This window comes from Klebsiella sp. RHBSTW-00215 (assembly GCF_014103785.1).
GTDB lineage: Bacteria > Pseudomonadota > Gammaproteobacteria > Enterobacterales > Enterobacteriaceae > Klebsiella.
Map to the genome: position 1 here is coordinate 859,267 of NZ_JABXQS010000001.1, position 53,827 is coordinate 913,093.

69 protein-coding genes, 3 tRNA genes, 4 rRNA genes and 1 pseudogene (1 of these 77 cut by a window edge) are annotated in these 53,827 nt (G+C 49.8%); 17 read left to right on the plus strand and 60 right to left on the minus strand.

The features are described 5' to 3' along the window. The 6 genes and pseudogenes from HV127_RS04160 to fis form a co-directional block, all read left to right on the plus strand. Positions 1-175 carry the 3' portion of a YhdT family protein gene (locus HV127_RS04160; RefSeq protein ID WP_112213515.1) on the plus strand. It extends 68 nt beyond the left edge of the window, so the window shows 175 of its 243 coding nt (coding positions 69-243); its start codon lies off the left edge, out of view; it ends in the stop codon at positions 173-175. Then, on the plus strand, positions 165-1,616 hold the full coding sequence (gene panF, locus HV127_RS04165) for a sodium/pantothenate symporter (protein ID WP_182235092.1): 1,452 nt from the start codon (positions 165-167) through the stop codon (positions 1,614-1,616). Before HV127_RS04160 ends, panF begins: the two co-directional genes overlap by 11 nt. Positions 1,617-1,627: 11 nt before the next feature. Continuing rightward, positions 1,628-2,509 (plus strand): 50S ribosomal protein L11 methyltransferase, encoded by an 882-nt coding sequence (gene prmA / locus HV127_RS04170; RefSeq protein WP_182235093.1) that lies wholly within the window; start codon positions 1,628-1,630, stop codon positions 2,507-2,509. Positions 2,510-2,649: 140 nt separating this feature from the next. Then, positions 2,650-3,390 (plus strand): carbonic anhydrase family protein, encoded by a 741-nt coding sequence (locus HV127_RS04175; protein WP_182235094.1) that lies wholly within the window; start codon positions 2,650-2,652, stop codon positions 3,388-3,390. A gap of 328 nt (positions 3,391-3,718) precedes the next feature. Continuing rightward, positions 3,719-4,727: pseudogene (gene dusB, locus HV127_RS04180) on the plus strand (tRNA dihydrouridine synthase DusB). Continuing rightward, positions 4,709-5,005, plus strand: coding sequence for a DNA-binding transcriptional regulator Fis (gene fis, locus HV127_RS04185; RefSeq protein ID WP_003855228.1), 297 nt, complete (start codon positions 4,709-4,711; stop codon positions 5,003-5,005). The pseudogene dusB and the gene fis overlap by 19 nt, the downstream one beginning before the upstream one ends. Positions 5,006-5,081: 76 nt before the next feature. Here the strand turns inward: fis and envR are convergent, their stop codons facing one another. Next, positions 5,082-5,729 (minus strand): acrEF/envCD operon transcriptional regulator, encoded by a 648-nt coding sequence (gene envR / locus HV127_RS04190; RefSeq protein ID WP_182235095.1) that lies wholly within the window; start codon positions 5,727-5,729, stop codon positions 5,082-5,084. A gap of 377 nt (positions 5,730-6,106) precedes the next feature. On the opposite strand from envR, the gene HV127_RS04195 reads away from it, so the two are divergent. The 3 genes from HV127_RS04195 (at position 6,107) to HV127_RS04205 (ending at position 10,875) form a co-directional block, all read left to right on the plus strand. After that, entirely contained in the window at positions 6,107-7,246 is a 1,140-nt protein-coding gene (locus HV127_RS04195; RefSeq protein ID WP_182235096.1) for an efflux RND transporter periplasmic adaptor subunit, read from the plus strand. A 13-nt stretch (positions 7,247-7,259) separates the two neighbouring features. Next, on the plus strand, positions 7,260-10,370 hold the full coding sequence (locus HV127_RS04200; protein ID WP_182235097.1) for an efflux RND transporter permease subunit: 3,111 nt from the start codon (positions 7,260-7,262) through the stop codon (positions 10,368-10,370). A 283-nt stretch (positions 10,371-10,653) separates the two neighbouring features. Continuing rightward, positions 10,654-10,875, plus strand: coding sequence for a hypothetical protein (locus HV127_RS04205; RefSeq protein WP_110272798.1), 222 nt, complete (start codon positions 10,654-10,656; stop codon positions 10,873-10,875). 238 nt (positions 10,876-11,113) lie between these two features. On the opposite strand, the gene rrf (HV127_RS04210) is transcribed toward HV127_RS04205, so the two are convergent. The 7 genes from rrf (HV127_RS04210) to HV127_RS04240 all read right to left on the minus strand — a co-directional run bounded on the left by rrf (HV127_RS04210) (position 11,114) and on the right by HV127_RS04240 (position 16,518). Further along, positions 11,114-11,229: ribosomal RNA gene (gene rrf / locus HV127_RS04210) — 5S ribosomal RNA — on the minus strand. Positions 11,230-11,267: 38 nt separating this feature from the next. After that, positions 11,268-11,343, minus strand: a tRNA-Thr gene (locus HV127_RS04215). 14 nt (positions 11,344-11,357) lie between these two features. Continuing rightward, positions 11,358-11,473: ribosomal RNA gene (gene rrf, locus HV127_RS04220) — 5S ribosomal RNA — on the minus strand. Between the two features lie 65 nt (positions 11,474-11,538). Then, positions 11,539-14,445: ribosomal RNA gene (locus HV127_RS04225) — 23S ribosomal RNA — on the minus strand. A gap of 200 nt (positions 14,446-14,645) precedes the next feature. After that, a tRNA-Ala gene (locus HV127_RS04230) sits at positions 14,646-14,721 on the minus strand. A 109-nt stretch (positions 14,722-14,830) separates the two neighbouring features. Beyond that, a tRNA-Ile gene (locus HV127_RS04235) sits at positions 14,831-14,907 on the minus strand. Positions 14,908-14,978: 71 nt separating this feature from the next. Continuing rightward, positions 14,979-16,518: ribosomal RNA gene (locus HV127_RS04240) — 16S ribosomal RNA — on the minus strand. Together the 16S, 23S and 5S rRNA genes with 3 tRNA genes alongside form the textbook arrangement of a ribosomal RNA operon. A 469-nt stretch (positions 16,519-16,987) precedes the next feature. On the opposite strand from HV127_RS04240, the gene HV127_RS04245 reads away from it, so the two are divergent. After that, entirely contained in the window at positions 16,988-17,542 is a 555-nt protein-coding gene (locus tag HV127_RS04245) for a gamma carbonic anhydrase family protein (protein WP_182235098.1), read from the plus strand. Here HV127_RS04245 and HV127_RS04250 read toward each other — a convergent pair. The 6 genes from HV127_RS04250 to dprA are packed head-to-tail and all read right to left on the minus strand — an operon-like array spanning position 17,518 to position 21,309. After that, entirely contained in the window at positions 17,518-17,775 is a 258-nt protein-coding gene (locus HV127_RS04250) for a DUF1488 domain-containing protein (RefSeq protein ID WP_112217281.1), read from the minus strand. The two genes, HV127_RS04245 and HV127_RS04250, sit on opposite strands and share 25 nt — an antisense overlap. Beyond that, positions 17,772-18,590: a shikimate dehydrogenase gene (aroE, locus tag HV127_RS04255; protein WP_182235099.1), complete on the minus strand. Its 819-nt coding sequence runs from the start codon at positions 18,588-18,590 to the stop codon at positions 17,772-17,774. Before aroE ends, HV127_RS04250 begins: the two co-directional genes overlap by 4 nt. A 3-nt stretch (positions 18,591-18,593) precedes the next feature. Continuing rightward, a complete protein-coding gene (gene tsaC / locus HV127_RS04260) occupies positions 18,594-19,166 on the minus strand; it encodes an L-threonylcarbamoyladenylate synthase type 1 TsaC (RefSeq protein ID WP_112217279.1) in 573 nt (190 codons plus the stop codon). Positions 19,167-19,169: 3 nt separating this feature from the next. After that, the gene (locus HV127_RS04265; RefSeq protein ID WP_142513300.1) at positions 19,170-19,712 is read right to left on the minus strand and encodes a topoisomerase DNA-binding C4 zinc finger domain-containing protein; all 543 of its coding nucleotides are present in this window, start codon (positions 19,710-19,712) and stop codon (positions 19,170-19,172) included. Between the two features lie 27 nt (positions 19,713-19,739). Further along, on the minus strand, positions 19,740-20,213 hold the full coding sequence (gene smg, locus HV127_RS04270) for a DUF494 family protein Smg (protein ID WP_182235100.1): 474 nt from the start codon (positions 20,211-20,213) through the stop codon (positions 19,740-19,742). Continuing rightward, positions 20,185-21,309 (minus strand): DNA-protecting protein DprA, encoded by a 1,125-nt coding sequence (gene dprA / locus HV127_RS04275; RefSeq protein WP_182235101.1) that lies wholly within the window; start codon positions 21,307-21,309, stop codon positions 20,185-20,187. The genes smg and dprA overlap by 29 nt, the downstream gene beginning before the upstream one ends. 131 nt (positions 21,310-21,440) lie before the next feature. Here dprA and def point away from each other — a divergent pair, with 131 nt between their 5' ends. The 5 genes from def (at position 21,441) to mscL (ending at position 26,204) form a co-directional block, all read left to right on the plus strand. Then, positions 21,441-21,950, plus strand: coding sequence for a peptide deformylase (gene def, locus HV127_RS04280; RefSeq protein WP_112217276.1), 510 nt, complete (start codon positions 21,441-21,443; stop codon positions 21,948-21,950). 14 nt (positions 21,951-21,964) lie between these two features. Next, a complete protein-coding gene (gene fmt / locus HV127_RS04285) occupies positions 21,965-22,912 on the plus strand; it encodes a methionyl-tRNA formyltransferase (RefSeq protein ID WP_182235102.1) in 948 nt (315 codons plus the stop codon). A 52-nt stretch (positions 22,913-22,964) separates the two neighbouring features. Beyond that, a complete protein-coding gene (rsmB, locus tag HV127_RS04290) occupies positions 22,965-24,260 on the plus strand; it encodes a 16S rRNA (cytosine(967)-C(5))-methyltransferase RsmB (RefSeq protein ID WP_182235103.1) in 1,296 nt (431 codons plus the stop codon). 13 nt (positions 24,261-24,273) lie between these two features. Beyond that, entirely contained in the window at positions 24,274-25,650 is a 1,377-nt protein-coding gene (trkA, locus tag HV127_RS04295; protein WP_182235104.1) for a Trk system potassium transporter TrkA, read from the plus strand. Between the two features lie 140 nt (positions 25,651-25,790). Next, entirely contained in the window at positions 25,791-26,204 is a 414-nt protein-coding gene (gene mscL, locus HV127_RS04300; RefSeq protein ID WP_182235105.1) for a large-conductance mechanosensitive channel protein MscL, read from the plus strand. Here the strand turns inward: mscL and HV127_RS04305 are convergent, their stop codons facing one another. From HV127_RS04305 to rpsJ, 31 genes are all read right to left on the minus strand, one after another. Beyond that, entirely contained in the window at positions 26,205-26,420 is a 216-nt protein-coding gene (locus tag HV127_RS04305; RefSeq protein WP_110275035.1) for an alternative ribosome-rescue factor A, read from the minus strand. Between the two features lie 56 nt (positions 26,421-26,476). Beyond that, positions 26,477-26,902, minus strand: coding sequence for a Zn(2+)-responsive transcriptional regulator (gene zntR / locus HV127_RS04310; protein ID WP_112217271.1), 426 nt, complete (start codon positions 26,900-26,902; stop codon positions 26,477-26,479). Further along, positions 26,902-27,273 (minus strand): DUF1992 domain-containing protein, encoded by a 372-nt coding sequence (locus HV127_RS04315; protein ID WP_182235106.1) that lies wholly within the window; start codon positions 27,271-27,273, stop codon positions 26,902-26,904. The genes zntR and HV127_RS04315 overlap by 1 nt, the downstream gene beginning before the upstream one ends. Positions 27,274-27,380: 107 nt before the next feature. Further along, positions 27,381-27,767 (minus strand): 50S ribosomal protein L17, encoded by a 387-nt coding sequence (rplQ, locus tag HV127_RS04320; protein WP_001216372.1) that lies wholly within the window; start codon positions 27,765-27,767, stop codon positions 27,381-27,383. A 40-nt stretch (positions 27,768-27,807) separates the two neighbouring features. Then, positions 27,808-28,797: a DNA-directed RNA polymerase subunit alpha gene (gene rpoA / locus HV127_RS04325; RefSeq protein WP_002919219.1), complete on the minus strand. Its 990-nt coding sequence runs from the start codon at positions 28,795-28,797 to the stop codon at positions 27,808-27,810. A 25-nt stretch (positions 28,798-28,822) separates the two neighbouring features. Then, positions 28,823-29,443, minus strand: coding sequence for a 30S ribosomal protein S4 (gene rpsD / locus HV127_RS04330; RefSeq protein WP_004125897.1), 621 nt, complete (start codon positions 29,441-29,443; stop codon positions 28,823-28,825). A gap of 33 nt (positions 29,444-29,476) precedes the next feature. After that, positions 29,477-29,866 carry a 30S ribosomal protein S11 gene (rpsK, locus tag HV127_RS04335; RefSeq protein ID WP_004138423.1) on the minus strand — a complete coding sequence of 130 codons (390 nt, stop codon included), beginning with the start codon at positions 29,864-29,866 and terminating at the stop codon, positions 29,477-29,479. A gap of 16 nt (positions 29,867-29,882) precedes the next feature. After that, positions 29,883-30,239: a 30S ribosomal protein S13 gene (rpsM, locus tag HV127_RS04340; protein ID WP_004106333.1), complete on the minus strand. Its 357-nt coding sequence runs from the start codon at positions 30,237-30,239 to the stop codon at positions 29,883-29,885. A 146-nt stretch (positions 30,240-30,385) separates the two neighbouring features. Beyond that, positions 30,386-30,502 carry a 50S ribosomal protein L36 gene (rpmJ, locus tag HV127_RS04345; protein WP_000868187.1) on the minus strand — a complete coding sequence of 39 codons (117 nt, stop codon included), beginning with the start codon at positions 30,500-30,502 and terminating at the stop codon, positions 30,386-30,388. A 31-nt stretch (positions 30,503-30,533) separates the two neighbouring features. Continuing rightward, positions 30,534-31,865, minus strand: coding sequence for a preprotein translocase subunit SecY (gene secY / locus HV127_RS04350; protein WP_110275027.1), 1,332 nt, complete (start codon positions 31,863-31,865; stop codon positions 30,534-30,536). A gap of 7 nt (positions 31,866-31,872) precedes the next feature. Further along, on the minus strand, positions 31,873-32,307 hold the full coding sequence (rplO, locus tag HV127_RS04355; protein WP_110275025.1) for a 50S ribosomal protein L15: 435 nt from the start codon (positions 32,305-32,307) through the stop codon (positions 31,873-31,875). Between the two features lie 3 nt (positions 32,308-32,310). After that, positions 32,311-32,490, minus strand: coding sequence for a 50S ribosomal protein L30 (rpmD, locus tag HV127_RS04360; protein WP_001140434.1), 180 nt, complete (start codon positions 32,488-32,490; stop codon positions 32,311-32,313). A gap of 3 nt (positions 32,491-32,493) precedes the next feature. Next, positions 32,494-32,997, minus strand: a complete 504-nt coding sequence (rpsE, locus tag HV127_RS04365) for a 30S ribosomal protein S5 (protein WP_004106339.1) — start codon at positions 32,995-32,997, stop codon at positions 32,494-32,496. A 14-nt stretch (positions 32,998-33,011) separates the two neighbouring features. Continuing rightward, entirely contained in the window at positions 33,012-33,365 is a 354-nt protein-coding gene (gene rplR, locus HV127_RS04370) for a 50S ribosomal protein L18 (protein WP_000358960.1), read from the minus strand. A gap of 9 nt (positions 33,366-33,374) precedes the next feature. Beyond that, the gene (gene rplF / locus HV127_RS04375) at positions 33,375-33,908 is read right to left on the minus strand and encodes a 50S ribosomal protein L6 (protein WP_110275023.1); all 534 of its coding nucleotides are present in this window, start codon (positions 33,906-33,908) and stop codon (positions 33,375-33,377) included. 12 nt (positions 33,909-33,920) lie between these two features. Beyond that, positions 33,921-34,313, minus strand: coding sequence for a 30S ribosomal protein S8 (gene rpsH, locus HV127_RS04380; protein ID WP_004106343.1), 393 nt, complete (start codon positions 34,311-34,313; stop codon positions 33,921-33,923). A gap of 33 nt (positions 34,314-34,346) precedes the next feature. Then, complete coding sequence (gene rpsN, locus HV127_RS04385) at positions 34,347-34,652, minus strand: 30S ribosomal protein S14 (protein WP_002919667.1); 306 nt, start codon at positions 34,650-34,652, stop codon at positions 34,347-34,349. A 14-nt stretch (positions 34,653-34,666) separates the two neighbouring features. Then, entirely contained in the window at positions 34,667-35,206 is a 540-nt protein-coding gene (gene rplE, locus HV127_RS04390) for a 50S ribosomal protein L5 (RefSeq protein ID WP_003031123.1), read from the minus strand. 14 nt (positions 35,207-35,220) lie between these two features. Beyond that, positions 35,221-35,535 carry a 50S ribosomal protein L24 gene (gene rplX / locus HV127_RS04395; RefSeq protein ID WP_110275021.1) on the minus strand — a complete coding sequence of 105 codons (315 nt, stop codon included), beginning with the start codon at positions 35,533-35,535 and terminating at the stop codon, positions 35,221-35,223. 10 nt (positions 35,536-35,545) lie between these two features. Next, positions 35,546-35,917, minus strand: coding sequence for a 50S ribosomal protein L14 (gene rplN / locus HV127_RS04400; protein ID WP_000613954.1), 372 nt, complete (start codon positions 35,915-35,917; stop codon positions 35,546-35,548). A gap of 161 nt (positions 35,918-36,078) precedes the next feature. Further along, positions 36,079-36,333 (minus strand): 30S ribosomal protein S17, encoded by a 255-nt coding sequence (rpsQ, locus tag HV127_RS04405; protein ID WP_110275019.1) that lies wholly within the window; start codon positions 36,331-36,333, stop codon positions 36,079-36,081. Further along, the gene (gene rpmC, locus HV127_RS04410) at positions 36,333-36,524 is read right to left on the minus strand and encodes a 50S ribosomal protein L29 (protein ID WP_002919754.1); all 192 of its coding nucleotides are present in this window, start codon (positions 36,522-36,524) and stop codon (positions 36,333-36,335) included. Before rpmC ends, rpsQ begins: the two co-directional genes overlap by 1 nt. Continuing rightward, complete coding sequence (gene rplP / locus HV127_RS04415; protein ID WP_002919759.1) at positions 36,524-36,934, minus strand: 50S ribosomal protein L16; 411 nt, start codon at positions 36,932-36,934, stop codon at positions 36,524-36,526. Before rplP ends, rpmC begins: the two co-directional genes overlap by 1 nt. Before the next feature lie 12 nt (positions 36,935-36,946). Then, positions 36,947-37,645 carry a 30S ribosomal protein S3 gene (gene rpsC / locus HV127_RS04420; protein WP_002919766.1) on the minus strand — a complete coding sequence of 233 codons (699 nt, stop codon included), beginning with the start codon at positions 37,643-37,645 and terminating at the stop codon, positions 36,947-36,949. A gap of 17 nt (positions 37,646-37,662) precedes the next feature. Further along, the gene (gene rplV, locus HV127_RS04425; RefSeq protein WP_000448832.1) at positions 37,663-37,995 is read right to left on the minus strand and encodes a 50S ribosomal protein L22; all 333 of its coding nucleotides are present in this window, start codon (positions 37,993-37,995) and stop codon (positions 37,663-37,665) included. 14 nt (positions 37,996-38,009) lie between these two features. Next, positions 38,010-38,288, minus strand: coding sequence for a 30S ribosomal protein S19 (gene rpsS, locus HV127_RS04430; protein WP_001138115.1), 279 nt, complete (start codon positions 38,286-38,288; stop codon positions 38,010-38,012). Between the two features lie 16 nt (positions 38,289-38,304). Continuing rightward, the gene (gene rplB / locus HV127_RS04435) at positions 38,305-39,126 is read right to left on the minus strand and encodes a 50S ribosomal protein L2 (RefSeq protein ID WP_000301869.1); all 822 of its coding nucleotides are present in this window, start codon (positions 39,124-39,126) and stop codon (positions 38,305-38,307) included. Positions 39,127-39,143: 17 nt separating this feature from the next. Beyond that, entirely contained in the window at positions 39,144-39,446 is a 303-nt protein-coding gene (gene rplW / locus HV127_RS04440; protein WP_004868363.1) for a 50S ribosomal protein L23, read from the minus strand. Next, positions 39,443-40,048 carry a 50S ribosomal protein L4 gene (gene rplD / locus HV127_RS04445; protein WP_015960716.1) on the minus strand — a complete coding sequence of 202 codons (606 nt, stop codon included), beginning with the start codon at positions 40,046-40,048 and terminating at the stop codon, positions 39,443-39,445. The genes rplW and rplD overlap by 4 nt, the downstream gene beginning before the upstream one ends. Positions 40,049-40,058: 10 nt before the next feature. After that, positions 40,059-40,688 carry a 50S ribosomal protein L3 gene (rplC, locus tag HV127_RS04450; RefSeq protein WP_052284882.1) on the minus strand — a complete coding sequence of 210 codons (630 nt, stop codon included), beginning with the start codon at positions 40,686-40,688 and terminating at the stop codon, positions 40,059-40,061. Between the two features lie 32 nt (positions 40,689-40,720). Continuing rightward, positions 40,721-41,032, minus strand: a complete 312-nt coding sequence (rpsJ, locus tag HV127_RS04455; protein ID WP_001181005.1) for a 30S ribosomal protein S10 — start codon at positions 41,030-41,032, stop codon at positions 40,721-40,723. A 377-nt stretch (positions 41,033-41,409) separates the two neighbouring features. On the opposite strand from rpsJ, the gene HV127_RS04460 reads away from it, so the two are divergent. Further along, the gene (locus HV127_RS04460; protein WP_182235107.1) at positions 41,410-41,886 is read left to right on the plus strand and encodes an A24 family peptidase; all 477 of its coding nucleotides are present in this window, start codon (positions 41,410-41,412) and stop codon (positions 41,884-41,886) included. On the opposite strand, the gene bfr is transcribed toward HV127_RS04460, so the two are convergent. From bfr to fkpA, 11 genes are all read right to left on the minus strand, one after another. Further along, positions 41,870-42,346, minus strand: a complete 477-nt coding sequence (gene bfr, locus HV127_RS04465; RefSeq protein WP_110275015.1) for a bacterioferritin — start codon at positions 42,344-42,346, stop codon at positions 41,870-41,872. The genes HV127_RS04460 and bfr overlap by 17 nt on opposite strands. Before the next feature lie 73 nt (positions 42,347-42,419). Then, positions 42,420-42,614: a bacterioferritin-associated ferredoxin gene (gene bfd / locus HV127_RS04470; RefSeq protein ID WP_110275013.1), complete on the minus strand. Its 195-nt coding sequence runs from the start codon at positions 42,612-42,614 to the stop codon at positions 42,420-42,422. Positions 42,615-42,788: 174 nt separating this feature from the next. Further along, on the minus strand, positions 42,789-43,973 hold the full coding sequence (gene tuf, locus HV127_RS04475) for an elongation factor Tu (RefSeq protein ID WP_110275011.1): 1,185 nt from the start codon (positions 43,971-43,973) through the stop codon (positions 42,789-42,791). 70 nt (positions 43,974-44,043) lie between these two features. Continuing rightward, entirely contained in the window at positions 44,044-46,158 is a 2,115-nt protein-coding gene (gene fusA / locus HV127_RS04480; RefSeq protein WP_110275009.1) for an elongation factor G, read from the minus strand. 96 nt (positions 46,159-46,254) lie between these two features. Further along, a complete protein-coding gene (rpsG, locus tag HV127_RS04485; protein ID WP_004106370.1) occupies positions 46,255-46,725 on the minus strand; it encodes a 30S ribosomal protein S7 in 471 nt (156 codons plus the stop codon). Positions 46,726-46,820: 95 nt separating this feature from the next. Continuing rightward, complete coding sequence (gene rpsL, locus HV127_RS04490) at positions 46,821-47,195, minus strand: 30S ribosomal protein S12 (protein ID WP_110275007.1); 375 nt, start codon at positions 47,193-47,195, stop codon at positions 46,821-46,823. Between the two features lie 124 nt (positions 47,196-47,319). Further along, positions 47,320-47,607 (minus strand): sulfurtransferase complex subunit TusB, encoded by a 288-nt coding sequence (gene tusB, locus HV127_RS04495; RefSeq protein WP_182235108.1) that lies wholly within the window; start codon positions 47,605-47,607, stop codon positions 47,320-47,322. A 7-nt stretch (positions 47,608-47,614) separates the two neighbouring features. Then, positions 47,615-47,974, minus strand: coding sequence for a sulfurtransferase complex subunit TusC (gene tusC, locus HV127_RS04500; RefSeq protein ID WP_112214738.1), 360 nt, complete (start codon positions 47,972-47,974; stop codon positions 47,615-47,617). Continuing rightward, entirely contained in the window at positions 47,974-48,360 is a 387-nt protein-coding gene (gene tusD / locus HV127_RS04505) for a sulfurtransferase complex subunit TusD (RefSeq protein ID WP_181484674.1), read from the minus strand. Before tusD ends, tusC begins: the two co-directional genes overlap by 1 nt. Further along, positions 48,360-49,082, minus strand: coding sequence for a transcriptional regulator (locus tag HV127_RS04510; RefSeq protein WP_110275001.1), 723 nt, complete (start codon positions 49,080-49,082; stop codon positions 48,360-48,362). Before HV127_RS04510 ends, tusD begins: the two co-directional genes overlap by 1 nt. A 166-nt stretch (positions 49,083-49,248) precedes the next feature. Continuing rightward, positions 49,249-50,067 (minus strand): FKBP-type peptidyl-prolyl cis-trans isomerase, encoded by an 819-nt coding sequence (fkpA, locus tag HV127_RS04515; protein ID WP_182235109.1) that lies wholly within the window; start codon positions 50,065-50,067, stop codon positions 49,249-49,251. A 222-nt stretch (positions 50,068-50,289) separates the two neighbouring features. On the opposite strand from fkpA, the gene HV127_RS04520 reads away from it, so the two are divergent. Further along, entirely contained in the window at positions 50,290-50,508 is a 219-nt protein-coding gene (locus HV127_RS04520) for a protein SlyX (protein WP_110274997.1), read from the plus strand. A gap of 59 nt (positions 50,509-50,567) precedes the next feature. Here the strand turns inward: HV127_RS04520 and slyD are convergent, their stop codons facing one another. The 4 genes from slyD to kefG form a co-directional block, all read right to left on the minus strand. Then, a complete protein-coding gene (gene slyD, locus HV127_RS04525; protein ID WP_110274995.1) occupies positions 50,568-51,155 on the minus strand; it encodes a peptidylprolyl isomerase in 588 nt (195 codons plus the stop codon). Between the two features lie 94 nt (positions 51,156-51,249). After that, on the minus strand, positions 51,250-51,450 hold the full coding sequence (locus tag HV127_RS04530) for a YheV family putative zinc ribbon protein (RefSeq protein ID WP_110274993.1): 201 nt from the start codon (positions 51,448-51,450) through the stop codon (positions 51,250-51,252). A gap of 12 nt (positions 51,451-51,462) precedes the next feature. Then, complete coding sequence (gene kefB / locus HV127_RS04535; protein WP_182235110.1) at positions 51,463-53,268, minus strand: glutathione-regulated potassium-efflux system protein KefB; 1,806 nt, start codon at positions 53,266-53,268, stop codon at positions 51,463-51,465. Next, on the minus strand, positions 53,255-53,815 hold the full coding sequence (gene kefG, locus HV127_RS04540; protein ID WP_142513304.1) for a glutathione-regulated potassium-efflux system ancillary protein KefG: 561 nt from the start codon (positions 53,813-53,815) through the stop codon (positions 53,255-53,257). Before kefG ends, kefB begins: the two co-directional genes overlap by 14 nt. Positions 53,816-53,827 lie beyond the last annotated feature (12 nt).

The window sequence follows — 53,827 nt, forward strand, 5'->3', positions numbered from 1 at the left end:
TGCTGCCTGGCTGGCTGGCGCCTATCTGCCGGGGGTGGGTATTGGTATAACCGGCCTGCCGCATTGGTTCGAAATGGCCTGTCTGCTGGTACCTCTGCTGTTTATCCTACTGTGTTGGGGAATGGTGCGTTTCATTTTCCGCGACATCTCTCTGGAGGATAACGATGCAGTTTGAAATCATCGTCGTCCTGCTTGCTTACCTGTGTTTGGTATTCGGGCTGTCGTTTTACGCGATGCGCAAACGCAGTAGCGGCAATTTTCTTAGCGAGTATTTTCTCGGGAGCCGTTCAATGGGTGGTTTCGTCCTGGCGATGACGCTGACGACCACCTATATCAGTGCCAGTTCATTTATTGGTGGACCGGGAGCCGCCTATAAATACGGGCTTGGCTGGGTGCTGCTGGCCATGATTCAGGTTCCGACAATCTGGCTCTCACTCGGTATTCTCGGCAAGAAATTCGCTATCCTGGCACGGCGTTACAACGCGATCACCCTGAACGATATGCTACAGGCGCGTTATCAAAGTCGCGCGGTCGTATGGATAGCCAGCGTGAGCCTGCTGGTCGCTTTCGTAGGGGCGATTGCTGTGCAGTTTATCGGCGGTGCCCGACTGCTGGAGACAGCCGCCGGAATTAAGTATGAAAATGGGTTGCTGATCTTTGGCATCACCATTGCGTTGTATACGGCCTTCGGCGGCTTTCGCGCCAGCGTTCTCAATGACACCATGCAGGGTATGGTAATGCTGATCGGCACAATCGTGCTGCTGGTTGGCGTCGTCCACACGGCTGGCGGTTTACATAATGCTGTCGATACGCTACAGCACATCGACCCGAAGCTGGTATCGCCACACGGTGCGGATGATATTCTCACCCCTGCCTTTATGATGTCCTTTTGGGTGCTGGTATGCTTCGGCGTTATCGGCCTGCCGCATACCGCCGTGCGCTGTATTTCCTATAAGGATAGTAAAGCCGTCCACCGCGGGATCATTATCGGTACCATTGTTGTCGCGATCCTAATGTTTGGTATGCATCTGGCCGGCGCGCTGGGAAGAGCAGTGCTGCCTGACCTGACCGTCCCGGATCAAGTGATCCCGACTCTGATGGTACAGGTCCTGCCGCCGTGGGCCGCAGGTCTGTTTCTGGCCGCGCCAATGGCCGCAATCATGTCGAACGTTAACGCCCATTTATTGCAGGCATCGGCTACGATCATTAAAGATCTTTGGCTCAGCGCACAACCGGCAAAAAAACATAACGAGCAGAAGCTAAAGCGGATCTCAACGATCACTACTCTGGTGCTAGGGATCCTGATGATGCTCGCCGCCTGGCGTCCGCCTGAGATGATCATCTGGCTCAACCTGCTGGCATTCGGTGGGCTTGAGGCAGTGTTCTTATGGCCACTGGTGCTGGGTCTGTACTGGGAACGTGCGAACGCCAAAGGCGCATTGAGCGCCATGATCGTCGGCGGCGTACTGTATGCCATACTCGCCACTTTTAATGTTCAGTATCTGGGGTTCCACCCGATCGTACCCTCGTTACTGCTAAGTTTGTTGGCTTTCCTGGTCGGAAACCGTTTTGGTTCCTCCGCCCCGCAAGCCGCCATATTGACTACTGATAAATAAAGAGTTCTGCCATGCCATGGATCCAACTGAAACTGAACACTACCGGTGCAAACGCGGAAGAACTGAGTGATGCCCTGATGGAAGCGGGCTCCGTTTCTATCACTTTCCAGGACACTCACGACACGCCGGTGTTTGAACCTTTGCCCGGTGAAACCCGCCTGTGGGGCGATACCGATGTTATTGGTCTGTTTGACGCAGAAACGGACATGAAAGAAGTGGTTGCACTTCTGGAACAGCATCCGCTTCTGGGTACCGGTTTCGTACATAAAATCGAACAGCTTGAAGACAAAGACTGGGAACGCGAATGGATGGATAACTTTCATCCCATGTGCTTCGGTAAGCGTCTGTGGATCTGCCCTAGCTGGCGCGATGTGCCGGATAAGAATGCCGTCAACGTAATGCTCGACCCGGGTCTGGCGTTTGGTACTGGTACGCATCCTACAACTGCAATGTGTCTACAGTGGCTGGATGGACTCGATCTCGAAGGCAAAACGATTATCGATTTTGGCTGCGGCTCCGGCATTCTGGCCATCGCTGCATTAAAACTGGGCGCAGCGAAAGCCATCGGTATTGATATTGACCCGCAGGCTATTCAGGCCAGCCGCGATAACGCCGAGCGTAATGGGGTTTCTGAGCGACTTGAACTCTATCTGCCGAAAGATCAGCCAGACGCCATGAAAGCCGATGTCGTGGTCGCAAACATTCTGGCCGGCCCTTTACGCGAGTTAGCTCCTCTTATCAGCGTGCTGCCAGTTACAGGCGGTCTGCTGGGCCTTTCCGGTATCCTTGCCAGCCAGGCTGAGAGCGTTTGTGAAGCCTACGCTGAGCTCTTTGACCTCGACCCAGTGGTGGAGAAAGAAGAGTGGTGCCGGATCACCGGTTGTAAAAAATAATCTTCTCTGTGGCCTCTCTGCAGGCCACATTTTTCCGCGTTTTCTGTGCAAAGCTCTCCGCCCTTCTGGGATAAAATCGTTATGTAACTCGCTGTAGTTACGAGATAAAAAATAGCCATTTTATTCATTGGAAGAATGATATGAAAACAACGTTAGGCAAGGCGGTACTCCTGGCATTAAGCATCATGCCCGTTACGGTTTTTGCTTCCCACTGGAGTTACGAAGGTGAAGGCTCTCCTGAGCACTGGGGTACGCTCAGTGAGGAGAATAAAACCTGTCAGACTGGCATGAATCAATCCCCTATCAACATCGATACAACGCTCACAGCACATCTCTCGCCGCTGGATGTCCACTATACCGATGGCCCGGTCACGCTCATCAACAATGGTCATACGATTCAGGCGGGGTTAAAGACCACCACTGCGGATACCATCACGATTGACGGAACCCCATTTACGCTTCAGCAGTTCCATTTCCACGCTCCGAGCGAAAATACCATCCACGGCAAGCACTATGCGATGGAGATGCACCTGGTTCATAAGGACGCCAGGGGTGCCGTTACCGTTGTGGCCGCGATGTTTGATAAGGGTACAGCAAATGCAGAACTGGATAAGCTGTGGGCGGCCATGCCGGAGAAATCCGGGCAGGATACCAAAATCACCACGCAGATGGACCTCAACGCGCTTCTTCCTGCAGACAAGACATACTGGCGCTTCAGCGGTTCTCTGACCACACCGCCTTGTTCCGAAGGCGTCACCTGGATTGTCCTCAATCACCCCCTGACACTTTCTGCCGCACAGTTAGAAAAATTCAGCCATACCATGCATCACGATAACAATCGCCCGACACAGCCGCTAAATGGTCGCGTAGTCGTCGAGTAATCTTAAGATACGCTTCACGATCATGTTCTGAAAATGAGAGCATAGTCACATTAAGTTGGGATAATTTGCTGATTTATTCAGCAGATTATCTTGTCAGTCCGTGACCTGCTGAAGAAAAAACGAGAAGTTACGCAAAATTATATGTGTAGATAAATTCAACGCAAATTCTTAATCCAATGATTTATATAGTTAATTATTCATAGTCGCTTAATTGTACAGCGATTCTTTGATCCATCTCAGTGGATTGGTTAAAGTTTGGCCTTTCATCTCATGCAAAAAATGCGTAATATACGCCGCCTTGCAGTCACATATGGTCATTTCTTAACTCATGCGTATCGGACAATACCAGCTCAGAAATCGCCTGATCGCAGCGCCAATGGCTGGCATTACTGACAGACCATTCAGGACGCTGTGCTACGAGATGGGAGCAGGATTGACCGTATCCGAGATGATGTCTTCTAACCCTCAGGTTTGGGAAAGTGACAAATCTCGTTTACGGATGGTACATGTTGATGAGCCCGGTATTCGTACCGTGCAAATCGCCGGTAGCGTGCCGGAAGAAATGGCTGCAGCCGCCCGAATTAACGTGGAAAGCGGTGCCCAAATTATTGATATCAATATGGGGTGCCCGGCTAAAAAGGTGAATCGTAAGTTTGCAGGTTCAGCCCTCTTGCAGTACCCCGATCAGGTTAAGTCAATCCTGACGACGGTCGTCAAGGCAGTGGACGTTCCCGTGACTCTCAAGATTCGCACCGGTTGGGAACCGGAACACCGTAACTGTGTAGAGATTGCCCAACTGGCTGAAGAATGTGGCATTCAGGCTCTGACTATTCACGGACGCACACGCGCCTGTTTGTTTAACGGAGATGCTGAGTACGACAGTATTCGGGCAGTTAAGCAGAAAGTTTCCATTCCGATTATCGCGAATGGTGACATTACTGACCCGCTTAAAGCCAGAGCTGTGCTCGACTATACGGGGGCTGATGCCCTTATGATAGGCCGCGCGGCTCAGGGAAGACCCTGGATCTTTCGGGAAATCCAGCACTATCTGGACACTGGAGAGCTGCTGCCCCCGCTGCCTTTGGCAGAGGTTAAGCGCTTGCTTTGTGCGCACGTTCGGGAACTGCATGACTTTTACGGTCAGGCAAAAGGGTACCGAATCGCGCGTAAACACGTATCCTGGTATCTCCAGGAGCACGCTCCAAATGACCAGTTTCGGCGCACATTCAACGCCATAGAAGATTCCAGCGAACAGCTGGCGGCGTTGGAGGCATACTTCGAAAATTTTGCGTAATAGAAATAAAGAGCTGACAGAACTATGTTCGAACAACGCGTAAATTCTGACGTACTGACCGTTTCTACCGTTAACTCTCAGGATCAGGTAACTCAAAAACCCCTGCGTGACTCGGTTAAACAGGCACTGAAGAACTATTTTGCTCAACTGAACGGTCAGGATGTGAGTGACCTGTATGAGCTGGTACTGGCTGAAGTAGAACAGCCCCTGTTGGACATGGTGATGCAATACACCCGTGGTAACCAGACGCGTGCTGCCCTGATGATGGGTATCAACCGTGGTACTCTGCGTAAGAAACTGAAAAAATACGGCATGAACTGATACTAGTCAGTTAACTGTATGATTAAAAAGGCGCTCTTCGGCATGGGGAAGCGCCTTTTTTATTTCCTCTGGTTTATCAATTTACAACCATCCGCAGCCCATTTGCGTGACTATTTACACCGCAAAGAGCCGACATAATATTATCCACTAAAGCGGGTGCCTGTTGATAAAGATCGAATTGTTCCGGCTCCATTAACCAGTTTTTGATAATACCAGTAAATACGCTGTGTAATACTATTAATGAAATTTCAACGTTTGTTTCAGCCGGTAATAATCTATTACTAAGACAGTGTTGTAAAACCCCACGAATAATAGGATAACTAAAGCCAATTCTTTTACGAATCTCTGCCTCTGACATCATATCGCTGGAAAATTCGCATTTATGATACAGAATCTGCATCAACGCGCGCTGTCTGGGATTATCGGCAATATATTGCAAACCTGTAATAAATTTCGCCCGTAAATTGCCTAACGGATCCTGACTGTCTGTCGGAATTTGATGCTGAAGCAGATCTCGTAACGGTTGCTGTTGTTGCCACATCTCATTAAACAGTTCTGCTTTACTGGAGAAGTGCCAATACACCGCACCCCTCGTCACGCCAGCGGCATCAGCGATGTCAGTTAACGTGGTGTTGGTGACCCCACGCAGAGCGAATTGCTGAATGGCAGACTCAATCAGGAGCTGCCGCGTCTTTAACGCATCTTCTTTTGTTCTTCTTGGCATACGATGCTCCATTTAACGCCATATCTATAATATAAAAATACCAGGATGCATATAAATCTAGCATCAGATAATCAATATTGTTTAGCAAAAACACAGATAAGCAAAATCTCAAACAAAAAACAATAAATACATAATTCAAATAATTAATAAGCACATTATTCACTGAGTGAATATCAATGTAAGCAAATTTTAATTTAAGGTCATTCTTAAATTAAAATGACTAGCGCTTTGCTTTTGCGTGCCTTACTGATGGATAAAAAATAACTATTCCTTACATACCTCGTTTTTTATTTGTAGGATAACAAACCGCTTTTTTATCCATTATTTCTTTCACAGATTGGTTGCCAAACTCGGCCCGCAATCTATAAGGAACAGCAATGACGAGTCACGCCCGGGTTACACTTTTATCCAGCCTAATCATCTCTACCATCTTGCTTAGCGGTTGCGATAATTCAGGTGATCAACAACCGCATGCGCAGATACCTCAGGTTTCAGTCCATATTGTAAGCAGCGCGCCGCTGTCAGTGACCACGGAACTTCCGGGTCGAACATCGGCATACCGCGTTGCGGAAGTACGCCCGCAGGTTAGCGGGATTATTCTACAGCGTAATTTTGTCGAAGGTAGCGATGTCAATGCCGGGCAGTCTCTCTATCAAATCGACCCGGCGACTTATCAAGCCGCTTATAACAGCGCAAAAGGTGATGAAGCCAAAGCCGAAGCAGCAGCGGTTATCGCTCATCTGACAGTGAAACGCTACGCACCTCTTCTCGGAACACAATACATCAGCCAGCAGGAATACGATCAGGCTGTAGCGACCGCACGCCAGGCTGATGCCGATGTTATTGCCGCAAAAGCCGCCGTCGAAAGTGCGCGCATTAATCTGGCTTACACCAAAGTGACATCGCCAATCGGCGGCCGCATCGGTAAATCCAGCGTTACTGAAGGCGCCCTCGTGACCAATGGGCAGGCAGATGCAATGGCAACGGTACAGCAACTCGATCCGATTTATGTCGATGTCACCGAATCCAGTAATGATTTCATGCGTCTGAAACAGGAAAGCCTGCAGCACGGCAGCGATACCAAAAGCGTGCAGCTGATTATGGAAAACGGTCAACCTTACGCACTAAAAGGCACTCTGCAATTCTCCGACGTCACAGTGGATGAAAGCACTGGCTCAATTACGCTGCGAGCAATCTTTCCGAATCCACAACATTCGCTGCTGCCGGGGATGTTCGTCCGCGCCCGAATTGATGAAGGTGTAGCTCCGAATGCCATCCTGGTTCCTCAGCAGGGAGTCACCCGCACACCACGTGGTGATGCCAGCGTAATGATCGTTAATGACAAAAACCAGGTTGAAAGCCGCCAGGTTGCGACCTCACAGGCGATTGGCGATAAGTGGTTAATTACCAGCGGTCTTAAATCTGGTGAAAAAGTTATTGTCAGCGGTCTGCAGAAAGTTCGTCCCGGCGTCACAGTGAAGGCCGAAGTGGATACCGCGACATCCGTCGCGCAATAAGGTACGAATAACTATGTCTAAGTTTTTTATCCATCGACCGGTATTCGCCTGGGTGCTGGCCATCATTATGATGATTGCTGGCGGTCTCGCAATTATGCAACTGCCTATCGCACAATACCCGACGATCGCCCCGCCAGCTGTTGCCATCTCTGCGACCTACCCAGGTGCGGATGCGCAGACCGTGCAGGATACTGTGACTCAGGTTATCGAACAGAACATGAATGGTATCGATAACCTGATGTACATGTCCTCAACCAGTGATTCCGCAGGCGGCGTCACCATCACCTTGACCTTCACATCGGGTACAGATCCGGATATTGCGCAAGTCCAGGTACAAAATAAGCTCCAGCTCGCCACACCGCTGCTACCTCAGGAAGTGCAGCAACAGGGGATTAGCGTTGAGAAATCAAGCAGCAGTTTCCTGCTGGTTGCTGGATTCATCTCCGATAACACCAGCACTACGCAGGATGATATTTCTGACTACGTTGCATCAAACGTCAAAGATACTATTAGCCGACTTAACGGCGTTGGCGACGTACAGCTCTTCGGGGCCCAATATGCGATGCGTGTTTGGCTGGATGGCAACCTGCTGAATAAGTACAACCTGACGCCTGTTGATGTGATTAACCAGTTGCAGGTACAGAACGATCAGATTGCAGCAGGCCAACTTGGCGGAACGCCCGCTATTAAAGGCCAACAATTAAACGCGTCAATCATTGCTCAAACACGACTGAAAGACCCTGCAGAGTTTGGCAAGGTGACGCTACGGGTGAACGCTGACGGCTCAGTGGTTCATCTGAAAGACGTGGCTCGCATTGAGCTGGGCGGTGAAAACTATAACGTCGTCGCCAAAATTAACGGTAAACCAGCATCCGGGCTGGGGATTAAGCTTGCTACCGGCGCCAATGCCCTCGACACCGCTGCTGCGATTAAAGCAAAGCTTGCCGAACTACAACCCTACTTTCCGCAGGGCATGAAAGTCGTTTACCCTTACGACACCACACCGTTCGTGAAGATCTCTATTCATGAGGTGGTGAAGACGCTGTTTGAAGCGATTATTCTCGTCTTCCTGGTGATGTATCTGTTCCTCCAGAACATCCGTGCCACATTGATCCCCACCATTGCGGTTCCTGTCGTCTTACTTGGCACATTCGCCGTGCTGGCTACCTTTGGCTATTCCATCAACACGCTAACGATGTTCGGTATGGTGCTGGCAATAGGATTGCTGGTCGATGATGCCATCGTGGTGGTGGAAAACGTCGAGCGCGTGATGGTAGAAGAGAGGCTATCCCCAAAAGAAGCGACAGAAAAATCAATGTCGCAAATTCAGGGGGCGCTGGTTGGTATAGCCATGGTGCTATCGGCAGTTTTTGTTCCCATGGCCTTCTTTGGCGGTTCTACGGGCGCGATTTATCGCCAATTTTCCATCACTATCGTCTCAGCGATGGCGCTATCCGTGTTGGTTGCACTGATTCTGACACCTGCACTTTGCGCCACTTTATTGAAACCCGCCTCCGCCGATCATCATGAGAAGAAAGGTTTTTTTGGCTGGTTTAATGCGAAATTTGACCGTAGTGTCAACCACTACACCAACAGCATCAGCGGGATACTACGCTGTACCGGGCGCTATCTCATCATCTATCTGCTGATTGTCATTGGCATGGCTGTACTGTTTATGCGTCTGCCAACCTCTTTTTTACCGGATGAGGATCAGGGGGTATTTATGACCATGATTCAACTTCCATCCGGCGCGACGCAAGAACGTACACAGAAGGTCCTCGATACCGTTACCGACTACTATCTGCATAAAGAGAAGGCGAATGTTGAAAGCGTCTTTACCGTTAACGGTTTTAGCTTTAGCGGCCAGGGACAAAACTCCGGTATGGCATTTGTCAGTCTGAAGCCATGGGAGGAGCGCAGTGGTTCGGAGAATGGGGTTGAAGCAATCATCAAGCGAGCCACGGTCGCTTTCAGCCAGATTAAAGACGCCATGGTTTTCCCATTCAATCTCCCCGCAATTATTGAGTTGGGTACCGCCACAGGCTTCGACTTTGAGCTTATCGACCAGGGTAACCTCGGTCATAGCGCGCTGACTCAAGCACGAAATCAGTTGCTTGGTATGGTAAGAGAACATCCGGATCAACTGGTGCGCGTACGACCAAATGGGCTTGAAGATACTCCGCAATTTAAGCTTGATGTTGATCAGGAGAAAGCCCAGGCACTGGGTATTTCACTATCTGATATCAATGAAACCATTTCCGCAGCACTAGGTGGCTATTACGTTAATGATTTTATTGACCATGGTAGAGTTAAAAAAGTCTATATTCAGGCTGACGCCCATTTCCGTATGTTGCCGAGCGACATCAACAGTATGTACGTCCGTAGTGCTAATGGCGAAATGGTACCATTCTCAGCTTTTGTAACCTCACACTGGGTTTATGGTTCTCCGCGCCTGGAGCGTTATAACGGCTTACCTTCGATGGAAATTCTGGGTGAAGCCGCTCCGGGCAAAAGTACCGGGGATGCAATGATTTTGATGGAACAACTAGCCAACAAACTGCCTACTGGTATTGGCTTCGGCTGGACAGGAATGTCTTATCAGGAACGCTTATCCGGTAATCAGGCGCCTGCTTTATATGCAATTTCGCTAATAGTGGTTTTCCTGTGCCTTGCCGCACTCTATGAAAGCTGGTCTATTCCATTCTCAGTCATGTTAGTCGTCCCGTTAGGGGTTGTCGGGGCATTATTAGCAGCCTCATTACGTGGGCTTAATAATGACGTTTATTTTCAGGTAGGTTTATTAACGACGATCGGTCTCTCTGCCAAAAACGCTATTCTTATTGTCGAATTTGCGAAAGACCTTATGGATAAAGAAGGGAAGGGAATCATTGAAGCAACGCTCGAAGCATCTCGTATGCGTTTACGCCCTATCTTAATGACCTCATTGGCCTTTATTCTTGGTGTACTGCCCTTGGTTATTAGCCATGGGGCAGGCAGCGGGGCACAAAACGCCGTGGGTACGGGAGTTATGGGAGGAATGTTGACAGCAACGTTGCTGGCTATCTTCTTCGTACCGGTATTCTTTGTTGTCGTAAGACGCCGCTTTACTAAGCATATCGAGTAAGTCTCTCTTTCCAAAGGCGCCATTCTGGCGCCTTTTTTTATGCCTGAAGTTTTTGATCATCCCGATAAAAATCAACGTGTTTATTATTTTTTAAAAGATCGCACGTTATTCAACTAGCCATATTATGACGACATAATCGCGTAAGTTTCTTCACGATATTTACGTTGCTCATAAATTGAGATTATTTACCCTACCCGTCCTCAGTATTACCGATGATAAAATAGGCTATTCCGTAATGTATGGGTTCCCATTACAGCGAAACGGATTATTTAGAGGTAATATCATGAAAAAATTCGTTTTAGTCACATTGCTGACAACGCTTCTCGCTGGTTGTGCACATGATTCTCCGTGCGTACCTGTCTATGACTCCGAAGGCAGATTAGTACACACTAATACCTGTATGAAAGGAACGACTCAGGACAACTGGGAAACTGCGGGCGCTATTGCCGGAGGCGCGGCTGCAATTGCAGGCTTGACGCTTGGCATTGTCGCACTAACTCGCTAATCACTTACAATCGCCGCTATGCACTGGTACCGGAGCTAATCCCGGTACCGTTTTTCGGCAAGATACACCCAATATACTTAAGTTACTGCACAATGCTCTGTTCTCTGTGATTTGAATAGCGCTGGCCACTAACGACATAAACCGAAGCTGAATTGAGTACACAGCGCGAATTAATATTTTCATGCGATTAGAAACGCAAAAAGCCCATCCTGACGGATGGGCTTTTCACTTATTTGGTGCCTGGCAATGCCCTACTCTCACATGGGGAGACCCCACACTACCATCGGCGCTACGGCGTTTCACTTCTGAGTTCGGCATGGGGTCAGGTGGGACCACCGCGCTATCGTTGCCAGGCAAATTCTTTTCAAATCGCCGAACTTTAACCTAAAAACTGGTGCTGATACCCAGAGTCGAACTGGGGACCTCACCCTTACCAAGGGTGCGCTCTACCAACTGAGCCATATCAGCACACTAAATTTGATGCCTGGCAGTTCCCTACTCTCACATGGGGAGACCCCACACTACCATCGGCGCTACGGCGTTTCACTTCTGAGTTCGGCATGGGGTCAGGTGGGACCACCGCGCTGTCGCCGCCAGGCAAATTCTGTTTATCTGTATCAAGCTGAAATTCTCTCAAATCCGCCAAAACATCTTCGGCGTTGTAAGGTTAAGCCTCACGGTTCATTAGTACCGGTTAGCTCAACGTATCGCTACGCTTACACACCCGGCCTATCAACGTCATCGTCTTTAACGTTCCTTCAGGACTCTCAAGGAGTCAGGGAGAACTCATCTCGGGGCAAGTTTCGTGCTTAGATGCTTTCAGCACTTATCTCTTCCGCATTTAGCTACCGGGCAATGCCATTGGCATGACAACCCGAACACCAGTGATGCGTCCACTCCGGTCCTCTCGTACTAGGAGCAGCCCCCCTCAATTCTCCAGCGCCCACGGCAGATAGGGACCGAACTGTCTCACGACGTTCTAAACCCAGCTCGCGTACCACTTTAAATGGCGAACAGCCATACCCTTGGGACCTACTTCAGCCCCAGGATGTGATGAGCCGACATCGAGGTGCCAAACACCGCCGTCGATATGAACTCTTGGGCGGTATCAGCCTGTTATCCCCGGAGTACCTTTTATCCGTTGAGCGATGGCCCTTCCATTCAGAACCACCGGATCACTATGACCTGCTTTCGCACCTGCTCGCGCCGTCACGCTCGCAGTCAAGCTAGCTTATGCCATTGCACTAACCTCCTGATGTCCGACCAGGATTAGCTAACCTTCGTGCTCCTCCGTTACTCTTTAGGAGGAGACCGCCCCAGTCAAACTACCCACCAGACACTGTCCGCAACCCGGATTACGGGTCCACGTTAGAACACCAGCCATTAAAGGGTGGTATTTCAAGGATGGCTCCATGCAGACTGGCGTCCACACTTCAAAGCCTCCCACCTATCCTACACATCAAGGACCAGTGTTCAGTGTCAAGCTATAGTAAAGGTTCACGGGGTCTTTCCGTCTTGCCGCGGGTACACTGCATCTTCACAGCGAGTTCAATTTCACTGAGTCTCGGGTGGAGACAGCCTGGCCATCATTACGCCATTCGTGCAGGTCGGAACTTACCCGACAAGGAATTTCGCTACCTTAGGACCGTTATAGTTACGGCCGCCGTTTACCGGGGCTTCGATCAAGAGCTTCTCCTTACGGATAACCCCATCAATTAACCTTCCGGCACCGGGCAGGCGTCACACCGTATACGTCCACTTTCGTGTTTGCACAGTGCTGTGTTTTTAATAAACAGTTGCAGCCAGCTGGTATCTTCGACTGATTTCAGCTCCATGAGCAAGTCACTTCACCTACCATCAGCGTGCCTTCTCCCGAAGTTACGGCACCATTTTGCCTAGTTCCTTCACCCGAGTTCTCTCAAGCGCCTTGGTATTCTCTACCTGACCACCTGTGTCGGTTTGGGGTACGATTTGATGTTACCTGATGCTTAGAGGCTTTTCCTGGAAGCAGGGCATTTGTTACTTCAGCACCGTAGTGCCTCGTCATCACACCTCAGCGTTGAATGACGTTCCGGATTTACCTGGAACATCCGCCTACATGCTTAAACCGGGACAACCGTCGCCCGGCTAACATAGCCTTCTCCGTCCCCCCTTCGCAGTAACACCGAGTACAGGAATATTAACCTGTTTCCCATCGACTACGCCTTTCGGCCTCGCCTTAGGGGTCGACTCACCCTGCCCCGATTAACGTTGGACAGGAACCCTTGGTCTTCCGGCGAGCGGGCTTTTCACCCGCTTTATCGTTACTTATGTCAGCATTCGCACTTCTGATACCTCCAGCAGCCCTCACAGGCCACCTTCAACGGCTTACAGAACGCTCCCCTACCCAACAACACATAGTGTCGCTGCCGCAGCTTCGGTGCATGGTTTAGCCCCGTTACATCTTCCGCGCAGGCCGACTCGACCAGTGAGCTATTACGCTTTCTTTAAATGATGGCTGCTTCTAAGCCAACATCCTGGCTGTCTGTGCCTTCCCACATCGTTTCCCACTTAACCATGACTTTGGGACCTTAGCTGGCGGTCTGGGTTGTTTCCCTCTTCACGACGGACGTTAGCACCCGCCGTGTGTCTCCCGTGATAACATTCTTCGGTATTCGTAGTTTGCATCGGGTTGGTAAGTCGGGATGACCCCCTAGCCGAAACAGTGCTCTACCCCCGAAGATGAGTTCACGAGGCGCTACCTAAATAGCTTTCGGGGAGAACCAGCTATCTCCCGGTTTGATTGGCCTTTCACCCCCAGCCACAAGTCATCCGCTAATTTTTCAACATTAGTCGGTTCGGTCCTCCAGTTAGTGTTACCCAACCTTCAACCTGCCCATGGCTAGATCACCGGGTTTCGGGTCTATACCCTGCAACTTAACGCCCAGTTAAGACTCGGTTTCCCTGCGGCTCCCCTATACGGTTAACCTTGCTACAGAATATAAGTCGCTGACCCATTATACAAAAGGTACGCAGTCACCCAACAAGTGGGCTCCTACTGCTTGTACGTACACGGTTTCAGGTTCTGTTTCACTCCCCTCGCCGGGGTTCTTTTCGCCTTTCCCTCACGGTACTGGTTCACTATCGGTCAGTCAGGAGTATTTAGCCTTGGAGGATGGTCCCCCCATATTCAGACAGGATACCACGTGTCCCGCCCTACTCTTCGAGTTCACAGCCTGTGTGTTTTTGTGTACGGGAGTATCACCCTGTACCCTGCGACTTTCCAGACGCTTCCACTAACACACAAACTGATTCAGACTCTGGGCTCCTCCCCGTTCGCTCGCCGCTACTGGGGGAATCTCGGTTGATTTCTTTTCCTCGGGGTACTTAGATGTTTCAGTTCCCCCGGTTCGCTTCGTTAAGCTATGTATTCACTTAACGATAGTGTGTCGAAACACACTGGGTTTCCCCATTCGGAAATCGTCGGTTATAACGGTTCATATCACCTTACCGACGCTTATCGCAGATTAGCACGTCCTTCATCGCCTCTGACTGCCAGGGCATCCACCGTGTACGCTTAGTCGCTTAACCTCACAACCCGAAGATGTTTCACTTCATGATTGCGAAAATTTGAGAGACTCGAACACACCGTCATGCTGTTCTTATTACGGAGAACAGACGCAGCGTGTCGTTTCAATTTTCAGCTTGATCCAGATTTTTAAAGAGCAAAACTTCGCAGTGCACCTTTTCAGGTACACTCTGAAGTTTTCTTGTTTTTTGCAGTAAAAGGATGGTGGAGCTATGCGGGATCGAACCGCAGACCTCCTGCGTGCAAGGCAGGCGCTCTCCCAGCTGAGCTATAACCCCATCGTAAAAACTTATCTCTGTACCGATAATTTGTCCTGAGACAAGGCGTGGAATGACGAAGCATACTGACGTATGCGAGTCGTTTCACAACACAGTATCAGGGCAAATTTGGTAGGCCTGAGTGGACTTGAACCACCGACCTCACCCTTATCAGGGGTGCGCTCTAACCACCTGAGCTACAAGCCTGCAGAGATTTTTTACTGCTAATTTTTCATCAGACAATCTGTGTGAGCACTACAAAGGCAGGTTCTTTAAGGTAAGGAGGTGATCCAACCGCAGGTTCCCCTACGGTTACCTTGTTACGACTTCACCCCAGTCATGAATCACAAAGTGGTAAGCGCCCTCCCGAAGGTTAAGCTACCTACTTCTTTTGCAACCCACTCCCATGGTGTGACGGGCGGTGTGTACAAGGCCCGGGAACGTATTCACCGTGGCATTCTGATCCACGATTACTAGCGATTCCGACTTCACGGAGTCGAGTTGCAGACTCCGATCCGGACTACGACATACTTTATGAGGTCCGCTTGCTCTCGCGAGGTCGCTTCTCTTTGTATATGCCATTGTAGCACGTGTGTAGCCCTACTCGTAAGGGCCATGATGACTTGACGTCATCCCCACCTTCCTCCAGTTTATCACTGGCAGTCTCCTTTGAGTTCCCGGCCGGACCGCTGGCAACAAAGGATAAGGGTTGCGCTCGTTGCGGGACTTAACCCAACATTTCACAACACGAGCTGACGACAGCCATGCAGCACCTGTCTCAGAGTTCCCGAAGGCACCAAAGCATCTCTGCTAAGTTCTCTGGATGTCAAGAGTAGGTAAGGTTCTTCGCGTTGCATCGAATTAAACCACATGCTCCACCGCTTGTGCGGGCCCCCGTCAATTCATTTGAGTTTTAACCTTGCGGCCGTACTCCCCAGGCGGTCGACTTAACGCGTTAGCTCCGGAAGCCACTCCTCAAGGGAACAACCTCCAAGTCGACATCGTTTACAGCGTGGACTACCAGGGTATCTAATCCTGTTTGCTCCCCACGCTTTCGCACCTGAGCGTCAGTCTTTGTCCAGGGGGCCGCCTTCGCCACCGGTATTCCTCCAGATCTCTACGCATTTCACCGCTACACCTGGAATTCTACCCCCCTCTACAAGACTCTAGCCTGCCAGTTTCGAATGCAGTTCCCAGGTTGAGCCCGGGGATTTCACATCCGACTTGACAGACCGCCTGCGTGCGCTTTACGCCCAGTAATTCCGATTAACGCTTGCACCCTCCGTATTACCGCGGCTGCTGGCACGGAGTTAGCCGGTGCTTCTTCTGCGAGTAACGTCAATCACTGCGGTTATTAACCACAATGCCTTCCTCCTCGCTGAAAGTACTTTACAACCCGAAGGCCTTCTTCATACACGCGGCATGGCTGCATCAGGCTTGCGCCCATTGTGCAATATTCCCCACTGCTGCCTCCCGTAGGAGTCTGGACCGTGTCTCAGTTCCAGTGTGGCTGGTCATCCTCTCAGACCAGCTAGGGATCGTCGCCTTGGTGAGCCGTTACCTCACCAACAAGCTAATCCCATCTGGGCACATCTGATGGCATGAGGCCCGAAGGTCCCCCACTTTGGTCTTGCGACGTTATGCGGTATTAGCTACCGTTTCCAGTAGTTATCCCCCTCCATCAGGCAGTTTCCCAGACATTACTCACCCGTCCGCCGCTCGTCACCCGAGAGCAAGCTCTCTGTGCTACCGCTCGACTTGCATGTGTTAGGCCTGCCGCCAGCGTTCAATCTGAGCCATGATCAAACTCTTCAATTTAAGTTTGATGCTCGTGAATTAAACTTCGTAATGAATTACGTATGTTCACTCAGAGACTTGGTATTCATTTTTCGTCTTGCGACGTTAAGAATCCATGTCACTTTGAGTGCCCACACAGATTGTCTGATAAATTGTTAAAGAGCAGTGCAACGCGGCTTTCGCTCACCGTTGCGAGGTGGCGTATATTACGCTTTCCTCTTTCAGAGTCAACCTTATTTTCAGGTTTTTCTCTTCAACCGACCCGACTGTTTGTGTGAAGTGATTCACATCTGCCGTGTCAGTGGGAGCGCATTATAGGGACCCCATCTTTTTGCACAAGCCTTTTTTAGATCTTTTTTTCCAAGTGATGTTTTTTCACCCTTTTCGCAGAGTTTATACTCAATTCGCCTAATTTTTACCACGCCAAAGGGTTGCAGATGGTCCCAAAAGCTACCAAAGTCTCTTCATCCCCTGGTTTATTGAGGTAAGCATGCCTGTGAATCTACGTCGCTATAAAGATTTATCCCCGAAAATAGGTCAAAACGTGATGATCGACACCAGTAGCGTGGTGATCGGTGATGTCAGAATTGATGATGATGTCAGTATTTGGCCAATGGTCACAATTCGCGGTGATGTGAATTATGTGGAAATAGGCGCGCGCACCAACATTCAGGACGGCAGCGTCTTACATGTCACTCATAAGTCTTCATATAATCCACATGGCAATCCACTGATTATTGGCGATGATGTGACCGTCGGTCATAAAGTTATGCTGCACGGCTGCACTATAGCTAACCGCGTGCTGGTTGGTATGGGGTCGATTGTACTGGATGGTGTCATTGTGGAGGATGACGTCATGATTGGTGCCGGTAGTCTGGTTCCACAAAACAAACGTCTGGAAAGCGGCTACCTTTATTTTGGCAACCCGGTTAAACAAATACGCCCCCTCACGGAGGCGGAAATTGTGGGGCTAAGGTATTCAGCAAACAACTATGTGAAATGGAAAAATGATTATCTGGCTCAGGAAAACCAGACCCATCCTTGAGCGTCTTCCTGCTGGTCGCAGATTAATTCGTGGGCTTCCTCTTCCAGATCCCAACGATGCTCACGAAATGCGGCCAGGCACAGTTCAGGGTCTTCGTCACCAAAACGTTGCTGAAGCGTTGTTAGCTTTATGGCACAGATCAGTTGCATACCGTTAACTAATGCTGGAAAAGCGATACACTGACGCTCGTCATCCCATACTTCCCTGTCGGGAAATTGAATAGCTTGGTTCACGTGTTCAACTCCTCATGCAACGCCAGAATTACAGGGGCAATTTCCGGCAGAACACCGTGCCACAATAGTACTGAGTGTGCGGCCTGTGCCACCAGCATTCCCAGCCCATCAGCACATCTTTTAGTACCATGTTGCTGACACCAACGTAAAAATGGCGTGCAACCTTTCTGATAAAACATGTCATAGCAATAGACATGAGTGTTGATTAGCGAAACGGGGATAGCAGGGACTTCTCCTTCAATACCGCTAGATGTGGCATTAATGATGAGATCAAAAACCTGACCATTTAATGCTTCTATATCCAGAGCACGGACGCTGCCAGTATGAGCAAACAGCGTTGCCAGTTCATGCGCACGCGAAAATGTACGATTCACAATAGTGACAGCGCAATCCAGCGATAAAAGAGGCAGCAATACGCCACGTGAAGCACCACCTGCACCAATAAGCAGAACCCGAAAACCAGGTTTAATGAAATCGAGTCGTTCTAAATCACTCAGTAGCCCCACGCCATCGGTGTTGTCCCCCAGCAACCGGCCATCCTCCAGCCGTTTAAGGGTATTAACAGCACCAGCCAGTGCCGCACGTTCAGTTAACTCATCTGCTCGCGCGAAAGCCTCTTCTTTGAAAGGAACGGTGACGTTAGCTCCCTTGCCGCCATCAACAAAAAAGGCGTTAAGAGTATTTACGAAATCATCAAGGGGAGCCAGGACTCGCCCATAGGGATGCGTAATCTTCAGCTGCTTCGCAAAGAGCTGATGAATAGATGGTGACTTGCTATGAGCAATCGGGTGTCCAAATACTGCGTAGGTTTCCATAAGTTATCCCTGGCGGAAGAGTTCGCCCGTCAAGGCATCACGTATTTCAGAAGGATTCTGACGCCCGCCGGTTACCCCATCAACTACCGGGAAGCTAGCGCCAAACTGCGCATAAACCTCAGCAGTCGTGCGGCAAGGTGGCTCACCAGATAAATTGGCGCTAGTAGAAACCAATGGTTTACCGTAAGCCTCACACAACTCAACTACCTGCGGATGATCCGTTACTCGCACTGCCAGCGAATCAAAACGGCCGGTCAACCAACGGGGTGTAGAATCGAGAGCCGGGAATACAAAGGTCACCGGCCCAGGCCAGCAGGAAAAAATAGCAGCACGCCGCTCATCGCTAAGTTGTGAATCATCAATATAAGGTTTGAGCTGTTCAAAGTTAGCGGCGATTAGGATCAGTCCTTTATCAACCGGTCGCTGTTTAAGCGCCAACAAATGCATGACGGCTTTTTCGCTATCGGGATCACAGCCGACGCCAAAAACAGCTTCCGTGGGATAGGCGATGACAAGTTCATTGTTCAGGACCGAAACTGCATGTGCGATGGTTTCTGAGAGCAAGTTATTATTCACTGATTATTCCGCCGGTGTCGGCTTTCCACATTGTTTGCTGGCACAAAAACGCTTTACGCCCTGCACCGTTTTCTTTTCGATTAGTAGAGGGTAATGACACTCTGGGCACTCACCCGCCACTGGCTTAAAATTAATGACGAACTGGCAATCAGGGTAGCGATCGCAGGAATAAAAGTTTTTTCCGAAACGTGAACGACGTTGGACCAGATGTCCTTGACTACACTGCGGGCAGGCTATTGCAGTCTCATCAGGTTTATCAATGAGTTCAGTGTGCTCACATTCTGGGTAGTTGCTACAACCAATAAACATACCAAAACGTCCTTGCCGCAGTACCAATATGGCGCCGCAAGACGGACACACCTGCCCCTCCAGAACTTTGACAATATGCCCGTCCGCCTGATTCTTCAGGGAGCGGACATAATCACAGTCCGGATAATGTGAACAGCCGAGAAAAGGCCCATGTTTCCCAGAACGTATTACAAGTTCAGCCCCACACTGGGGGCAAGGCTCGTTTTTACGCACCGAAAACAGTGCTGATTTGGTCATAACAACTCTAGTGTCGCTGCGAAAAGATTAATGCAGCATACCTTCATTTACTTCGAAGAGTAATTCTTCCATTTGCTGATAGGCGTTTTCGCAGCCCGGAATATTAAACAGCACCATCAGGATGACCCACTTCAGATCCTCCAAATCGAACTCTGCCGTATCCAGCGCCAGTACGCGTTCTATCACCATTTCCCGCGTTTCGAGGTTCAACACCTGAATTTGCTCAAGGAATAATAAGAATCCTCGGCAGCTCGCATCCAGACGCTGACACTCCTCATCGGTATATACTCGTAAGGAGAGTGGGTCAGAAGCAAGCTGCATGGGCGCAACAAGGCCCTCTTGATAATCAGCCAGTTTCTCGAGCCATATCAGCGCGTTATAGATGTCCTCCCGTTCAAAACCAGCATCGGTAAGATCCCGAGTCAGTTTATCCTGGTCCACTCGCATTTCTGCTTCGTTATGGATGTAAGTCTCAAACAAATACATGAGTACGTCGAACATGGCTTGCCCTCCTTAATCGGACATAGCCGCCGGGTACAGCTGCGATCCAGCCTGCTAACTCCAGTTCAAGTAGCTGAGCTACGGTCACTGGCACAGATTGGCCGGCACGTTCAGCGACAACGTCAACAGGTGTTACCTCATCTCCTACGTTAGCCAGGAGCTCTGGAAATGGCAATGCTACAGGTGGCTGATTGTCGCAATTATTTACGTTATCAGGCTCATCGAAGACCCATAGCAGCTCATGCTGCCAATATTCAACTATATCTTCCGGTGCGGTAACGGGAATGGCTCCTTGCTTGATAAGCCAATGTGGACCTTCGGAACCAGGACTACCAATAGGTCCGGGTAATGCGAAGACTTCCCTTCCCTGTTCCAGAGCACAGCGAACAGTCACTAATGAGCCACTTTTTAATGCTGCCTCGATAACCAATACGCCAACACTTAATCCACTGATAATCCGGTTACGGCGGGGAAAGTTGCCCGGTAATGGGGGAGTAAAGAGAGGAAATTCGGAGAGTACAACGCCTCCACTGCTAGTTATCTGTTCTGCTAATGCTTGATGGCGGCGAGGATAAATCTCTCTTAAACCATTCCCTAAAACGGCAACGGTTTTTCCTTGCCCCTCCAGTGCACCACGATGAGCTATACCATCAATACCTAAAGCCAATCCGCTAGTGATCGTAATGTCATAGCGAACTAAAACCTCACAAAACATTTTCCCCCAACGAGCGCCATACCATGAATGCGCGCGACTGCCCACTACGGCTAACTGTCGGCTGCTCAGTAATACCGGATCACCACAAACTAAAAGTGCGCCAGGATAGTCCACAATTGCTCGTAGCTGGGGAGGATAGAGAGGATCGTCAGCAGTGAGTAGATAACAATTTGGTCGTTCCAGCCATTGCAGTGTTGTATCAATCTCACGTTGATTAATTCCAAGAAAATGTTTCGATTGCACCTTATTCAAACCGCAGGCATTCAAACTCTCATGATCTATTGTTGGGATTGAACATAACTGATGAGCAACCATCACCATTTCGTCGCCATACAGGCTGCTCACTTTCATCAGGCGTAACCAAATTTCTGTAGGCGTCATCCCTATTCCCCTCCGCCATAAGCGGCTTTAGCAATCTTTGCGATTGGACAGCGAGACTGTCAATTGCGGGGGGTTTTGTCTAGAATAGAGCTAATAATCTTATCAACTCCTGAATACAACTCTGGATCTTTATGGCAGTTTTGCAAGTGTTACATATTCCGGACGAGCGCCTTCGCAAAGTCGCTGAGCCGGTCAAAGAAGTGAATGCGGAAATTCAGCGTATCGTCGATGATATGTTCGAGACAATGTACGCTGAGGAAGGCATTGGTCTGGCCGCTACGCAGGTGGACATCCATCAGCGTATTATTGTTATTGATGTGTCAGAGAATCGAGAAGAGCGTCTGGTGTTAATTAATCCAGAATTGTTGGAAAAAGACGGTGAAACTGGGATTGAGGAAGGCTGCCTTTCCATTCCTGAGCAGCGTGCATTGGTACCACGTGCCGAAAAAGTAAGGATTCGGGCACTGGATCGTGAAGGTAAGCCGTTTGAACTGTCAGCCGATGGTTTACTGGCTATTTGTATCCAACATGAAATGGATCATCTAGTCGGCAAACTATTTATTGATTATCTGTCCCCGCTTAAGCAACAGCGTATCCGCCAGAAAGTTGAAAAACTGGATCGCCTGAACGCACGAGCCTGAAGACAAGGACTAACGTGTCACAATCATTACGTATAATTTTTGCGGGAACGCCCGATTTTGCAGCGCGTCATCTTGACGCACTGTTGTCATCTGAGTATGAGATCGTCGGTGTATTCACTCAACCAGACAGGCCTGCAGGTCGTGGCAAAAAACTCATGCCGAGTCCTGTCAAAATACTGGCTGAAGCAAATGGCCTGCCGGTATTTCAACCCTCTTCACTGCGCCCGCAGGAAAATCAGCAGCTGGTTGCCTCGCTGAACGCCGATGTGATGGTTGTAGTTGCTTATGGATTAATCCTCCCCAAGCAGGTTCTGGACATGCCACGTCTGGGTTGCCTCAACGTTCACGGTTCTTTGTTGCCACGTTGGCGCGGTGCGGCGCCAATCCAGCGTGCATTATGGGCTGGTGATACCGAGACAGGCGTGACCATTATGCGAATGGACGTAGGGCTCGATACTGGTGATATGTTGTATAAACTGTCTTGCCCAATTACTGGGGAAGACACCAGCGGTAGCTTGTACGATAAATTGGCGGTTCTTGGACCACAAGGATTACTGGAAACTCTGGCTCAACTGGTCAGTGGTACAGCAAAACCTGAAGTACAAGACGAAACGCTAGTCAACTATGCCGAGAAGCTAAGCAAAGAAGAAGCACGTATTGACTGGTCACTTTCTGCCGTGCAGCTTGAACGTTGCATTCGGGCGTTCAATCCATGGCCAATAAGCTGGCTAGAAATTGATGAACAACCAGTAAAAGTCTGGCGTGCATCTGTTAGCACCGATACAAGCAGTGCTGAACCCGGCACTATCGTGGCAGTCAGCAAATTGGGTATCCAGGTGGCAACTGGCGACGGTATCCTGAATCTGGAGTCGCTTCAGCCAGCGGGTAAAAAAGCAATGAGTGCACAGGACTTGCTGAATTCTCGTCGGGAGTGGTTTATCCCCGGTCATCGTCTCGCCTGACGGTTCTCTCTTCTAAAGCCCGGTTTCGCCGGGCATTTTTATTTTTACTCTTATGAAAAAAAATCTTAACTTACGCAGCCTGGCTGCCCAGGCAATTGAGCAAGTCGTTGAACAAGGGCAATCGTTAAGTAACGTTTTGCCTCCGTTACAGCAGAAAGTCAGTGAAAAAGATAAAGCCCTGCTGCAAGAGCTGTGTTTTGGCGTTCTGCGCACGCTGAATCAGCTTGAATGGTTAATCAATAAACTAATGGATCGCCCGATGAAGGGCAAGCAACGCACTATTCATTTTTTAATCATGGTGGGTTTATATCAGTTGCTGTACACCCGCATTCCTGCTCACGCCGCACTGGCAGAAACGGTGGAAGGTGCAGTCGCTGTTAAACGTCCCCAGTTGAAGGGGCTTATTAACGGAGTGTTGCGTCAGTTTCAACGCCAACAGGAAGAACTGCTGGCTGAATTTGCACAAACCGAAAATCGCTTCCTCCACCCCAAATGGCTACTTAAACGCATTCAACAGGCCTGGCCACAGCAGTGGCAGGAGATTGCAGATGCCAATAATCAACGCCCGCCAATGTGGTTACGCGTTAACCGCACCCATCACTCTCGCGATGAATGGCTCGAGTTACTGAAAGAAGCAGGATTACAAGGCTTTGCACATTCAGGCTACCCGGATGCTGTTCGTCTGGCATCTCCAGCCCCTGTTCATTCCTTACCGGGTTTTGATGAAGGTTGGGTTACAGTCCAGGATGCTTCAGCGCAAGGTTGTATGCATTATTTGACCCCCGAGAACGGAGAAAGGATTCTCGACCTCTGCGCGGCACCTGGCGGCAAAACAACCCATATCCTGGAAGTTGCACCACAGGCTAGCGTAATGGCCGTTGATATTGATGAACAGCGACTTTCCCGCGTCTATGACAATCTTAAACGCCTTGGCCTCAAGGCGCAGGTTAAACAGGGTGATGGATGCTCTCCAGAGCAATGGTGTGGTGATGAAATATTCGATCGCATCCTGCTTGACGCACCTTGCTCCGCAACAGGGGTTATTCGTCGCCATCCGGATATCAAATGGTTGCGGCGCGATAGTGACATTGCCGAGTTGGCACAGCTGCAGGCCAAAATTCTTGATGCCATTTGGCCCCATCTAAAGCCCGGTGGAACACTGGTTTACGCCACCTGCTCAATTTTACCAGAAGAGAACTGTGAGCAAATAGCAGCTTTCCTTACTCGCACATCAGATGCAGAGTTGAGCACAACGGGAACTCTTGAGAAACCAGGATTGCAAAATCTCCCTGGGCCAGAAGAAGGTGATGGATTCTTTTACGCTAAGCTGATTAAAAACCGGAAATAACAGGTCACTGCTGATGAAGATTATTATTCTTGGCGCTGGACAGGTAGGCGGAACTCTCGCGGAAAATCTTGTTGGAGAGAACAACGATATTACACTAGTTGATACTAATGGCGACCGTCTTCGCAGCTTGCAGGATAAATTCGATCTGCGTGTAGTGCAGGGGCATGGCTCGCACCCACGCGTACTACGTGAGGCTGGTGCAGACGATGCAGACATGCTGGTTGCAGTCACCAACTCAGATGAAACCAACATGGTAGCCTGCCAGGTCGCCTATTCGCTATTTAATACTCCAAATCGTATTGCCCGTATCCGTTCTCCAGATTATGTACGCGATGCTGATAAACTCTTTCACTCAGAAGCTGTCCCTATTGACCACCTGATTGCACCAGAACAGTTGGTAATTAATAATATATATCGCTTAATTGAGTATCCTGGCGCCCTACAGGTTGTTAATTTTGCAGAAGGGAAAGTCAGCCTGGCTGTGGTTAAGGCCTATTATGGCGGTCCTCTGGTCGGTAATGCACTTTCAACTATGCGCGAACATATGCCACATATTGATACGCGCGTAGCAGCTATTTTCCGCCACGATCGACCAATCAGGCCGCAAGGGTCAACAATCGTTGAAGCTGGTGACGAAGTGTTTTTCATCGCCGCATCTCAGCATATCCGCGCAGTAATGAGCGAACTTCAGCGCCTGGAGAAACCCTACAAGCGCATTATGCTGGTCGGCGGAGGAAACATCGGAGCTGGGCTTGCTCATCGACTGGAGAAAGATTACAGCGTCAAACTTATTGAGCGCAACCAGCAGCGCGCAGCGGAACTCGCAGAGAAACTGCAAAATACCATCGTCTTTTACGGAGACGCCTCAGATCAGGAATTACTGACTGAGGAGCATATTGATCAAGTTGATCTCTTCATTGCAGTCACCAATGATGATGAAGCCAATATTATGTCTGCGATGTTAGCTAAACGTATGGGGGCCAAAAAAGTCATGGTACTCATCCAACGTCGCGCCTATGTTGATCTTGTCCAGGGTAGCGTGATCGACATTGCGATCTCACCACAGCAGGCAACAATATCTGCACTACTTAGCCACGTTCGTAAGGCGGATATTGTCGGCGTTTCTTCACTACGACGCGGAGTTGCAGAAGCCATTGAGGCTGTGGCTCATGGTGATGAAAGCACTTCACGGGTAGTCGGCCGAGCGATCGATGAGATTAAACTTCCCCCAGGAACCATCATTGGCGCCGTTGTACGCGGTAATGATGTCATGATAGCTAATAACAATCTGCGTATTGAGCAAGGCGATCATGTCATTATGTTCCTGACTGACAAAAAATTTATCTCCGATGTTGAGAGACTCTTCCAACCAAGTCCCTTCTTCCTGTAGTTTTCAGGCGTCATGCTGGCGCCTTTCCTTTATCCCTTATTTATCAATGGATAATATTTCTATGCAATTATTCCCTGGCAATGGAAAATAGGAATACATTTGTTAAACTTATCAGTGTTGGTTGGCCCAAGGAGAATAAAATGAGTTTTTTAAAAGAATTTCGCGAATTCGCGATGCGCGGGAATGTTGTTGACCTGGCTGTCGGTGTCATCATTGGTGCCGCATTCGGTAAGATTGTATCGTCACTAGTCGCCGATATAATCATGCCACCACTAGGTTTGCTTATTGGCGGGATCGATTTTAAACAGTTTGCGGTTACGCTTCGTGATGCACAGGGGGATATCCCCGCAGTCGTCATGCACTATGGTGTATTCATCCAAAACGTTTTTGATTTTGTCATCGTTGCATTTGCCATTTTTATGGCAATCAAACTGATAAATAGACTAAACCGTAAAAAAGAAGAGACTCCAGCTGCGCCGCCGGCCCCAAGCAAAGAAGAAGTCTTGCTTAGTGAAATTCGTGACTTGCTAAAAGAACAAAACAACCGTTCTTAATTAGAATATTAAAAGCAAAAGGCCAGTGGTAAAAAAGTGCTCCACTTTCTTGCCACTGGCCTCCCGCTCATTACGTCCCATATGTTTATCTTTACGCTGGTAACTTCCTTTTCCTTTCTTATTCTTCTCAACTCGCTGCCTGAACAAGGGGTCATGAAGTAGTGCCTCAATGGCGTTATCTTTTATTTTCCCTTTAGTATGTTGATAGTGGCTCATAAACTCTCCTGATTAGTAAAAAATCGATGCAAGTGTAGATCTGCGCGATGTAGAAATCAACGCTCTGCGTTTTGGCTACTGGCTCCTTGCTCAAGCGCCTCAAGGATCGAACAATAAATACTACTGTGTGCGGTCCCACAGCATGCGTCATTAAGCCGCTGCAATGACCGACGCATAGTTTGTAGCTCTTTGATCCGAGATTCAACTTCCCTTAAACGAGCCTTAACGATACCTTTCGACTCCTGGCAAGTATGATGCTCCGGATCTATTCGGATCGAAAGAAGTTCGCGAATCGATTCCAATGTGAAACCCAATTGCCTGGCGTAACGAATAAAACGGAGTCTCTGCAGATCGTTGTCAGAATAGAGACGAAATCCTCCTTCAGTACGTACGTTATGCTCCATCATCTGCTGTTTTTCATAATAGCGAATGGTATCGGGAGTAACGTCTGCCAATTTTGCCAGTTCACCGATGCGATACATTATTGCTCCTCATTAATCTTATGCAGTAACTTACTTGCATAATCGCCACGTAAAAAGTCAGTATTAAGACCTGATTGGCGTAGTTTTAGTTCAACCAGGGCAAGACGACGACTCCACTCCACGCAGCACGGCTCGTTTTCCTGAACGTTCCTGAGTAAGTCAACTAGCATGATTGCTTCTTTTCTATGTTCCAGCTCGGGAGGTAAACAGCCTGCATTTTTAAGCAATCGATAACTGGCGCGTAGCTCTGGTGGAACATGTGAATCATCATCCAACATAAGCGGTTCTCCGCAGCCGGGAAGATTATCGAATTCACCTTTGTTTTGAGCATCGAGGATATGGCGCTCTGCCCACTGATCCAGTAACCACATGATACGGCTCCGGGGATGAACAAAAATAGTACAGATATTGTAGTGAAGCGGGATGATAGAGGATATAAAAAAACCCGCCTGGGCGGGTTTTTTTACGTTACCACAGATTACTCTGCAGCAGCTTCTGCTTTCGATTCAGAGCGATCAACCAGCTCGATGTATGCCATCGGCGCGTTGTCGCCTGCACGGAAGCCACACTTCAGAATGCGAGTGTAACCACCGGCGCGGCTCGCGAAACGCGGGCCCAGCTCGTTAAACAGTTTTGCCACGATCTCGTTATCACGAGTACGGGCGAATGCCAGACGACGATTAGCTACGCTATCAGTCTTGGCAAGAGTAATCAGCGGCTCAACTACGCGACGCAGTTCTTTCGCTTTCGGCAGGGTCGTCTTGATGATCTCATGACGAACCAGCGAACCAGCCATGTTACGGAACATAGCCTGGCGATGGCTGCTGTTGCGGTTCAGTTGACGACCACTCTTACGATGGCGCATGACCTTATCCTTCTCAGTAAAACCTTAACCTGTGATCCGGTTACTCGTCAGCAATGCTTGCCGGTGGCCAGTTTTCCAGGCGCATGCCCAGAGACAAACCACGTGAAGCCAGCACGTCTTTAATCTCAGTAAGAGATTTTTTACCCAGGTTCGGCGTTTTCAGCAACTCAACCTCGGTACGCTGTACCAGATCACCGATATAGTGGATAGCTTCTGCCTTAAGGCAGTTAGCAGAGCGGACAGTCAATTCGAGATCGTCAACAGGGCGCAGCAGGATCGGATCGAATTCTGGTTTCTCTTCTTTCACTTCTGGCTGACGTACATCACGTAAGTCAACAAAAGCTTCCAGTTGTTCTGCCAGGATGGTTGCCGCACGACGAATCGCCTCTTCAGGATCGATTGTACCGTTGGTTTCCATTTCGATGACCAGCTTGTCCAGGTCGGTACGCTGTTCTACACGCGCTGCTTCAACATTGTAGGCAATACGCTCTACTGGGCTGTAGCATGCGTCGACCAACAGACGGCCGATTGGGCGCTCATCTTCTTCCGAATGAATTCGGGCAGAAGCCGGCACATAACCGCGACCGCGCTGAACTTTGATACGCATGCTAATAGCAGCGTTCTCATCGGTCAGGTGGCAGATCACATGTTGCGGCTTGACGATTTCGACATCACCGTCATGGGTAATGTCGGCTGCGGTCACAGGGCCAATGCCAGATTTATTCAAAGTAAGGATGACTTCATCTTTACCCTGAACTCTCACCGCCAGCCCTTTCAGGTTGAGCAGGATTTCAAGGATATCTTCCTGAACGCCTTCTTTGGTGCTGTACTCATGAAGTACACCATCAATCTCAACCTCGGTCACCGCGCAACCCGGCATCGATGAGAGCAGAATACGGCGCAGTGCGTTACCCAGAGTATGGCCAAAGCCACGCTCTAAAGGCTCAAGGGTCACCTTGGCGTGCGTCGAACTCACTTGCTCGATATCGACCAGGCGCGGTTTTAGAAACTCTGTCACAGAACCCTGCATTGTGTCCTCTCTTTGGTACTAAGCTTTACTTGGAGTAAAGCTCGACGATCAGGTGTTCGTTAATGTCCGCAGACAGATCAGAACGTTCTGGCTGACGCTTGAACGTACCTTCCATCTTGCCAGCATCAACTTCCAGCCAGGTTGGCTTTTCACGCTGCTCAGCCAGCTCCAGAGCGGCTTTCACGCGAGATTGCTTTTTCGCTTTCTCACGAATGCTGACAACGTCATTCGCTTTAACCTGATAAGAAGCGATGTTAACAACACGACCGTTAACCATGATAGCTTTGTGGCTAACCAGCTGACGTGATTCAGCACGAGTCGCGCCGAAGCCCATACGGTATACAACGTTGTCCAGACGACCTTCCAGCAGAGTCAACAGGTTTTCACCAGTGTTGCCTTTCAGACGTGCTGCTTCTTTATAATAGTTACGGAACTGACGCTCCAGCACACCGTACATACGGCGAACTTTTTGCTTTTCACGCAACTGCACACCATAGTCAGACAGACGCGGTTTACGCGCACCATGCTGGCCAGGAGCTTGTTCAATTTTACACTTGGTATCGATCGCGCGAACGCCAGACTTAAGGAATAAGTCAGTGCCCTCACGACGGCTCAGCTTGAGCTTAGGACCCAAATATCTTGCCATTTTCTTTCTCCAACAATCCTAGAAACGAACGCGTTATACGCGACGTTTTTTCGGCGGACGACAACCGTTATGAGGGATCGGAGTCACATCAGTAATGTTCGTGATGCGAAAACCAGCGGCGTTCAGTGCACGAATAGTAGATTCGCGACCTGGACCCGGACCTTTAACCATAACTTCCAGATTCTTGATACCGTATTCTTTTACGGCTTCAGCGCAACGCTCTGCTGCAACCTGAGCTGCAAACGGAGTGGATTTGCGAGAACCACGGAAACCGGAACCACCGGCTGTTGCCCAACCCAGCGCGTTACCCTGACGATCAGTAATGGTAACGATGGTGTTGTTAAAAGAAGCATGGACATGAGCCACGCCATCAGAGACTTGTTTTCTTACACGCTTACGTGCACGAACTGGTGCCTTTGCCATTATTCAATCACCCCGACTATTTCTTGATCGGTTTACGCGGACCCTTGCGGGTACGTGCGTTGGTCTTAGTACGCTGACCGCGAACCGGAAGACCACGACGATGGCGTAAACCACGATAGCAACCAAGGTCCATAAGACGCTTGATGCTCAGGGTGATTTCACGGCGCAGATCACCTTCAACGACAAATTTACCTACTGCTTCACGCAGGGATTCAATTTGTTCTTCAGACAGTTCACTGATCTTAACATTTTCAGCGATACCCGTGTCAGCACAGATGGCTTTAGAGCGGGTCTTGCCGATACCGAAAATTGCAGTTAATGCAATGACGGTATGTTTGTGATCAGGAATGTTAATGCCTGCTATACGGGCCACTATGCACTCCTACTATTTAATATGTACGCACCATGCTGAAAAGCCCGTTTTCAGGATACTCAAATGGAAACGTACAGACATACAAAAGATTGGCTGGCTAATCTAGCCAGCTCAACCCAACTTTGCAAGAAAAATATGCGAATAAATCAGCCTTGGCGCTGTTTATGCTTCGGCTCGGCACTGCAAATCACGCGGATGACGCCATCACGCTTAACGATTTTGCAGTTACGGCATAATTTCTTGACGGAAGCACGAACTTTCATTTTTACTCTCCGTAACTTCTCGGGCGCCCTGTTAGCGGCCGTAGCCTTTCAGGTTCGCCTTCTTCAATGCAGACTCATACTGACTTGACATCATCAGAGTTTGCACTTGAGCCATAAAGTCCATAATCACAACGACAACGATAAGCAGTGAGGTCCCACCGAAGTAGAACGGTACTTTCATTGCATCACGCATGAACTCCGGGATCAGGCAGATAAAGGTAATGTAGAGCGCACCAACCAAAGTCAGGCGGGTCATTACTTTATCGATATACTTCGCCGTTTGCTCTCCCGGACGAATTCCTGGTACAAATGCACCGGACTTCTTCAGGTTATCTGCTGTTTCACGCGGGTTGAAAACCAACGCCGTGTAGAAGAAACAGAAGAATATGATTGCAGACGCATAGAGTAACACATAAAGCGGTTGCCCAGGCTGCAAATACAGCGAAATTGTTGTCAGCCAGTTCCAACCAGTCCCGCCCCCGAACCATGACGTGATGGTAGCCGGGAACAGAATAATACTGGAAGCGAAGATTGCCGGGATTACCCCTGCCATATTCACTTTCAGCGGTAAATGTGTGCTCTGTGCAGCATAGACACGACGACCCTGTTGACGTTTCGCGTAGTTAACCACAATACGGCGTTGACCACGTTCTACAAAGACAACAAAGAAGGTCACTGCAAATACTAATACTGCAACCAACAGCAACAGGAGGAAGTGCAGGTCGCCTTGACGCGCTTGCTCGATAGTATGGGCGATGGCCGGCGGGAGTCCCGCAACAATACCAGCGAAGATAATGATCGAAATACCGTTACCGATACCACGCTCAGTAATCTGTTCGCCTAGCCACATCAGGAACATCGTTCCTGAAACCAGACTTACAACAGCGGTGAAATAGAACGCAAAACCTGGATTAATGACCAGGCCCTGCATACCAGGCATATTCGGTAGACCAGTAGCAATACCAATCGACTGGAATATCGCCAGCACCAGAGTTCCGTAGCGGGTGTACTGGCTGATCTTACGACGACCAGACTCCCCTTCTTTCTTAAGCTCCGCCAACGGCTGATAAACAACCGTTAACAGCTGGACGATGATCGATGCCGAAATATACGGCATGATACCCAGGGCAAAGATAGAAGCACGGCTGAGAGCACCACCAGAGAACATGTTGAACATTTCAATGATGGTGCCTCGCTGTTGCTCAAGCAGTTTGGCAAGTACAGTGGCATCAATACCAGGGATCGGAATAAAAGAGCCAATACGGAACACAATCAACGCACCGATTACAAACAAAAGTCTGCGTTTCAGCTCGCCAATCCCACCTTTGGCACTTTGAAAATCTAATCCCGGTTGCTTAGCCATCTGCTACTTATTCCTCAATTTTACCGCCAGCAGCTTCGATAGCAGCACGAGCACCTTTAGTCACGCGCAGGCCACGAACAGTTACCGGACGAGATACCTCACCAGACAGGATCACTTTCGCGAACTCAATCTGGATACCGATAATGTTAGCCGCTTTCAGCGTGTTCAGGTCGACTACATCGCCTTCTACATGAGCCAGATCAGACAGACGAACTTCTGCAGTGATCATTGCTTTACGAGAAGTGAAGCCAAATTTCGGCAGACGACGGTACAGAGGCATCTGACCACCTTCGAAACCGCGACGTACGCCACCGCCAGAACGAGAGTTCTGACCTTTGTGACCACGACCACCGGTTTTACCGAGGCCAGAACCGATACCACGACCCAGGCGTTTACCCGCCTTTTTGGAGCCTTCGGCCGGAGACAGAGTATTTAAACGCATCTCTTACTCCTCAACTTTAACCATGAAGGAAACCGCGTTGACCATACCACGAACAGCAGGAGTATCCTCGCGCTCTACGGTGTGACCAATACGACGCAGACCCAGGCCAAGCAGCGTTGCCTTGTGTTTCGGCAGACGACCGATTGCACTGCGGGTTTGAGTAATTTTAATAGTCTTTGCCATGGTTTATTTCCCCAGAATTTCTTCAACGGATTTACCACGCTTGGCAGCGACCATTTCTGGAGAATTCATATTTTCCAGGCCATCAATAGTTGCACGAACCACGTTGATCGGGTTAGTAGAACCATATGCTTTAGCCAGAACGTTATGAACTCCAGCAACTTCCAGAACGGCGCGCATTGCACCACCGGCGATAATACCGGTACCTTCGGAAGCTGGCTGCATGAATACACGAGAACCCGTGTGAACACCTTTAACCGGGTGTTGCAGGGTGCCGTGGTTCAGCGCGACGTTAATCATATTGCGACGGGCTTTTTCCATCGCTTTCTGGATCGCTGCTGGAACTTCACGCGCTTTACCGTAACCAAAACCTACGCGACCGTTACCGTCACCAACTACAGTCAGAGCTGTGAAGGAGAAAATACGACCACCTTTAACGGTTTTAGATACGCGGTTAACCGCGATCAGCTTTTCCTGCAGTTCGCCAGCTTGTTTTTCGATGTGAGCCATCTTACACCTCTACCTTAGAACTGAAGGCCAGCTTCACGGGCAGCATCTGCCAGTGCCTGGACACGACCATGATATTGGAACCCGGAACGGTCAAAGGAAACATCTTTGATGCCTTTTTCCAGAGCGCGTTCAGCAACAGCTTTACCCACAGCTGCGGCCGCGTCTTTGTTACCGGTGTACTTCAATTGTTCAGCGATAGCTTTTTCTACAGTAGAAGCAGCTACCAGAACTTCAGAACCATTCGGTGCAATTACCTGTGCGTAAATATGACGCGGGGTACGATGTACCACCAGGCGAGTTGCACCCAGCTCCTGGAGCTTGCGGCGTGCGCGGGTCGCACGACGGATACGAGCAGATTTCTTATCCATAGTGTTACCTTACTTCTTCTTAGCCTCTTTGGTACGCACGACTTCGTCGGCGTAACGAACACCCTTGCCTTTATAAGGCTCAGGACGACGGTAGGCGCGCAGATCTGCTGCAACCTGGCCGATCACCTGCTTATCAGCGCCTTTCAGCACGATTTCAGTTTGAGTCGGACATTCTGCAGTGATACCGGCCGGCAGCTTATGCTCAACAGGATGAGAAAAACCTAAAGCCAGGTTTACTACATCCCCTTTGACCGCTGCACGATAACCTACACCAACCAGCTGAAGCTTTTTAGTGAAGCCTTCGGTAACACCGATAACTACTGAGTTAAGCAGGGCACGCGCGGTACCCGCCTGAGCCCATCCGTCAGCGTAACCATCACGCGGACCGAAGGTCAGTGCATTATCTGCATGTTTAACTTCAACAGCATCGTTGATAGTACGAGTCAGCTCGCCATTCTTACCTTTGATCGTAATAACCTGACCGTTGATTTTTACATCAACGCCGGCAGGAACAACGACCGGTGCTTTAGCAACACGAGACATTTTTTCCTCCGATTAGGCTACGTAGCAGATAATTTCGCCACCAAGACCAGCCTGGCGCGCTGCACGATCAGTCATAACACCTTTAGAGGTAGAAATAACCGCGATACCCAGACCCGCCATAACTTTCGGCAGCTCATCTTTACGTTTATAGATGCGCAGACCTGGGCGGCTGACACGCTGAATGCTTTCTACAACAGCTTTACCCTGGAAATACTTAAGAGTCAGTTCCAGTTCCGGCTTGATGTCGCCTTCAACTTTAAAATCTTCAATAAAGCCTTCTTCCTTCAGCACGTTGGCAATTGCCACTTTCAGCTTGGAGGAAGGCATGGTGACCGCAGCTTTATTCGCGGCCTGACCGTTACGGATACGGGTCAGCATATCCGCGATCGGATCTTGCATGCTCATCTGTCTTTACTCCCGTGATTCAATTGGTGACAATTACCAGCTAGCCTTTTTCAGACCCGGGATTTCACCGCGCATGGCGGCTTCACGGACCTTAATACGGCTCAACCCGAACTTCCGCAGGAAACCATGCGGACGACCTGTTTGACGGCAGCGATTACGCTGACGAGACGGGCTGGAATCACGCGGCAGAGTCTGCAGCTTGAGAACCGCATTCCAACGATCTTCGTCGGTTGCGTTCACATCAGAGATGATAGCTTTCAGTTCAGCGCGTTTAGCGAAGAATTTATCAGCTAAAGCCACGCGCTTTACTTCGCGTGCTTTCATTGATTGCTTAGCCATTAAGTAACCCTACCTTACTTGCGGAACGGGAAGTCAAAGGCAGCCAGCAGAGCGCGGCCTTCTTCATCAGATTTCGCAGTAGTGGTAATGGTAATATCCAAACCACGAACGCGGTCGACTTTATCGTAGTCGATTTCTGGGAAGATGATCTGCTCACGGACACCCATGCTGTAGTTACCACGACCGTCAAAAGACTTAGCGGACAAGCCACGGAAGTCACGGATACGCGGTACAGCAATAGTGATCAGGCGCTCAAAGAACTCCCACATGCGCTCGCCACGCAGAGTTACTTTACAGCCGATCGGATAGCCCTGACGGATTTTGAAGCCTGCAACTGATTTGCGTGCTTTGGTGATTAACGGTTTTTGACCGGAGATTGCTGTCAGATCAGCTGCTGCGTTATCCAGCAGTTTCTTGTCAGCGATCGCTTCACCAACACCCATGTTCAGGGTGATCTTCTCGACCCGAGGGACTTGCATGACAGAATTGTAGTTAAACTCAGTCATGAGTTTAGCGACTACTTCGTCTTTGTAGTAATCATGCAGTTTCGCCATCGTACTACTCCAAATTACTTGATAGTTTCGCTATTAGATTTAAAGAAACGGACTTTTTTGCCCTCTTCAAATCTAAAGCCTACACGGTCAGCCTTGCCGGTTGCCGCGTTGAAGATAGCAAGGTTAGAGATCTGAATAGCTGCTTCTTTCTCTACAATGCCGCCTGGTTGGTTCAGGGCCGGAACCGGCTTCTGATGTTTCTTAACCAGGTTGATACCTTCAACAATGACCTTGCCGGAAGACAGGACATTTTTTACTTTACCGCGTTTACCTTTATCTTTACCGGTTAACACGATAACTTCGTCATCACGACGGATTTTCGCTGCCATGATTCGCTCCTTAGAGTACTTCTGGTGCCAGAGAGATAATTTTCATGAACTTCTCGTTACGAAGCTCACGAGTTACCGGCCCAAAAATACGCGTACCGATAGGTTGCTCGCTGTTATTGTTTAAAATAACGCATGCATTACCATCGAAGCGAATGACAGAACCGTCCGGGCGACGAACACCCTTCTTGGTGCGCACCACTACCGCCTTCAGCACATCACCTTTCTTGACCTTACCACGCGGAATCGCTTCCTTGATGGTGATCTTGATGATGTCGCCTACGCCTGCGTAGCGACGGTGCGAGCCACCCAGAACCTTGATACACATTACGCGACGTGCACCGGAGTTGTCGGCGACGTTCAGCATAGTCTGTTCTTGGATCATTTTAGTGCTCCGCTAATGTCAACTACTACTGAGACCCAAAAGAGGGTCGTTAAAAAGCCCCATATCGAGGGCGCGGCATTATAACACCGCAAATCAAATATGGGTAGAAAAAATAAACGGCTCATTGCTGAGCCGTTTATTCGTTGAGAATGCGTACTGTATTACAGAACCGCTTTCTCTACAACGCGAACCAGCGTCCAGGACTTAGTCTTGGACAGCGGACGGCACTCAGCGATTTCAACTTTGTCGCCGATACCGCATTCGTTGTTCTCGTCATGTACGTGCAGTTTGGTCGTACGCTTGATGAATTTACCGTATACCGGGTGTTTCACCATACGTTCGATAGCAACAACAATGGATTTCTCCATTTTGTCACTAACCACACGACCTTGCAGAGTACGGATTTTATCGGTCATTACGCACCCGCCTTCTGAGTCAGTAAAGTCTTAACACGTGCAACATCACGACGCACTTGCTTCAGCAGATGAGTCTGTTGCAGCTGGCCACTTGCAGCCTGCATACGCAGGTTGAACTGCTCACGCAGTAGGTTCAGCAGCTCAGCGTTCAGCTCTTCAACGCTTTTTTCACGCAGCTCTTTTGCTTTCATTACATCACCGTCTTAGTTACAAAGGTGGTTTTGATCGGCAGTTTCGCTGCTGCCAGGCCGAATGCTTCACGGGCCAGCTCTTCCGGTACTCCGTCCATTTCATACAGGACTTTGCCCGGCTGAATCAAGGCAACCCAATACTCCACGTTACCTTTACCTTTACCCATACGAACTTCCAGCGGCTTCTCAGTGATCGGTTTGTCCGGGAATACACGGATCCAGATCTTACCTTGACGCTTAACTGCACGGGTCATAGCACGACGTGCTGCTTCGATCTGACGTGCAGTCAGACGACCACGGCCAACAGCTTTCAGACCGAAAGTGCCGAAGCTAACATCCGTACCCTGCGCCAGACCACGGTTGCGGCCTTTGTGCACTTTACGGAATTTTGTACGCTTTGGTTGTAACATCAGCGACGCTCCTTATTTACGGCCTTTACGCTGCTGCTTTTTAGGTTGAGCAGCCGGTTCCGGTTGTTCAACAGCAGCCATACCACCCAGGATCTCACCTTTGAAGATCCATACCTTAACGCCGATTACACCGTAAGTGGTGTGCGCTTCAGAGGTGTTGTAGTCGATGTCAGCACGCAGAGTGTGCAGCGGTACGCGACCTTCGCGGTACCATTCGGTACGTGCGATTTCCGCGCCGCCCAGACGGCCGCTAACTTCAACTTTAATACCTTTAGCGCCAAGACGCATTGCGTTCTGTACAGCACGCTTCATAGCACGACGGAACATAACGCGACGTTCCAGCTGAGAAGTGATGCTGTCAGCAACCAATTTAGCGTCCAGTTCAGGCTTACGAACTTCGGCAATATTGATCTGTGCAGGAACGCCAGCGATATCCGCTACGACCTTGCGCAGTTTTTCTACGTCTTCGCCTTTCTTACCGATAACGATACCCGGGCGAGCAGTGTGAATAGTTACACGAATGCTCTTAGCCGGACGCTCGATAACGATGCGAGATACGGACGCTTTAGCCAGTTCTTTAGTTAAGAACTGACGTACTTTAAAATCGCTGTCCAGGTTGTCAGCGAATTCTTTGGTGTTCGCGAACCAGGTAGAGTTCCATGGTTTGACAATACCCAGGCGAATACCATTAGGATGTACTTTCTGACCCATTGCTAGTCTCCAGAGTCTCAGCGATCGGACACAACCACAGTAATGTGGCTGGTGCGCTTCAGGATGCGATCTGCACGACCTTTAGCACGCGGCATAATGCGCTTCATGCTCGGGCCTTCGTCTACGAAAATTTTCGTAACTTTCAGATCGTCAATGTCAGCGCCATCGTTGTGTTCAGCGTTAGCAATGGCAGATTCCAGTACCTTCTTGACCAGTACAGCCGCTTTCTTATTGGTGTAGGTCAGAATATCCAGGGCCTGCGACACTTTCTTACCGCGAATCAGGTCAGCAACAAGGCGAACCTTCTGAGCAGAAGAACGAGCATGGCGATGTTGAGCTAAAGTTTCCATCTCTTCCTCCTACCTTATTTTTTCTTCGCTTTTTTATCAGCAGCGTGGCCGCGATAAGTACGAGTCGGTGCGAATTCACCCAGTTTGTGACCAACCATTTCGTCGGAAACAAAAACTGGAACGTGCTGACGACCATTATGGACAGCGATGGTCAAACCGATCATGTTAGGAAAGATCGTTGAACGACGGGACCAAGTGCGCAGGGGCTTCTTGTCTCCGCTTTCCACCGCTTTCTCTACCTTCTTCAGCAAGTGCAGGTCAATAAAAGGACCTTTCTTGAGAGAACGTGGCATGGCTTATCCTCTAAAATTATTTGCTACGGCGACGTACGATGAATTTATCAGTACGCTTGTTGCTGCGGGTCTTCTTACCTTTGGTCTGAACGCCCCACGGAGTTACCGGGTGCTTACCAAAGTTACGACCTTCACCACCACCATGTGGGTGGTCGACTGGGTTCATCGCAGTACCGCGAACGGTAGGACGAACACCACGCCAGCGTGCAGCACCTGCTTTACCCAGAACGCGCAGCATATGCTCAGCATTGCCAACTTCGCCCAGAGTAGCGCGGCAGTCTGCTTCGACTTTACGCATTTCACCAGAACGCAGACGCAGGGTGACATAAGCACCATCGCGAGCAACGATCTGAACGTAAGTACCAGCGGAACGTGCCAGCTGACCGCCTTTACCTGGTTTCATTTCTACGTTATGAACGGTAGAACCAACCGGGATATTGCGCATCGGCAGGGTGTTACCTGCTTTGATTGCAGCATCAACGCCAGACTGAATCTGGTCGCCAGCCTTCAGGCCTTTAGGGGCCAGGATGTAACGGCGTTCACCGTCTTTGTACAGAACCAGCGCGATGTTCGCGGAACGGTTCGGATCGTACTCAAGACGTTCAACAACTGCCGGGATACCGTCTTTGTTGCGTTTGAAGTCAACAATACGGTAAGCCTGCTTGTGACCACCACCAATATGACGAGTGGTGATGCGGCCATTGTTGTTACGACCACCGGATTTGCTGTTTTTTTCAACCAGCGGAGCAAAAGGTTTGCCCTTGTGCAGCTCTGGGTTGACCACTTTAACGACGTGGCGACGACCCGGAGATGTCGGTTTACATTTAACAACTGCCATTGTATTACTCCTCCGACTTACTCAGCGCCGCCAACGAAGTCCAGATTCTGGCCTTCCTTCAGGGTGACGTAAGCTTTTTTCCAGTCGCTACGACGACCGATACGCTGTCCGTGACGTTTAACTTTCCCTTTAACTACCAGGGTGTTAACGACTTCGACTTCGACTTCAAACAGTTTCTGCACAGCAGCTTTGATTTCTGCTTTAGTCGCGTCTTTAGCAACTTTGAGAACGATGGTATTGGTTTTTTCCATCGCAGCAGACGCTTTTTCAGAAACGTGCGGTGCACGCAGCACCTTCAGTAAACGTTCTTCACGAATCATGCCAGCATCTCCTCAACTTGCTTAACAGCATCAGCAGTCATTACGACTTTGTCGAAGGCGATCAGGCTAACCGGGTCAATACCAGTTGCATCGCGTACGTCAACCTTGTGCAGGTTGCGCGCAGCCAGGAACAGGTTTTCGTCCAGCTCACCGGTGATGATCAGCACATCTTCCAGAGCCATGTCTTTCAGTTTCTGTGCCAGCAGCTTAGTTTTAGGCGCTTCTACAGAGAACGTCTCGACAACGATCAGACGATCCTGACGTACCAGTTCGGACAGAATGCTTTTCAGCGCGCCGCGGTACATCTTTTTGTTAACTTTTTGACTGTGGTCCTGCGGACGTGCAGCGAAGGTTACGCCACCTGAACGCCAGATCGGGCTCTTGATAGAACCTGAACGCGCACGGCCGGTACCTTTCTGGCGCCACGGCTTTTTGCCTGAACCAGTTACTTCAGCACGAGTCTTCTGAGCACGAGTACCCTGACGAGCACCAGCTGCATAAGCAACAACAACCTGGTGAACCAGCGCTTCGTTGAAATCACGACCGAAGGTAGTTTCGGAAACAGTCAGCGCGCTCTGCGCGTCTTTCAATACTAATTCCATTGCTATCCCCTTACGCCTTCACAGCTGGTTTAACGATCAGGTCGCAGCCGGTTGCACCCGGAACTCCACCTTTAACCAGCAGCAGGTTGCGCTCAGCGTCAACACGTACTACGTCCAGGCTCTGAACAGTGACGCGTTCGTTGCCCAGCTGACCTGCCATTTTCTTGCCTTTGAACACTTTGCCCGGAGTCTGGTTCTGACCGATAGAACCCGGAACGCGGTGAGACAAGGAGTTACCGTGGGTAGCGTCCTGGGTACGGAAGTTCCAGCGCTTAACGGTACCAGCGAAACCTTTACCTTTAGAGGTACCGGTTACGTCAACTTTTTTAACGTCAGCAAACAGTTCAACGCTAATGTTCTGACCAACGGTGTATTCTTCACCATCTGCCAGACGGAACTCCCACAGGCCGCGGCCAGCTTCTACGCCAGCTTTAGCAAAGTGACCAGCTTCCGGCTTGGTTACACGGTTAGCTTTTTTAGCACCAGTGGTAACCTGAACAGCGCGATAGCCATCATTAGCCAGATCTTTGATCTGAGTAACGCGGTTTGCTTCAACTTCGATAACGGTTACTGGGATAGATACGCCATCTTCAGTGAAGATGCGGGTCATGCCCACTTTTTTACCGACTAAACCAATCATTGTATCAACCTCTCAATCGCTCGATGACCTGATTAACCCAGGCTGATCTGCACGTCTACACCGGCAGCCAGATCCAGACGCATCAGAGCATCAACGGTTTTTTCAGTTGGCTCAACGATGTCAACCAGACGCTTGTGAGTACGAATCTCGTACTGATCGCGCGCGTCTTTGTTGACGTGCGGAGAGATCAGAACGGTGAAACGTTCTTTGCGGGTCGGCAGCGGGATCGGACCACGGACTTGCGCACCAGTGCGCTTAGCAGTCTCGACGATTTCCGCGGTTGATTGATCGATCAGACGATGATCAAACGCTTTAAGGCGGATACGGATTCTTTGGTTCTGCATGAGACCAGAGCTCCAATTATTTTATAGACGAAATGGTTACTCCTCATACCCATTACGATTGATGGGAGAGTGTAACCGTTCTTACATAGTTCCCCAATTGGGAACATTGTTTGATAGCCAGTTTCGCTATCAGGGTTCATATCGAACCGGCCGTCAACTTTGACAGGCCCGCGCATTATACGCAAATTCAGCCGCAACGCAAGCATTGTCTAGTAATTCATCACTGGCTTCTGAGAGCAGGGATCATCATGTTCAGCAACGCTGTGAAATGCAGGCAAATACATCTGATGGCTACTTCCATTGCACATTATTGGCCTTTGCTACATGAACGACTTCTCAGCACCCTCACTACTACAGCCATATCACAGGAACTATCCATGTTCGTCACTTCCTCAATATTTATTATTTTGTACTGTGGGTTATCACTCATGCTCTGTTGGTGCGACTACCGAAGTGGTCTGCTTCCAGATCGATTTACCTGCCCCCTACTCTGGGTTGGTTTGCTTTATCATCTATATTTATCAGAAAGTACTCTTTCAAGCGCAGTATGGGGGGCGATCGCTGGCTATGTGTCCTTTGCTACTATCTACTGGTTATACAGAGGACTGCGCGGATATGAAGGCATCGGTTACGGTGACGTTAAATTTCTGGCCGCTCTTGGGGCCTGGCATGGATGGAGCGTATTACCTCAACTAGTGCTTATTGCAACCATACTCGCATGTGTCACACTTGGGATGAAGATCATAGCGGGAAGAAAAAGGCAGGTATTATACAACCCGCTGCCTTTTGGCCCTTTTCTGGCAGCAGCGGGTCTTTGGTGTGGATGGCAGACGCTTATTAGTCCGCCACCTTAATTTGTGACTGAAGATAATTCTGTAGGCCAATTTTACCGATTAAGTCGAGCTCAGTTTCCAACCAATCAATGTGGCTTTCTTCGTCTGTAAGGATCTCAATTAGCATATCGCGGCTGACGTAGTCATAGACACTATCGGCATAGGCAATAGCTTCTCGCAAATCTTTAGCCCCTTCCAGTTCCAACCGTAAATCAGATTGCAGCATCTCCTCGACATCCTCGCCGATGCGCAGTTTGCCAAGATCTTGCAGGTTAGGGATTCCTTCGAGAAACAAAATACGCTCGATATACTTATCGGCATGTTTCATTTCATCAATGGATTCGTGGTATTCGACATCGTTGAGGCGCATCAGGCCCCAATTCTTAAACATTCTCGCGTGGAGAAAGTATTGATTAATTGCGACAAGCTCATTTCCCAATAATTTATTGAGATAAGTTATGATTTTGACATCACCTTTCATTATATAGTCCCTCCGCTTCCACTTATTGAAGCGTAGTTCGACCTATAGAGATGTCAAAAAAAGCAGGGGGGCTTTAGGCAATCTCTTGATATTCTGGCATGCGGGTTAATTCATCCTCCATAATTTCTCGAGCTGCGCGAATGCACTTACCGCATTGATTTCCAACGGGAATAAATTTTCTTAGTTGTTGAAAAGACTGGGGGTGGAATTGACGCACAGCCTGACGAATTTTTTTATCGTTTACACCATTACACAGACAAACGTACATACAGACTCCCGTTCAACTTATATGCAAAGTGTAAATGAGAATAGTTATGATTACAATAGCCTGTTTATTAAATATACGCCTGAACTAATTTCTGTAAACAATTTCCCTCGTTAACTCAAATAGTCGACAGCAAAAAGGGCGCCTAAGCGCCCTTTTCTAATTCAGAACTAATAATTAGCCCAGAACTTTAGCAACAACGCCCGCGCCAACGGTACGGCCGCCTTCACGGATTGCGAAACGCAGACCGTCGTCCATTGCGATTGGGTGGATCAGGGTAACAACCATTTTGATGTTGTCGCCCGGCATAACCATCTCTACGCCTTCCGGCAGTTCGATGGTGCCAGTCACGTCAGTTGTACGGAAGTAGAACTGCGGACGATAGCCTTTGAAGAACGGAGTATGACGGCCGCCTTCATCTTTGGACAGAATATAAACTTCAGATTCGAATTTGGTGTGCGGCTTGATTGAACCCGGCTTAGCCAGTACCTGACCACGTTCGATTTCTTCACGTTTGATACCACGCAGCAGAACACCTACGTTCTCACCAGCACGGCCTTCGTCCAGCAGTTTGCGGAACATTTCAACGCCGGTACAGGTAGACTTCGCAGTCTCTTTGATACCAACGATTTCAACTTCTTCGCCAACTTTAACAATACCGCGCTCTACACGACCGGTAACAACGGTACCACGGCCAGAGATGGAGAATACGTCTTCGATAGGCAGCAGGAACGGCTTGTCAATCGCACGCTCTGGTTCCGGGATGTAAGAATCCAGGAAGCCAGCCAGTTCGATGATTTTCGCTTCCCACTCTGCTTCGCCTTCCAGCGCTTTCAGTGCAGAACCACGAACGATCGGAGTGTCGTCGCCCGGGAAATCGTACTGAGACAGAAGTTCACGAACTTCCATTTCTACCAGTTCCAGCAGCTCTTCGTCATCAACCATGTCGCATTTGTTCAGGAACACGATGATGTACGGAACGCCTACCTGACGACCCAGCAGGATGTGCTCACGAGTCTGCGGCATCGGGCCGTCAGTCGCAGCAACAACCAGGATCGCGCCATCCATCTGCGCAGCACCGGTGATCATGTTTTTAACATAGTCGGCGTGGCCCGGGCAGTCTACGTGTGCGTAGTGGCGAGTCGGGGTGTCATATTCAACGTGGGAAGTGTTGATGGTGATACCACGAGCTTTTTCTTCCGGCGCGTTATCGATCTGGTCGAATGCGCGAGCAGCACCGCCGTAGGTTTTAGCCAGTACGGTAGTGATTGCAGCGGTCAGAGTAGTTTTACCATGGTCAACGTGGCCGATAGTACCGACGTTGACGTGCGGTTTTGTACGTTCAAATTTTTCTTTAGACACGGCTATATTCCTTACTATAGTGCTCTCCCCTTCAGGAGAGAGCACGGGACTTTGGTTTTAACCCTGCGGCTTATTTACCACGGGCTTCGATTACGGCCTGAGCAACGTTATTCGGCGCATCATCATACTTCAGGAACTCCATAGAGTAAGAAGCACGACCTTTGGTCAGAGAACGCAGCTGAGTTGCATATCCAAACATTTCAGACAGCGGAACTTCAGCGTGAATCACAACGCCAGTCACGTTGGATTCCTGACCGCGCAGCATACCGCGACGACGGCTAAGGTCACCGATAACGTCACCAGTATTCTCTTCCGGAGTTTCTACTTCAACCTTCATGATCGGCTCAAGCAGAACTGGTTTCGCTTTCTTAAAGCCATCTTTAAAGGCAATAGAAGCGGCCAGTTTAAACGCCAGTTCGGAGGAGTCAACGTCGTGGTAAGAACCGAAGTGCAGACGCACGCCCAGGTCAACTACCGGGTAACCAGCCAGAGGACCAGCTTTCAGCTGCTCCTGGATACCTTTATCAACGGCCGGGATGTATTCACCAGGAATTACACCACCTTTGATGTCGTTGATGAACTCGTAACCTTTCGGGTTAGAGCCCGGCTCCAGCGGATACATGTCAATAATGACGTGACCATACTGACCGCGACCACCAGACTGCTTAGCGTGTTTACCTTCGATATCGGTAACTTTCGCGCGAATCGCTTCACGGTAAGCAACCTGAGGTTTACCAACGTTCGCTTCAACGTTGAATTCACGCTTCATACGGTCAACGATGATGTCGAGGTGCAGCTCACCCATACCGGCGATGATAGTCTGGTTAGATTCTTCGTCAGTCCATACGCGGAAAGAAGGGTCTTCTTTAGCCAGACGGCCCAGAGCCAGACCCATTTTTTCCTGGTCAGCTTTGGTTTTTGGTTCAACCGCGATAGAGATTACCGGCTCAGGGAATTCCATACGCTCCAGAATGATCGGCGCGTTTGGATCACACAGCGTGTCACCCGTAGTTACGTCTTTCAGACCGATAGCTGCAGCGATGTCGCCCGCGCGAACTTCTTTGATCTCTTCACGCTTGTTAGCGTGCATCTGAACGATACGACCAAAACGCTCACGTGCTGCTTTCACGGAGTTCAGGATGGTGTCACCAGAGTTAACCACACCGGAATACACGCGGAAGAAGGTCAGGTTACCTACAAACGGGTCGGTCGCGATTTTAAATGCCAGAGCAGCAAACGGCTCATCATCGCTAGCGTGACGTTCAGCAGGAGTATCTTTACCGTCGTCCAACATACCGTTGATCGCAGGTACATCAACCGGGGATGGCAGGTAATCAATTACCGCATCCAGCATCGCCTGAACACCTTTGTTCTTGAACGCAGAACCACAGGTTACCAGGATGATTTCGTTGTTCAGAACGCGCTGACGCAGAGCTACTTTGATCTCTTCTTCAGTCAGTTCTTCACCACCCAGGTATTTCTCCATCAGCTCTTCAGAAGCTTCAGCAGCGGACTCGATCAGGTTCTGGTGCCATTCTTCGGCCAGGTCCTGCATGTCAGCTGGAATATCTTCGTAAGTGAAGGTTACACCTGCGTCTTCTTCGCTCCAGTTGATGGCTTTCATTTTCACCAGGTCAACAACACCAGTGAAATGCTCTTCAGCACCAATTGCCAGCTGCAGCGGAACCGGAGTCGCGCCCAGACGGGATTTGATCTGACCAACAACTTTCAGGAAGTTCGCACCCATACGGTCCATTTTGTTAACGAACGCAATGCGTGGAACTTTATATTTGTTTGCCTGACGCCATACGGTTTCAGACTGCGGCTGAACACCACCAACTGCGCAGTAAACCATTACCGCACCATCAAGAACACGCATGGAACGTTCTACTTCGATTGTGAAGTCAACGTGCCCCGGGGTGTCGATGATGTTTACGCGATGCGGCTCATACTGCTTAGCCATACCAGACCAAAATGCAGTAGTCGCTGCGGAAGTGATAGTGATACCACGTTCCTGTTCCTGTTCCATCCAGTCCATGGTGGCAGCGCCGTCATGAACTTCACCGATCTTATGGTTTACACCGGTGTAGAACAGAATACGTTCGGTAGTAGTAGTTTTACCGGCGTCGATGTGCGCACTGATACCAATGTTACGGTAGCGTGCGATGGGTGTTGTACGAGCCATTTGATTCCTCGTTTATTTCTTTAGGCGTTCAGTTAAGTTATCCAAAACGGGCGACTTACTTGAAGCGCCCGCCTGGTGACTATGACTCCGAAGGGATTACCAACGGTAGTGCGCGAACGCCTTGTTGGCTTCTGCCATGCGGTGAACGTCTTCACGTTTCTTAACTGCAGTACCTTTGTTGTCCGCAGCATCAGAGAGTTCGTTCGCCAGACGCAGAGCCATGGATTTATCACCACGTTTACGAGCAGCTTCAACGATCCAACGCATTGCCAGGGCATTACGACGAACCGGACGGACTTCAACTGGTACCTGATAAGTAGAACCACCAACGCGGCGAGACTTAACTTCTACAGTCGGGCGCACGTTGTCGAGAGCGACTTCGAAAGCTTCCAGTTCATTTTTACCAGAGCGCTGAGCCAGGGTCTCCAGCGCGCTGTATACGATTGCTTCTGCAGTAGATTTTTTACCATCTACCATCAGGATATTGACAAATTTAGCCAGCAGTTCTGATCCGAACTTAGGATCCGGCAGGATTTTACGCTGACCAATGACGCGACGACGTGGCATGGAAATACTCCGTTGTTAATTCAGGATTGTCCAAAACTCAAAGAGTTTAGTTTGACATTAATATAAAACGTTTGGCCTTACTTAACGGAGAACCATTAAGCCTTAGGACGTTTCACGCCATACTTGGAGCGTGCTTGCTTACGGTCTTTAACGCCGGAACAGTCAAGCGCACCACGAACGGTGTGGTAACGAACACCCGGAAGGTCTTTTACACGACCGCCACGGATCAGGATCACGGAGTGCTCCTGCAGGTTGTGGCCTTCACCACCGATATATGAAGAAACTTCAAAACCGTTAGTCAAACGAACACGACATACTTTACGCAGTGCGGAGTTCGGTTTTTTAGGAGTGGTAGTATATACACGAGTACATACGCCACGTTTCTGCGGGCAGGCTTCCAGCGCAGGCACGTTGCTCTTTGCAACTTTGCGTGCGCGTGGTTTGCGTACCAGCTGGTTAATTGTTGCCATTAAATAGCTCCTGGTTTTAGCTTTTGCTTCGTAAACATGTAATAAATCGCCTCATATAATATGAGGACGCAGAATTCTAGGGCGGTGCTGAAAAGGTGTCAAGAAATATACAACGATCCCGCCATTACCAGGCTAATTGCCCAGGGTGTTTGACTGTAAGTCTGACGAAATCAGTATAGCTAAGCCTGACGACACTGTCCGCAATTTGACCACCCAGCCCACGGGCTTCGATATCTTCTTGCAGAACATGAATGGTTATGGGGGCAGATTGCAGAATTTCAAGGAAGCGACTCCCGGCAACTGCTGCGACGACGCCATCAGACATCAGCAGGAGATCGTCTCCTTCTTTTGTAAAACGAAGCATTGTCGCAGTATCTGCATGCCAGGGAGATGTGCTTAATGTGTGGAGCATGCGAACCTCAAAAACGCAGTATCACGTTAAAATCGTCAAGCTGGGTTCGTAAAGCCTCTGGCTCCAGCCACTCGGCATCTACGATCCATGGCGTCGAAGAATTCAGGCCGCGCTCACGTGCAGAAGCCGCACATACCCAGCATTGCTCAATATCGTAGAGTGATAAAAGTTTGAAGGTAGAGATATAGTCGCGTGCCAGCACCGCTGCGGGCCGCTGTCCCGGAAGTAACTGGAACACGCCATCTCCGATGAAGAATACACCGATTTCCTCCGTCAGAGCGGATGTTGCAAGCAGTGCATCCAACCCTTCTCTGCCGGATGCTGAGCCGTGAGGAGTAGAGGAAAAAACAAAAGCTACGCGCTTCATCAGAACTGTACCATCCGGTCGCAGGTTAACGCGGCTTCCGCCAGCGCACCTAATCCGCTCAGCGTAAATCCAGGCTGTAAATTACAGGCTGGTAATCCCAGCTGTTGTGCTTCCTGTTGATCCACAACTCCTCGACGCAAAGCCGCGGCCACGCAGATATGCAAGGAAACAGCGTGATCGTCATGTAACGATTGCCATGCACGAACCAGATCAAACTCATCGCTAGCCGGTGCTGATAGCTGGTTTGCATTATAAACACCTTCGCGATAGAAAAAGATGCTGACCAGTTCATGGCCTTCCTGCAAAACAGCATGGGCAAACTGCAATGCGCTACTGGCCAACTGCGTACCGTAAGCAGGCCCCGTCACCGTAATCGCAAAGCGCATTACTTATCCAGCCCCTGGAAATCTCCGCTTTTAAACTGACGAATGTAGAGATACACCGTGTGTTTAGAGATATTCAACCTATCGGCAACCTGGTTGATGGCATCTTTGATGTCAAAGATGCCTTTTTCGTAAAGATTCAGGACTATCTGGCGGTTTTTAGCATTGTTAGAAACGTTACGATCGGCATTCACCTCTTCGATAGTGAACTCAAGCGTCTGCGCAACCAGATCGTCTACCGATGAGGCAAAGTTGACCTGCGAATTCACTTCCGTCGTTTCAGGCGGAATGAAGGTGCTCATTATTTGCGAGAACGGCACATCGAGGTTCATGTTGATGCACAGCAGGCCAATAACCCTATGTTCACGGTTGCGAATTGCAATCGTGACCGACTTCATCAGCACGCCGCTTTTGGCGCGAGTAAAATAGCATTTGGAAACGCTGCTATCGGCCCCGGTCATATCGTGCAGCATACGCAGCGCAAGGTCAGTGATTGGCGAGCCGATTTGACGGCCAGTATGTTCACCGTTGGCGATACGGATAGCGGAACATTTTAAGTCCTGCAACGAATGCAGTACGATTTCACAGTGGGAACCGATGAGCATCGCTAACCCGTCCACCACCGCTTCATAGGATTTGAGGATATCAAAGTCGGTCTGGTCAAAAGGACGTTGATCCAGCAAATCAAGCTCGCTGGTCTCGTTGGTTAAAAGCGACCTGGACATGAAAAAAAGCACTCCTTTTCAGGAGCCTGTCGTTATTGTCAGGGCAGGCTCATCATCATTATTAATCTATCTAAAGTAATACAGCGTCTGAGGTTCTTGCCAGTTTTAATTATATTTGCCCTCAATAAAAAAACCGCCGCCTGTAAAGGCGGCGGCTTAAACCAGATTACTTCTTGGCGTCAGCGGCCGGTGCTTCTGCGGCAGCTTCAGGCTTGGCATCAGCCTTTGGTGCCGGTTTGATATCCAGTAGCTCTACATCAAAGACCAGCGTGGAGTTCGCAGGAATTCCCGGAACGCCAGTTTTTCCGTAAGCCAGGTCCGGTGGGATAACCAGTTGAATTTTCCCGCCTTTCTTAATATTTTTCAGACCTTCTGTCCAGCCAGGGATAACGCCGTCCAGGCGGAAGGATAGCGGCTCGCCACGGGTGTAGGAGTTATCAAACTCTTTACCATCGATCAGCGTACCTTTGTAGTTTACGACGACAGTATCGCTATCTTTAGGCGCATCGCCAGTACCGGCTTTCTCAACTTTATACAGCAGGCCGGATTTAGAGGTTTTCACACCTTTCTCTTTAGCAAAGGTGTCGCGGTAAGCTTTACCTTTTGCATCGTTTTCAGATGCGTCTTTTTCCATTTTCTGCTGAGCAGCAGTTTTTACACGAGTTTCAAATGTCTGCAGAGTCTGTTCGATCTCCTGATCGGACAGTTTGCTCTTATTGGCAAAAGCGTCCTGAACGCCGGCGATCAGCTGGTCTTTATCCAGCTTGATACCCAGTTTTTCTTGTTCTTTCAGGGAGTTTTCCATGTAACGTCCCAGTGATGCACCCAGCGCATAAGCAGATTTCTGATCGTCATTTTTGAATGCCGATTTGCTTTCCGTTGCAGGTGCTGCTTTCGCTGCGGTATCAGCAGCAAAGGTCAGCGGTGCATTCATGGCGACGGCCATTGTGGTCGCCAGCAGCGTTACTTTAAACAGTGATTTCATCCATTTCTCCAGGGCCGGGGCATCTCACCCCAGGGTTATCGTAAAAAGCAAAAAACGTACTATAGAACGTTGTAGAGCAAATCTACATACAGACGTTCCTGAATATCGCCTCATTTAGGACTATTTTTGTATGAATTAGTTTCCTGCCACACGCAACGATGCTGCGCGGATGCTGAAACTTCAGTAGAATCCGACCGCAGAATAGGACAGAAGAGGTTACTCATGCACGATAGCACTTTAGAGACTCGCCTTGCGGAACTGGAGAGCAGGTTAGCGTTCCAGGAAATCACTATTGAAGACCTCAACAAGACCGTCACCGCTCACGAGATCGAAATGGCCAGGATGCGTGAACATTTACGCTTAATGGTAGAAAAGCTAAAAGCAACTCAACCATCGCATATCGCCTCACAGGCGGAAGAGACGCCTCCGCCCCATTACTAATGGCGTAAAAAAAGCGGGTTTCCCCGCTTTTTTTATTCCAGAACGCTAATGCGATGGAATTAGTGGCAACCGCAACCGCCATTACCGCCGCAACCACCTTTACCATGTTCGTGGTCATGGCCGTGACCGTGGCCACCGCAGCAACCGTCATGATCGTGGTCATGGTCATGATCGTGTCCATTCGCGCCGTGGACATGACCGTGCTCCAGCTCTTCAGCCGTTGCTTCGCGAATCGCGATAACTTCAACATTGAACTTCAGATTCTGGCCAGCCAACATGTGGTTACCGTCAACAACAACGTGCTCATCACCCACTTCAGTGATTTCAACCGGTACCGGGCCCTGGTCGGTTTCTGCCAGGAAGCGCATGCCTACCTGCAGTTCATCAACACCCATGAAAACGTCTTTAGGAACACGCTGAACCAGGTTTTCATCGTACTGTCCGTATGCGTCGTTAGCGCCGACTTCTACATCAAACTTGTCGCCCACTACATGACCATCCAGCGCATTTTCCAGGCCGGAAATCAGGGAGCCGTGACCATGCAGGTAGTCCAGCGGCGCGCTTGCCGGAGACTCATCAACCAACACACCGTCTTCTGTACGTACCTGATAGGCCAGGCTGACCACCAGGTCTTTTGCTACTTTCATGATATCTCCTGAGCAAGGGAAGAATAGTGGCGCAGATTGTAGCGGAATTCTGCAGCCGTGTACCCTCTAGCTTAAAAAAAGCCGATAGATAACGCTAGTCCGGATGAAAAATGCCTATCACTTGCTCCTCTTTGCGAACATGATCGCGAACTTCCTTATCAGCCTCACGCATCTGGTGGCCGCACTTAACGCATTCAACAATATCGACATTATTTTCACGCCACATTGCCAGCGAATCCAGAGCCTGGCACGCCGGACATTTCGCACCGGCAATAAAACGTTTACGCACCGCCATATTATTTACCTTTTATTCAAACTCATCCCAGCCGTCTAACTGCCTGCTCTCTTTTTGCATCTCTCGCTGAAAGATCTCTTCCAGCTCGCGCCTGGCTTCACGCACGCGGGATATCTGCAGGGTATCAGTATGCACCGGCATTAACTCACGCAGCATTCGCATATCGAGACGACGAAAGTGCAGTTGCGCACGCTGTGCCTGGTGTGGATGCATACCTATAGAGATAAGCGCTTTACGTCCCAACTCCAGCGCACTGGAGAACGTCTCGCGCGAAAATTGCGCCACTCCAGCCTGCAAAAGCTCATGCGCCTCAACGCGTCCCCGAGCTCGCGCCAGAATATTCAGATGCGGAAAATGCTGCTGGCACATCTCCACAAGCCTCATCGTATCCTCTGGCTCGTTACAGGTGATCACTATCGATTGTGCGTCCTCAGCCCCCGCGGCACGCAGCAGTTCGAGCTGCGTCGCGTCGCCAAAGTAGACTTTATAGCCGTATTTACGCATCAGGTTTACCGCACTGATATCGCGCTCCAGCACCGTAATGCGCATTTTATTCGCCATCAGCAGGCGGCCAATCACCTGCCCGAAACGCCCAAAGCCGACGATAATGACCTGTGGTTTATCATCCTCAACCCACGGAGCCTCATCCTCTTCTTCAGGCTGATTAAACCGCCGCGAAAGCACTTTATCGATTAGTGTCATAAGCAGCGGCGTGGTCATCATCGACAATGTCACCGTGACCAACAGCAGCGCCATCTGATCGTTTTGAAACAAACGAAGCGAAGCGGGCATCGAAAACAACACAAAGGCGAACTCTCCCCCTTGACTTAGAACGCCTGCAAACTGCATGCGCTCCGAGCTACGTAAGCCGTAAACTCGCGCCAGCAGATACAGGACTCCTCCTTTCACCGCGACCAGTATTGCAACGCTGGCGATAACCCATAGCAGATGGGTGTATAACACCCCGAGATTCAGCGCCATACCAACGGAAATAAAGAACAATCCGAGCAGCAGCCCTTTAAACGGCTCAATGGCGATTTCCAGTTCATGACGATACTCGCTCTCTGCCAGCAGTACGCCCGCGATAAACGTCCCCAGAGCCATCGATAAGCCGAGCGCATCCATAAATAGCGCCGATCCGAGTACCAACAGCAGGGTCGCAGCGGTAAAAACCTCTCGCACACCGGAACCAGCGATAAAACGGAAAACCGGTCGCAGTAGGTAGCGCCCACCGACCAGCATCCCACCGAAGGCCAGGACCTTTATCCCCACAGTGGCCCAATCAAAATGATCATCGCCCGAGCCAGCAAGTAGAGGAACCAGCGCAAGAGCAGGGATAACTGCCAGATCCTGGAACAGCAATACGGAGAAACCTAACTGTCCGGATTCGCTGCGGCTCATCCCTTTCTCACGCATGAGCTGTAGCGCCATGGCGGTTGAAGACATTGCCAACCCAATTCCGCCAACCACTGCAGCCTGCCATGAGAAGTCGCTAAGCATGAGCAAACCGCCAAGAATGAGCGCACTCAGGGCGACCTGCGCGGCACCTACGCCAAAAATTGAGCTTCTTAACCGCCAGAGCTTGGCCGGATTCAGCTCCAGCCCGATGATAAACATCAGGAAAACAACGCCTAACTCTGAGAAATGAAGAATTTCATCGACATCGCTAATGAAACCCAATCCCCACGGGCCAATGGCAATACCGGCCAACAGATACCCCAGAACGGCACCAATCCCCAGCCTCGCCGCCAACGGTACCGCAACCACGGCGGCAAACAGAAACAACACCCCCGCCAGCAGCAGATCAGCTCCCGCCATTTGAACCTCCTGCCGTTATAGGGTTAGCCAACCAGTCGCGATAGGCGCGCGCGTGGCTTTTCAAGTCGTTAGGGGATTGCCGCCGCGCCCAGTAGACGATAATAGGGCTCATCCAGTGCATTCTGCACATGCCAGCGGTTAGTTCAAAAGGACGCAGGATGTCGTTCATCGGATAGCGATGGGCATCCCGCCGATAGGCGCTCTCCGGCTCACCAGTGGTAATCACACTCCGCCAGTACTTTCCCGCCAGTTGGTTTCCCCCGGCTCCGCTGGCAAAGCCGCGGCTTAACACCCTGTCCAGCCACTCTTTCAGCAGTGCCGGGCAACTCCAGGTATATAGCGGATGCTGGAAAACGATCACCTCATGCTGACGCAGTAACTCCTGCTCCCAGGCAATATCGATAAAAAAATCTGGATAGTGCGCGTAGAGATCGTGCACGGTGACATTCGACAACTGTAAGGCCGGTTCAAGCAAAACCCGGTTGGCCACGGAATCCTGAGATTCTGGGTGGGCATACAGCAGCAAAACCTTCGCTGTCTGAGACATCTTTCCCCTCCC

What these genes read in the sequence shown, in the direction of transcription:
- rplD (WP_015960716.1), bottom strand. Translation starts at nt 40,048, where the DNA reads ATGGAATTAGTATTGAAAGACGCGCAGAGCGCGCTGACTGTTTCCGAA.
- fis (WP_003855228.1), top strand. Translation starts at nt 4,709, where the DNA reads ATGTTCGAACAACGCGTAAATTCTGACGTACTGACCGTTTCTACCGTT.
- fusA (WP_110275009.1), bottom strand. Translation starts at nt 46,158, where the DNA reads ATGGCTCGTACAACACCCATCGCACGCTACCGTAACATTGGTATCAGT.
- rplQ (WP_001216372.1), bottom strand. Translation starts at nt 27,767, where the DNA reads ATGCGCCATCGTAAGAGTGGTCGTCAACTGAACCGCAACAGCAGCCAT.
- rsmB (WP_182235103.1), top strand. Translation starts at nt 22,965, where the DNA reads ATGAAAAAAAATCTTAACTTACGCAGCCTGGCTGCCCAGGCAATTGAG.
- kefG (WP_142513304.1), bottom strand. Translation starts at nt 53,815, where the DNA reads ATGTCTCAGACAGCGAAGGTTTTGCTGCTGTATGCCCACCCAGAATCT.
- HV127_RS04205 (WP_110272798.1), top strand. Translation starts at nt 10,654, where the DNA reads ATGAAAAAATTCGTTTTAGTCACATTGCTGACAACGCTTCTCGCTGGT.
- aroE (WP_182235099.1), bottom strand. Translation starts at nt 18,590, where the DNA reads ATGGAAACCTACGCAGTATTTGGACACCCGATTGCTCATAGCAAGTCA.
- HV127_RS04530 (WP_110274993.1), bottom strand. Translation starts at nt 51,450, where the DNA reads ATGGCGGTGCGTAAACGTTTTATTGCCGGTGCGAAATGTCCGGCGTGC.
- HV127_RS04315 (WP_182235106.1), bottom strand. Translation starts at nt 27,273, where the DNA reads ATGTGGTTACTGGATCAGTGGGCAGAGCGCCATATCCTCGATGCTCAA.
- HV127_RS04175 (WP_182235094.1), top strand. Translation starts at nt 2,650, where the DNA reads ATGAAAACAACGTTAGGCAAGGCGGTACTCCTGGCATTAAGCATCATG.
- rpmC (WP_002919754.1), bottom strand. Translation starts at nt 36,524, where the DNA reads ATGAAAGCAAAAGAGCTGCGTGAAAAAAGCGTTGAAGAGCTGAACGCT.
- rpsJ (WP_001181005.1), bottom strand. Translation starts at nt 41,032, where the DNA reads ATGCAGAACCAAAGAATCCGTATCCGCCTTAAAGCGTTTGATCATCGT.
- HV127_RS04460 (WP_182235107.1), top strand. Translation starts at nt 41,410, where the DNA reads ATGTTCGTCACTTCCTCAATATTTATTATTTTGTACTGTGGGTTATCA.
- rplN (WP_000613954.1), bottom strand. Translation starts at nt 35,917, where the DNA reads ATGATCCAAGAACAGACTATGCTGAACGTCGCCGACAACTCCGGTGCA.
- HV127_RS04200 (WP_182235097.1), top strand. Translation starts at nt 7,260, where the DNA reads ATGTCTAAGTTTTTTATCCATCGACCGGTATTCGCCTGGGTGCTGGCC.
- fkpA (WP_182235109.1), bottom strand. Translation starts at nt 50,067, where the DNA reads ATGAAATCACTGTTTAAAGTAACGCTGCTGGCGACCACAATGGCCGTC.
- rpsE (WP_004106339.1), bottom strand. Translation starts at nt 32,997, where the DNA reads ATGGCTCACATCGAAAAACAAGCTGGCGAACTGCAGGAAAAGCTGATC.
- rplP (WP_002919759.1), bottom strand. Translation starts at nt 36,934, where the DNA reads ATGTTACAACCAAAGCGTACAAAATTCCGTAAAGTGCACAAAGGCCGC.
- rpmD (WP_001140434.1), bottom strand. Translation starts at nt 32,490, where the DNA reads ATGGCAAAGACTATTAAAATTACTCAAACCCGCAGTGCAATCGGTCGT.
- HV127_RS04510 (WP_110275001.1), bottom strand. Translation starts at nt 49,082, where the DNA reads ATGTCCAGGTCGCTTTTAACCAACGAGACCAGCGAGCTTGATTTGCTG.
- slyD (WP_110274995.1), bottom strand. Translation starts at nt 51,155, where the DNA reads ATGAAAGTAGCAAAAGACCTGGTGGTCAGCCTGGCCTATCAGGTACGT.
- tusD (WP_181484674.1), bottom strand. Translation starts at nt 48,360, where the DNA reads ATGCGCTTTGCGATTACGGTGACGGGGCCTGCTTACGGTACGCAGTTG.
- rplO (WP_110275025.1), bottom strand. Translation starts at nt 32,307, where the DNA reads ATGCGTTTAAATACTCTGTCTCCGGCCGAAGGCTCCAAAAAGGCGGGT.
- rplV (WP_000448832.1), bottom strand. Translation starts at nt 37,995, where the DNA reads ATGGAAACTTTAGCTCAACATCGCCATGCTCGTTCTTCTGCTCAGAAG.
- dprA (WP_182235101.1), bottom strand. Translation starts at nt 21,309, where the DNA reads ATGACGCCTACAGAAATTTGGTTACGCCTGATGAAAGTGAGCAGCCTG.
- rplF (WP_110275023.1), bottom strand. Translation starts at nt 33,908, where the DNA reads ATGTCTCGTGTTGCTAAAGCACCGGTCGTTGTTCCTGCCGGCGTTGAT.
- rpsD (WP_004125897.1), bottom strand. Translation starts at nt 29,443, where the DNA reads ATGGCAAGATATTTGGGTCCTAAGCTCAAGCTGAGCCGTCGTGAGGGC.
- rpmJ (WP_000868187.1), bottom strand. Translation starts at nt 30,502, where the DNA reads ATGAAAGTTCGTGCTTCCGTCAAGAAATTATGCCGTAACTGCAAAATC.
- HV127_RS04245 (WP_182235098.1), top strand. Translation starts at nt 16,988, where the DNA reads ATGCCTGTGAATCTACGTCGCTATAAAGATTTATCCCCGAAAATAGGT.
- rpoA (WP_002919219.1), bottom strand. Translation starts at nt 28,797, where the DNA reads ATGCAGGGTTCTGTGACAGAGTTTCTAAAACCGCGCCTGGTCGATATC.
- def (WP_112217276.1), top strand. Translation starts at nt 21,441, where the DNA reads ATGGCAGTTTTGCAAGTGTTACATATTCCGGACGAGCGCCTTCGCAAA.
- rpsH (WP_004106343.1), bottom strand. Translation starts at nt 34,313, where the DNA reads ATGAGCATGCAAGATCCGATCGCGGATATGCTGACCCGTATCCGTAAC.
- HV127_RS04305 (WP_110275035.1), bottom strand. Translation starts at nt 26,420, where the DNA reads ATGAGCCACTATCAACATACTAAAGGGAAAATAAAAGATAACGCCATT.
- rplB (WP_000301869.1), bottom strand. Translation starts at nt 39,126, where the DNA reads ATGGCAGTTGTTAAATGTAAACCGACATCTCCGGGTCGTCGCCACGTC.
- rpsN (WP_002919667.1), bottom strand. Translation starts at nt 34,652, where the DNA reads ATGGCTAAGCAATCAATGAAAGCACGCGAAGTAAAGCGCGTGGCTTTA.
- trkA (WP_182235104.1), top strand. Translation starts at nt 24,274, where the DNA reads ATGAAGATTATTATTCTTGGCGCTGGACAGGTAGGCGGAACTCTCGCG.
- rplE (WP_003031123.1), bottom strand. Translation starts at nt 35,206, where the DNA reads ATGGCGAAACTGCATGATTACTACAAAGACGAAGTAGTCGCTAAACTC.
- bfd (WP_110275013.1), bottom strand. Translation starts at nt 42,614, where the DNA reads ATGTACGTTTGTCTGTGTAATGGTGTAAACGATAAAAAAATTCGTCAG.
- rpsS (WP_001138115.1), bottom strand. Translation starts at nt 38,288, where the DNA reads ATGCCACGTTCTCTCAAGAAAGGTCCTTTTATTGACCTGCACTTGCTG.
- envR (WP_182235095.1), bottom strand. Translation starts at nt 5,729, where the DNA reads ATGCCAAGAAGAACAAAAGAAGATGCGTTAAAGACGCGGCAGCTCCTG.
- rpsC (WP_002919766.1), bottom strand. Translation starts at nt 37,645, where the DNA reads ATGGGTCAGAAAGTACATCCTAATGGTATTCGCCTGGGTATTGTCAAA.
- rplW (WP_004868363.1), bottom strand. Translation starts at nt 39,446, where the DNA reads ATGATTCGTGAAGAACGTTTACTGAAGGTGCTGCGTGCACCGCACGTT.
- HV127_RS04520 (WP_110274997.1), top strand. Translation starts at nt 50,290, where the DNA reads ATGCACGATAGCACTTTAGAGACTCGCCTTGCGGAACTGGAGAGCAGG.
- panF (WP_182235092.1), top strand. Translation starts at nt 165, where the DNA reads ATGCAGTTTGAAATCATCGTCGTCCTGCTTGCTTACCTGTGTTTGGTA.
- rpsG (WP_004106370.1), bottom strand. Translation starts at nt 46,725, where the DNA reads ATGCCACGTCGTCGCGTCATTGGTCAGCGTAAAATCCTGCCGGATCCT.
- bfr (WP_110275015.1), bottom strand. Translation starts at nt 42,346, where the DNA reads ATGAAAGGTGATGTCAAAATCATAACTTATCTCAATAAATTATTGGGA.
- mscL (WP_182235105.1), top strand. Translation starts at nt 25,791, where the DNA reads ATGAGTTTTTTAAAAGAATTTCGCGAATTCGCGATGCGCGGGAATGTT.
- HV127_RS04265 (WP_142513300.1), bottom strand. Translation starts at nt 19,712, where the DNA reads ATGACCAAATCAGCACTGTTTTCGGTGCGTAAAAACGAGCCTTGCCCC.
- kefB (WP_182235110.1), bottom strand. Translation starts at nt 53,268, where the DNA reads ATGGCGGGAGCTGATCTGCTGCTGGCGGGGGTGTTGTTTCTGTTTGCC.
- rplX (WP_110275021.1), bottom strand. Translation starts at nt 35,535, where the DNA reads ATGGCAGCGAAAATCCGTCGTGATGACGAAGTTATCGTGTTAACCGGT.
- zntR (WP_112217271.1), bottom strand. Translation starts at nt 26,902, where the DNA reads ATGTATCGCATCGGTGAACTGGCAAAATTGGCAGACGTTACTCCCGAT.
- HV127_RS04195 (WP_182235096.1), top strand. Translation starts at nt 6,107, where the DNA reads ATGACGAGTCACGCCCGGGTTACACTTTTATCCAGCCTAATCATCTCT.
- smg (WP_182235100.1), bottom strand. Translation starts at nt 20,213, where the DNA reads ATGTTCGACGTACTCATGTATTTGTTTGAGACTTACATCCATAACGAA.
- rpsL (WP_110275007.1), bottom strand. Translation starts at nt 47,195, where the DNA reads ATGGCAACAATTAACCAGCTGGTACGCAAACCACGCGCACGCAAAGTT.
- rpsK (WP_004138423.1), bottom strand. Translation starts at nt 29,866, where the DNA reads ATGGCAAAGGCACCAGTTCGTGCACGTAAGCGTGTAAGAAAACAAGTC.
- prmA (WP_182235093.1), top strand. Translation starts at nt 1,628, where the DNA reads ATGCCATGGATCCAACTGAAACTGAACACTACCGGTGCAAACGCGGAA.
- rplR (WP_000358960.1), bottom strand. Translation starts at nt 33,365, where the DNA reads ATGGATAAGAAATCTGCTCGTATCCGTCGTGCGACCCGCGCACGCCGC.
- rplC (WP_052284882.1), bottom strand. Translation starts at nt 40,688, where the DNA reads ATGATTGGTTTAGTCGGTAAAAAAGTGGGCATGACCCGCATCTTCACT.
- tusC (WP_112214738.1), bottom strand. Translation starts at nt 47,974, where the DNA reads ATGAAGCGCGTAGCTTTTGTTTTTTCCTCTACTCCTCACGGCTCAGCA.
- tusB (WP_182235108.1), bottom strand. Translation starts at nt 47,607, where the DNA reads ATGCTCCACACATTAAGCACATCTCCCTGGCATGCAGATACTGCGACA.
- secY (WP_110275027.1), bottom strand. Translation starts at nt 31,865, where the DNA reads ATGGCTAAGCAACCGGGATTAGATTTTCAAAGTGCCAAAGGTGGGATT.
- rpsQ (WP_110275019.1), bottom strand. Translation starts at nt 36,333, where the DNA reads ATGACCGATAAAATCCGTACTCTGCAAGGTCGTGTGGTTAGTGACAAA.